53 protein-coding genes and 1 riboswitch (2 of these 54 running past the window's edge) are annotated in these 56,423 nt (G+C 68.8%); of the genes, 24 read left to right on the top strand and 29 right to left on the bottom strand.

Annotation, left to right across the window (positions count from 1 at the left end):
* Together EV644_RS04655 and EV644_RS04650 are read right to left on the bottom strand one after the other, a co-directional pair.
* Positions 1-840: the 5' portion of an LCP family protein gene (locus EV644_RS04655; RefSeq protein ID WP_132333256.1), read on the bottom strand. The gene continues 177 nt to the left of window position 1, outside the view; 840 of the gene's 1,017 nt are visible here — the first part of the coding sequence; it begins with the start codon at positions 838-840; the stop codon falls past the left edge of the window.
* Between the two features lie 94 nt (positions 841-934).
* Positions 935-1,750, bottom strand: a complete 816-nt coding sequence (locus tag EV644_RS04650; protein ID WP_132333254.1) for a helix-turn-helix transcriptional regulator — start codon at positions 1,748-1,750, stop codon at positions 935-937.
* A gap of 72 nt (positions 1,751-1,822) precedes the next feature.
* Here EV644_RS04650 and EV644_RS04645 point away from each other — a divergent pair, with 72 nt between their 5' ends.
* Positions 1,823-2,620, top strand: a complete 798-nt coding sequence (locus EV644_RS04645; RefSeq protein WP_132333252.1) for a phytanoyl-CoA dioxygenase family protein — start codon at positions 1,823-1,825, stop codon at positions 2,618-2,620.
* A 140-nt stretch (positions 2,621-2,760) separates the two neighbouring features.
* On the top strand, positions 2,761-3,054 hold the full coding sequence (locus tag EV644_RS04640) for an HU family DNA-binding protein (protein ID WP_132291282.1): 294 nt from the start codon (positions 2,761-2,763) through the stop codon (positions 3,052-3,054).
* Between the two features lie 51 nt (positions 3,055-3,105).
* Here the strand turns inward: EV644_RS04640 and EV644_RS04635 are convergent, their stop codons facing one another.
* Positions 3,106-4,224, bottom strand: a complete 1,119-nt coding sequence (locus EV644_RS04635; protein WP_132333250.1) for an SMP-30/gluconolactonase/LRE family protein — start codon at positions 4,222-4,224, stop codon at positions 3,106-3,108.
* 207 nt (positions 4,225-4,431) lie between these two features.
* On the opposite strand from EV644_RS04635, the gene EV644_RS04630 reads away from it, so the two are divergent.
* Positions 4,432-6,390 carry a M13 family metallopeptidase gene (locus tag EV644_RS04630; RefSeq protein ID WP_132333248.1) on the top strand — a complete coding sequence of 653 codons (1,959 nt, stop codon included), beginning with the start codon at positions 4,432-4,434 and terminating at the stop codon, positions 6,388-6,390.
* 143 nt (positions 6,391-6,533) lie between these two features.
* Here the strand turns inward: EV644_RS04630 and EV644_RS04625 are convergent, their stop codons facing one another.
* Together EV644_RS04625 and panD are read right to left on the bottom strand one after the other, a co-directional pair.
* Positions 6,534-7,967: an aminopeptidase P family protein gene (locus tag EV644_RS04625; RefSeq protein WP_132186798.1), complete on the bottom strand. Its 1,434-nt coding sequence runs from the start codon at positions 7,965-7,967 to the stop codon at positions 6,534-6,536.
* A 27-nt stretch (positions 7,968-7,994) separates the two neighbouring features.
* Positions 7,995-8,417 carry an aspartate 1-decarboxylase gene (gene panD / locus EV644_RS04620; protein ID WP_132187587.1) on the bottom strand — a complete coding sequence of 141 codons (423 nt, stop codon included), beginning with the start codon at positions 8,415-8,417 and terminating at the stop codon, positions 7,995-7,997.
* 574 nt (positions 8,418-8,991) lie between these two features.
* On the opposite strand from panD, the gene EV644_RS04615 reads away from it, so the two are divergent.
* Positions 8,992-10,107, top strand: coding sequence for a right-handed parallel beta-helix repeat-containing protein (locus EV644_RS04615; RefSeq protein WP_132186799.1), 1,116 nt, complete (start codon positions 8,992-8,994; stop codon positions 10,105-10,107).
* 110 nt (positions 10,108-10,217) lie between these two features.
* Here the strand turns inward: EV644_RS04615 and EV644_RS04610 are convergent, their stop codons facing one another.
* From EV644_RS04610 to EV644_RS04580, 7 genes are all read right to left on the bottom strand, one after another.
* Positions 10,218-12,419, bottom strand: coding sequence for an MMPL family transporter (locus EV644_RS04610; RefSeq protein WP_158292737.1), 2,202 nt, complete (start codon positions 12,417-12,419; stop codon positions 10,218-10,220).
* Between the two features lie 85 nt (positions 12,420-12,504).
* Entirely contained in the window at positions 12,505-13,284 is a 780-nt protein-coding gene (locus tag EV644_RS04605; protein ID WP_132186800.1) for a response regulator transcription factor, read from the bottom strand.
* Entirely contained in the window at positions 13,187-14,473 is a 1,287-nt protein-coding gene (locus tag EV644_RS04600; protein ID WP_132186801.1) for a sensor histidine kinase, read from the bottom strand. Before EV644_RS04600 ends, EV644_RS04605 begins: the two co-directional genes overlap by 98 nt.
* Positions 14,474-14,561: 88 nt before the next feature.
* Complete coding sequence (locus EV644_RS04595; protein ID WP_132186802.1) at positions 14,562-16,010, bottom strand: FGGY family carbohydrate kinase; 1,449 nt, start codon at positions 16,008-16,010, stop codon at positions 14,562-14,564.
* The gene (locus EV644_RS04590) at positions 15,997-17,412 is read right to left on the bottom strand and encodes an alpha,alpha-trehalose-phosphate synthase (UDP-forming) (protein WP_132186803.1); all 1,416 of its coding nucleotides are present in this window, start codon (positions 17,410-17,412) and stop codon (positions 15,997-15,999) included. Before EV644_RS04590 ends, EV644_RS04595 begins: the two co-directional genes overlap by 14 nt.
* 6 nt (positions 17,413-17,418) lie before the next feature.
* On the bottom strand, positions 17,419-18,420 hold the full coding sequence (locus EV644_RS04585; protein ID WP_132186804.1) for a Gfo/Idh/MocA family protein: 1,002 nt from the start codon (positions 18,418-18,420) through the stop codon (positions 17,419-17,421).
* Entirely contained in the window at positions 18,411-19,847 is a 1,437-nt protein-coding gene (locus EV644_RS04580; protein WP_199239628.1) for an amidase, read from the bottom strand. Before EV644_RS04580 ends, EV644_RS04585 begins: the two co-directional genes overlap by 10 nt.
* A gap of 147 nt (positions 19,848-19,994) precedes the next feature.
* Between EV644_RS04580 and EV644_RS04575 the strand changes: the two genes are divergently transcribed.
* From EV644_RS04575 to otsB, 3 genes are all read left to right on the top strand, one after another.
* Complete coding sequence (locus tag EV644_RS04575; protein WP_132186806.1) at positions 19,995-20,303, top strand: DUF3263 domain-containing protein; 309 nt, start codon at positions 19,995-19,997, stop codon at positions 20,301-20,303.
* A 264-nt stretch (positions 20,304-20,567) separates the two neighbouring features.
* Positions 20,568-20,915 (top strand): LytR C-terminal domain-containing protein, encoded by a 348-nt coding sequence (locus EV644_RS46015; protein ID WP_241997729.1) that lies wholly within the window; start codon positions 20,568-20,570, stop codon positions 20,913-20,915.
* Positions 20,912-21,745 (top strand): trehalose-phosphatase, encoded by an 834-nt coding sequence (gene otsB, locus EV644_RS04565; protein ID WP_132186807.1) that lies wholly within the window; start codon positions 20,912-20,914, stop codon positions 21,743-21,745. The genes EV644_RS46015 and otsB overlap by 4 nt, the downstream gene beginning before the upstream one ends.
* Here otsB and EV644_RS04560 read toward each other — a convergent pair.
* A complete protein-coding gene (locus tag EV644_RS04560; RefSeq protein WP_241997731.1) occupies positions 21,711-22,193 on the bottom strand; it encodes a hypothetical protein in 483 nt (160 codons plus the stop codon). The two genes, otsB and EV644_RS04560, sit on opposite strands and share 35 nt — an antisense overlap.
* A gap of 95 nt (positions 22,194-22,288) precedes the next feature.
* Between EV644_RS04560 and EV644_RS04555 the strand changes: the two genes are divergently transcribed.
* The 6 genes from EV644_RS04555 to EV644_RS04525 all read left to right on the top strand — a co-directional run bounded on the left by EV644_RS04555 (position 22,289) and on the right by EV644_RS04525 (position 29,051).
* A complete protein-coding gene (locus EV644_RS04555; RefSeq protein ID WP_132186808.1) occupies positions 22,289-23,449 on the top strand; it encodes a Fic family protein in 1,161 nt (386 codons plus the stop codon).
* A 30-nt stretch (positions 23,450-23,479) separates the two neighbouring features.
* Positions 23,480-24,433 carry a DNA-3-methyladenine glycosylase family protein gene (locus tag EV644_RS04550; protein WP_132186809.1) on the top strand — a complete coding sequence of 318 codons (954 nt, stop codon included), beginning with the start codon at positions 23,480-23,482 and terminating at the stop codon, positions 24,431-24,433.
* A 32-nt stretch (positions 24,434-24,465) separates the two neighbouring features.
* On the top strand, positions 24,466-25,713 hold the full coding sequence (locus EV644_RS04545) for a cation:proton antiporter (RefSeq protein ID WP_132186810.1): 1,248 nt from the start codon (positions 24,466-24,468) through the stop codon (positions 25,711-25,713).
* Between the two features lie 328 nt (positions 25,714-26,041).
* A riboswitch (SAM riboswitch) is annotated at positions 26,042-26,180 on the top strand.
* Positions 26,181-26,190: 10 nt separating this feature from the next.
* On the top strand, positions 26,191-27,459 hold the full coding sequence (gene thrC, locus EV644_RS04535) for a threonine synthase (protein WP_132186811.1): 1,269 nt from the start codon (positions 26,191-26,193) through the stop codon (positions 27,457-27,459).
* Positions 27,456-27,731, top strand: coding sequence for a ubiquitin-like small modifier protein 1 (locus EV644_RS04530; protein ID WP_132186812.1), 276 nt, complete (start codon positions 27,456-27,458; stop codon positions 27,729-27,731). The genes thrC and EV644_RS04530 overlap by 4 nt, the downstream gene beginning before the upstream one ends.
* A 297-nt stretch (positions 27,732-28,028) precedes the next feature.
* The gene (locus EV644_RS04525) at positions 28,029-29,051 is read left to right on the top strand and encodes a zinc-dependent alcohol dehydrogenase family protein (protein WP_132186813.1); all 1,023 of its coding nucleotides are present in this window, start codon (positions 28,029-28,031) and stop codon (positions 29,049-29,051) included.
* Positions 29,052-29,154: 103 nt separating this feature from the next.
* Here EV644_RS04525 and EV644_RS04520 read toward each other — a convergent pair whose 3' ends face one another.
* From EV644_RS04520 to EV644_RS04500, 5 genes are all read right to left on the bottom strand, one after another.
* Positions 29,155-29,838 (bottom strand): hypothetical protein, encoded by a 684-nt coding sequence (locus EV644_RS04520; RefSeq protein WP_132186814.1) that lies wholly within the window; start codon positions 29,836-29,838, stop codon positions 29,155-29,157.
* Complete coding sequence (locus EV644_RS04515) at positions 29,835-30,986, bottom strand: L-histidine N(alpha)-methyltransferase (RefSeq protein WP_132186815.1); 1,152 nt, start codon at positions 30,984-30,986, stop codon at positions 29,835-29,837. Before EV644_RS04515 ends, EV644_RS04520 begins: the two co-directional genes overlap by 4 nt.
* Positions 30,987-31,111: 125 nt before the next feature.
* Entirely contained in the window at positions 31,112-31,312 is a 201-nt protein-coding gene (locus tag EV644_RS04510; RefSeq protein WP_132186816.1) for a cold-shock protein, read from the bottom strand.
* A 167-nt stretch (positions 31,313-31,479) separates the two neighbouring features.
* The gene (locus EV644_RS04505; protein ID WP_132186817.1) at positions 31,480-31,659 is read right to left on the bottom strand and encodes a hypothetical protein; all 180 of its coding nucleotides are present in this window, start codon (positions 31,657-31,659) and stop codon (positions 31,480-31,482) included.
* Positions 31,656-33,026: a PspC domain-containing protein gene (locus tag EV644_RS04500; protein ID WP_132186818.1), complete on the bottom strand. Its 1,371-nt coding sequence runs from the start codon at positions 33,024-33,026 to the stop codon at positions 31,656-31,658. Before EV644_RS04500 ends, EV644_RS04505 begins: the two co-directional genes overlap by 4 nt.
* 210 nt (positions 33,027-33,236) lie before the next feature.
* Between EV644_RS04500 and EV644_RS04495 the strand changes: the two genes are divergently transcribed.
* From EV644_RS04495 to EV644_RS04485, 3 genes are all read left to right on the top strand, one after another.
* Complete coding sequence (locus EV644_RS04495) at positions 33,237-34,751, top strand: ATP-binding protein (RefSeq protein ID WP_132186819.1); 1,515 nt, start codon at positions 33,237-33,239, stop codon at positions 34,749-34,751.
* Positions 34,748-35,392: a response regulator gene (locus tag EV644_RS04490; RefSeq protein WP_132186820.1), complete on the top strand. Its 645-nt coding sequence runs from the start codon at positions 34,748-34,750 to the stop codon at positions 35,390-35,392. The genes EV644_RS04495 and EV644_RS04490 overlap by 4 nt, the downstream gene beginning before the upstream one ends.
* Positions 35,393-35,516: 124 nt before the next feature.
* Complete coding sequence (locus EV644_RS04485) at positions 35,517-36,839, top strand: C1 family peptidase (RefSeq protein ID WP_132186821.1); 1,323 nt, start codon at positions 35,517-35,519, stop codon at positions 36,837-36,839.
* A 69-nt stretch (positions 36,840-36,908) separates the two neighbouring features.
* On the opposite strand, the gene EV644_RS04480 is transcribed toward EV644_RS04485, so the two are convergent.
* The 6 genes from EV644_RS04480 to EV644_RS45150 all read right to left on the bottom strand — a co-directional run bounded on the left by EV644_RS04480 (position 36,909) and on the right by EV644_RS45150 (position 40,505).
* Positions 36,909-37,664, bottom strand: a complete 756-nt coding sequence (locus EV644_RS04480; protein ID WP_132186822.1) for an alpha/beta fold hydrolase — start codon at positions 37,662-37,664, stop codon at positions 36,909-36,911.
* A 164-nt stretch (positions 37,665-37,828) separates the two neighbouring features.
* A complete protein-coding gene (locus tag EV644_RS04475) occupies positions 37,829-38,566 on the bottom strand; it encodes a PIG-L deacetylase family protein (protein ID WP_241997733.1) in 738 nt (245 codons plus the stop codon).
* 106 nt (positions 38,567-38,672) lie between these two features.
* Complete coding sequence (locus EV644_RS04470) at positions 38,673-39,314, bottom strand: ClpP family protease (RefSeq protein ID WP_132186823.1); 642 nt, start codon at positions 39,312-39,314, stop codon at positions 38,673-38,675.
* On the bottom strand, positions 39,314-39,961 hold the full coding sequence (locus EV644_RS04465) for a ClpP family protease (protein WP_132186824.1): 648 nt from the start codon (positions 39,959-39,961) through the stop codon (positions 39,314-39,316). The genes EV644_RS04470 and EV644_RS04465 overlap by 1 nt, the downstream gene beginning before the upstream one ends.
* Positions 39,962-40,009: 48 nt before the next feature.
* Positions 40,010-40,237, bottom strand: coding sequence for a response regulator transcription factor (locus EV644_RS04460; RefSeq protein WP_305000076.1), 228 nt, complete (start codon positions 40,235-40,237; stop codon positions 40,010-40,012).
* A 103-nt stretch (positions 40,238-40,340) separates the two neighbouring features.
* Positions 40,341-40,505 (bottom strand): hypothetical protein, encoded by a 165-nt coding sequence (locus EV644_RS45150; RefSeq protein WP_199239627.1) that lies wholly within the window; start codon positions 40,503-40,505, stop codon positions 40,341-40,343.
* A gap of 489 nt (positions 40,506-40,994) precedes the next feature.
* Here EV644_RS45150 and pcrA point away from each other — a divergent pair, with 489 nt between their 5' ends.
* Both pcrA and EV644_RS04445 read left to right on the top strand, forming a co-directional pair.
* On the top strand, positions 40,995-43,322 hold the full coding sequence (gene pcrA, locus EV644_RS04450; protein WP_132186825.1) for a DNA helicase PcrA: 2,328 nt from the start codon (positions 40,995-40,997) through the stop codon (positions 43,320-43,322).
* Positions 43,323-43,396: 74 nt separating this feature from the next.
* Positions 43,397-43,957, top strand: a complete 561-nt coding sequence (locus EV644_RS04445; RefSeq protein ID WP_132186826.1) for a hypothetical protein — start codon at positions 43,397-43,399, stop codon at positions 43,955-43,957.
* On the opposite strand, the gene EV644_RS04440 is transcribed toward EV644_RS04445, so the two are convergent.
* The 4 genes from EV644_RS04440 to EV644_RS04425 form a co-directional block, all read right to left on the bottom strand.
* A complete protein-coding gene (locus EV644_RS04440; protein ID WP_199239626.1) occupies positions 43,898-45,322 on the bottom strand; it encodes a lanthionine synthetase LanC family protein in 1,425 nt (474 codons plus the stop codon). The genes EV644_RS04445 and EV644_RS04440 overlap by 60 nt on opposite strands.
* 42 nt (positions 45,323-45,364) lie before the next feature.
* Positions 45,365-45,886, bottom strand: a complete 522-nt coding sequence (locus tag EV644_RS04435) for a DUF6886 family protein (protein ID WP_132186827.1) — start codon at positions 45,884-45,886, stop codon at positions 45,365-45,367.
* A gap of 93 nt (positions 45,887-45,979) precedes the next feature.
* The gene (locus EV644_RS04430) at positions 45,980-46,630 is read right to left on the bottom strand and encodes a M23 family metallopeptidase (protein ID WP_241997736.1); all 651 of its coding nucleotides are present in this window, start codon (positions 46,628-46,630) and stop codon (positions 45,980-45,982) included.
* A gap of 456 nt (positions 46,631-47,086) precedes the next feature.
* Complete coding sequence (locus EV644_RS04425) at positions 47,087-47,977, bottom strand: esterase/lipase family protein (protein WP_132186828.1); 891 nt, start codon at positions 47,975-47,977, stop codon at positions 47,087-47,089.
* 194 nt (positions 47,978-48,171) lie between these two features.
* Here EV644_RS04425 and icmB point away from each other — a divergent pair, with 194 nt between their 5' ends.
* From icmB to EV644_RS04405, 4 genes are all read left to right on the top strand, one after another.
* The gene (gene icmB, locus EV644_RS04420) at positions 48,172-48,600 is read left to right on the top strand and encodes a coenzyme B12-dependent isobutyryl CoA mutase small subunit (RefSeq protein WP_132186829.1); all 429 of its coding nucleotides are present in this window, start codon (positions 48,172-48,174) and stop codon (positions 48,598-48,600) included.
* A gap of 451 nt (positions 48,601-49,051) precedes the next feature.
* Entirely contained in the window at positions 49,052-50,308 is a 1,257-nt protein-coding gene (locus EV644_RS04415) for an ABC transporter substrate-binding protein (protein WP_241997738.1), read from the top strand.
* A gap of 91 nt (positions 50,309-50,399) precedes the next feature.
* A complete protein-coding gene (locus EV644_RS04410) occupies positions 50,400-51,467 on the top strand; it encodes a carbohydrate ABC transporter permease (protein ID WP_241997740.1) in 1,068 nt (355 codons plus the stop codon).
* Entirely contained in the window at positions 51,467-52,345 is an 879-nt protein-coding gene (locus EV644_RS04405; protein WP_132186831.1) for a carbohydrate ABC transporter permease, read from the top strand. The genes EV644_RS04410 and EV644_RS04405 overlap by 1 nt, the downstream gene beginning before the upstream one ends.
* Positions 52,346-52,621: 276 nt before the next feature.
* On the opposite strand, the gene EV644_RS04400 is transcribed toward EV644_RS04405, so the two are convergent.
* Positions 52,622-54,262 carry a glycoside hydrolase family 13 protein gene (locus tag EV644_RS04400; protein ID WP_132186832.1) on the bottom strand — a complete coding sequence of 547 codons (1,641 nt, stop codon included), beginning with the start codon at positions 54,260-54,262 and terminating at the stop codon, positions 52,622-52,624.
* Between the two features lie 182 nt (positions 54,263-54,444).
* Here EV644_RS04400 and sucC point away from each other — a divergent pair, with 182 nt between their 5' ends.
* Together sucC and sucD are read left to right on the top strand one after the other, a co-directional pair.
* Entirely contained in the window at positions 54,445-55,635 is a 1,191-nt protein-coding gene (sucC, locus tag EV644_RS04395; protein WP_132186833.1) for an ADP-forming succinate--CoA ligase subunit beta, read from the top strand.
* A 13-nt stretch (positions 55,636-55,648) separates the two neighbouring features.
* Positions 55,649-56,423, top strand: the 5' portion of a protein-coding gene (sucD, locus tag EV644_RS04390) for a succinate--CoA ligase subunit alpha (protein ID WP_132186834.1). Its footprint extends 116 nt past the window's final position; only the first 775 of its 891 coding nucleotides appear in the window; the start codon lies at positions 55,649-55,651; the stop codon falls past the right edge of the window.

Below are 56,423 nucleotides of genomic sequence, written 5' to 3'. Positions count from 1 at the left end.
GAACTTGAACAGGTCGAGCGGACCGGTGCCGTCGTCGATCGTCAGCGCGTCGGCGCTGGCGGTGCCGAGCTTGAAGTAGCGGACCGGGTTCAGGATGGTGGCCGGCGAGACCCCCTTCTCGGCGATCGCGCCGATCATCTCGCGCTGCCGCTGCACCCGGCCGAGGTCGCCGAGTGGGTCGGACTTGCGGGCGCGGACGTAGCCGAGCGCGTTCTCGCCGTCGAGCTGTTGGCAACCGGCCGGCAGGTTGATGTGCGCATCCTTGTCTTTCATTGCCTTGGGCAAGCACATCTTGACGCCGCCGACGCTGTCCACGATCGAGGCGAAGCCGCCGAAGCCGATCTCGACGTAGTTGTCGACGCGCAGCCCGGTGACCCCCTCGACGGTCTGGATCAGTAGTTTCGGGCCGCCGAAGGCGAACGCGGCGTTGATCTTGTTCCAGCCGTGGCCCGGGATCCGCACATAGCTGTCCCGCGGCAGGCTGATCAGTGCGGTCGGTCCGGACTCGGGCACGTGCAGCAACATGATCGAGTCGGTCCGCTGGCCGGCCGCGTTTCCGGTGTGCAGCTTGGCGCGCTCGGCCGGGGTCATCCCTTCGCGGCTGTCGGACCCGACCAGCAGGTAGGTCGTGCCGGGCGTCTCGGCCGGGCGCTCGCCGGCCGGCATCGCGTCGACCTTGTCGATCTTGCCCCACGCGTAGAGCGGGACGCTGATCAGCACCAGCAGGAACAGCAGGACGATCAGTCCGATGATCCGGCCGAACCAGTTGCGCCGCTTCTTGGGCGGCCGGACAGGCGTCCGGCTGACGAAGCGCTGATCGATGGGCTGCGGTTGACTCATGGGTCGACCGTAGCGAACCATGGGTCGTTCCCGCGTCAGTCGCCCGAAGGGTCTTAACCCGATACTTTCAGACCGTGGCTGGGCATCGCCTCGATCAAAAGGACGATTTCGACCCCGCGAGCGAACCGATCCGCCGGAACGCGCGCGGCGACTGCCCGACGCGGGAGGTGAACAACCTGCTGAAGTACGCCGGATCCTCGTACCCGACCTCCCGCGAGATCGCCGCCACCGGCGCGTCCGTCTCCGCCAGCAACGCCTTCGCCGTGTTCAGCCGCGTGGTCAAGATCACCTCCTGAGGCGTCACCCCGGCCGCTGACCGGACACCTTCCCGCAGCTGGTGCACGCTCAATCGCAGCGCCTCGGCGTACTGCTGGATCGACAGCGGACGGCAGGCCAACCCCCGCAACCGCTCGACGATGTCCTCGCCCGACTCGTCCTGCGCAGCGACGCCGATGAGCTCGAACAGAGCCGCCACAGCCTGTACGTCGGTACTGCGCTCGCCGCCGCGTGTGACCCGGAGGACCTTGGCGAAAGCTCTTTCGACAGCCCGGGAGTCGGCGTACCGGCGTACGGGGTGTGCCGCGTCCAGGTAGCCGAGCGAGGTGAGCGCTTCGGCAGCCGAACCGCCGAACAAGGTCCACGACTGCTGCCAGCGGGTGGACGGGCGATAGCCATGCAGGACGCCAGGAAAGAGCCACAGCAGCGCAGGCGCCTCCACCTCGTGCAGCACCCGGTCTGCGCCGTGCAGGAGGTGGCCGCGGCCGTGGCGGACAAGGACCAGGGCGTGGCAGCCGAGAGCACGTTCGGGGCTGGCGCCAGGCCGGTTCTCCTGTTCGCCGGCTCCTAGGCAGAAAAGTCCAAGTTCTCGCTGGGCTTGGCTTGGTGTGAAGTAGATCGACCAGTTGGCCATGCTGACAAGAATCCAAGAACTGACCGCTCGAGTCCATTCACGAGCTAGGTGGAGAGCCGCTGGAATGGGACGGTGCTGACTTCCAATGGGTATGTGCTGGATGAGTCCGCGGGGCGGTTGGGCGAGTTGGAGGCTGTCCCGGACCAAGAGCGTGACGATCGCCAGGCGTTGCGGGCGCGGTTGGTGCGCGACGGCTACTTGTTCCTGCGCGGCCTGCTGGATCCCGAGGAGGTGTTGGGGTTCAGGAAGTACTACTTCGAACGCACCGCGGGCGCCGTGGAGCGGGCTGCCTTCCGGAAGGTGTTGTTCGGCGAGGTTGTCCCCGGGCTGGAGTACGCGGCGTTCTGTACGCAGCCGGCGCTGCGAGGGTGGTTCGAGTGGTTCCTCGGCGGTGAGACGTTTCTGCACAAGCGGAAGATCATCCGGCAGACATCACCCGGAGAACGGGGGATCGGGTTCGCCACGCAGGCGCACTACGACCTGGTCTACCTGCGCGAGGGCACGGATCGCGTTCTGTCGGCCTGGATCCCGCTCGGGGACTGTCCGGTCACGCTCGGCGGGCTCACCTACTTGGAGGGCAGTCACCACCGGGTACTGCGCGAGGAGGCCGCCGGCACGTTGAAGCGCCCGGCCGCCTCGATCACGGCCGATCTGCCGTCACTGGCCGACGAGTACGACGCGCGCTGGCTGGTCACCGACTATGAGGTCGGCGACGTCGTCATCCACACGGCCCACACCGTCCACGCGGCCCTCGACAACGTCGACCCGGACGGAACCGCCCGCCTGTCGACCGACATCCGCTACCAACTCAGCACCGCCCCGGTCGACGCCCGCTGGCAGCACCACTGGCACGACCAGGACGGCCTCTGACCCGACGGCCGCAGGCGGCCGTTGACCGCCCGTATTCCGGACCGCTCTCGCTAACGACAATCATTTCGGTTAAGGTCTTTCCCGACTGATCGGGCCGACGATTGGGGTATCGGCCGGGCGGTACGAGTCTGAGGAGAGCCGTGAATCGCAACGAGTTGGTCGCCGGCGTGGCAGCCAAGGCGGGCATCCCGCGGAACCAGGCCGAGAAGGTCCTCGACGCGCTGGGCGACGTCGTCACCGAGGCCGTGCACAAGGGCGACAAGGTCTCGCTGACCGGCCTGCTGAGCATCGAGCGGGTACTGCGCGCGCCGCGCACCGGCCGCAACCCGCAGACCGGCGAGCCGCTGTCGATCCCGGCCGGCTACTCCGTCCGCCTCTCCTGCGGCAGCCGCCTGAAAGCCGCCGCCCGCGGCAACCTCCGCACGGTCTCCTGAGAAACGCACTCTGCTCTGCCCTCCGGGGTGGAGGGCAGAGCAGAACCCCCGTCAGCGGTGGACCGCCGTTACCCAGTACGGGGTGGTCGGGGTTGGCGGCGTGGTGAACCGGGCGTTCGGCAGGTAGATGCGCTTGCCGAAGAACGCCGCGGTGGTCGGTACGTCGAAGTCGGTGCTGGTGATCGTCCGGAGCTGCCGACCCCTGGTGCCGGAGTTGTTTAGGTCCAGCACGGCGATCTGGTTCAGCCGGTTCTGTACGACGTACAGGGTGTCGCCGGAGCGCAGCAGGCCGTCGCCGGCGGTCATCAGGAGTCCGCCGAGGTCGACCTGCTTCGTGGCGCCGGTGCGCGGGTCGACCCGGAACAGGAGCCCGGTCACGGACTGGACGATGATCAGCGCCCGACCGTCAGGGGTGAGGGAGATCCCGTTCGCGTTGGTGCCCGCCGCGTCGTGCTGGTAGTCACCGGTCAGCGGGACGGTCCGGACCGCCGACTGCCCGGGCAGTGTGCCGTCGCGGCGGAGCGGGACCTTGTAGAGCACGGGCTGGCGCGAGTCGGTGAACCAGGCCGCGTCCTTGCTGAGGATGACGTCGTTCACGAAGGTCGGCGTCGCGGTGGTGAACTTGTAGCTCGCGAGCACCTTGCCGGTCCGGGTGTCGATCACCCGGCCGTCGCCGCCGGCCGCGCCGGCCACGAACAGCCGGCCGCGCTGGTCGACCTTCATGCCGAGCGACGCGGTGCCGGGACCCTGGCTGATCACCCGGCCGTTGCCGGTCCGGAGATCTGCCTGGTAGATGTCACCGTCGACCCGCGACCCGAAGTACGCCTTGTCGCGGTCGATCGCGATGCCCTCCGGCTGGAAGCCGGCCGGGAGGTCGAAGTGGGTCGGGAAGCGGACCGGGTGGCTCGCGGGCGTGTAGGCGACCGTGCCGGCCATCGTCGATCCGCTGGTTGTCGCGTTGGCCTCAGTGGTGCCGAACCTGATCTTGTCGCACTCGCCGTCGTCGACGCTGGTCTTGACGGTGGAGCCGACAGTTGGACCGACAGCGGGGCCTCCGGTGGCGGCGCCAGTCGTGAGGGCGGAGGCGGTGAGGCTGCCTAGGAGCAGTGCGGGGAGGCCGAGAGTCGCAGCGAGCACGCGGCCGACCTGACTTGGCAGTGGGCGTTGCATGGCGGGTGTCCTCCAGTGGATACCTGAGCCGCCTCGACGCCCCCGAAAGCCGACGCAGCGGCTGGTTGTGCATTCAACAATAGGTGAACGGGCAGCAGACCTGAACGGTTCGATCCGGCCGATCTCCACTCATTCCGCGACCGCTCACCGGGTACTGTCGCCGACAGTGGTTTTGACGCTCGCACGCAGCAGAGGAGCACGGCAGGAATGACAGCAGGGATCGATATCTCGGATCTGTCCACGACGGTCCGGCCGCAGGACGATCTGTACCGGTACGCCAACGGACCGTGGCTGGAGCGGACCGAGATTCCCGCGGACAAGGCGATCTACGGCGCCTTCCACGCGCTCTTGGACACCGCCGAGAAGAATGTCCGCGGGATCGTCGAGCAGACCGCCGCCGACCGGCACCCCGAGGGCACCGAGGCACGCAAGATCGGCGACCTCTACACCAGCTTCATGGACGAGGACACGATCGAGCGGCTCGGCGCCGGCCCGATCGCGGACCAGCTCGAGCTGGTCGCGTCCATCAAGGACCTGGGCGGCCTCGTCGCCGCGCTCGGCGCGCTGGAGCTCCAGGGGGTGCCCGGGATCTTCTACTACGGCGTCGACATCGACGCGAAGAAGTCCGACGAGTACATCGTGTACATGACCCAGGGCGGCCTCAGTCTGCCCGACGAGTCGTACTACCGCGAGGACAACTTCGCCGACGTGCGGACGGCGTACGTCGCGCACCTGGCGCGGATGCTCGACCTGGCCGGGCTGGCGGACGCCACCGCGGCGGCCGACCGGATCCTCGCGCTCGAGACCCGGCTGGCCGGCGGCCACTGGGACCGGGTCAGGAACCGCGACGTCTCCGCGACCTACAACAAGGTCGACCGGGCCGGGCTCGAGGCGCTGACCCCCGGAGTGGACTGGTCCGTCTGGCTGACCAACGCCGGCGTACCGGAGAGCGCGTTCGAGCAGCTGGTGGTCCGCCAGCCCGACTACCTCACGGCCGCCGCCGAGGTACTGCGCGAGGTGGAGCTCGAGCACTGGAGGGAATGGCTCAGCTGGCGCGTCGTACGCAACGCGGCCCCGCTGATGAGCGGGGCCTTCGTCGACGAGAACTTCAGCTTCTACGGCAAGACCCTGACCGGCGCGCCGGAGCTGCGGGAGCGCTGGAAGCGCGGCGTGGACGTCGTCGAGAACGCACTGGGTGAAGCCGTCGGCCAGCTGTACGTCGGCGAGCACTTCCCGCCTATCGCCAAGGCCCGGATGGTCGAGCTGGTCGCCAATCTCGTCGAGGCCTACCGGCAGCGGATCGACGCGCTCGACTGGATGGGTCCGGAGACCCGGCAGCAGGCGCTGGACAAGCTCGGCGCGTTCACGCCGAAGATCGGCTACCCCGACAAGTGGAAGGACTACAGCGGGCTCGACGTCCAGGCGGACGACCTGGTCGGCAACGTGCGCCGCTCGGTCGCCGTGGAGACCGCACGGGATCTGGCCAAGCTCGGGCAGCCGATCGACCGGACCGAGTGGCTGATGACGCCGCAGACGGTGAACGCGTACTACAACCCGCGCATGAACGAGATCGTCTTCCCGGCCGCCATCCTGCAGCCGCCGTTCTTCGACCTGGAGGCCGACGACGCGGTGAACTACGGCGCGATCGGCGCGGTGATCGGGCACGAGATCGGTCACGGCTTCGACGACCAGGGCTCGAAGTACGACGGCGCCGGCAACCTCAACGACTGGTGGACCGACGCGGACCGGGCCGCCTTCGAGGAGCGGACGGCGAGGCTCGTCGCGCAGTACAACGCGCTGGAGTCGACCGACGCGCCCGGGAACAAGGTGAACGGCGAGCTGACGCTCGGCGAGAACATCGGCGACCTCGGCGGCCTCTCGATCGGGTACGTCGCCTACGAGCTGTCCCTGGACGGCGGGGAATCGCCGGCACCGGTGGACGGCCTGACCGCGGCCCAGCGGTTCTTCCTCGCCTGGGCGCTGGGCTGGTCCACCAAGGCCCGCGAGGCCGAGGCGATCCGCCGGCTGGCGATCGACCCGCACTCCCCGCCGGAGTTCCGCTGCAACGCGGTCGTCCGCAACATCGACGCCTTCCACACCGCCTTCGGCGTCAGCGAGGACGACGACATGTGGCTGTCCCCCAAGGACCGCGTCAAGATCTGGTAACCCGCCCGCGCCCCATCCGTCGGCGCACCTGCCGCCGCCGCGGGCGGACCGCTCAGGGGTCAACCCTCCACCAGGTGGGTTGCACCACGAGAATCTGACGGTGCAACCCACCCTCTCAGGGGTGAACCCCTGAGAGGCTGCCGCTAGCCGTTCATCCAGTTCTGGATGCCCTCGATGTCGCGGGGCATGGCGGCCGAGAGGTTCTCGGTGCCGTTGTCGGTGATGAGGATGTCGTCCTCGATCCGGATGCCGATGCCGCGCAGGTCCTCGGGGACGGTGAGGTCCTCGGCCTGGAAGTAGAGGCCGGGCTCGACGGTGAGGACGTAGCCGGTCTCGAGGTCGCCCTTGTTGTACTTCTCGGCGCGGGCGGCCGCGCAGTCGTGCACGTCGAGGCCGAGCATGTGGCTGACGCCGTGCAGGGTGTAGCGCTGGTAGATCATGCTGTCCGGGTCGAGCGCCTCGTCGGCGGAGACCGGCAGCAGCTCCATCGCGTCGAGCCCGCGGACGATGACGTCCATCGCCGCCTCGTGGCCGGCCCGGAACGTCACCCCCGGTCGGAGTGCCGCGATGCCTGCGTTCTGCGCGTCCAGCACGAGCTGGTAGAGCTCCCGCTGGCGCGGGGTGAACTCGCCGTTGACCGGCAGCGTGCGGGTGATGTCCGCGGTGTAGAGGTTGCGGTTCTCCACACCCATGTCGAGCAGCATCAGGGTGCCGTCGTTCACCTGGCCGTCGTTCTCGATCCAGTGCAGCGTGGTCGCGTGCGGTCCGGCGGCGGCGATCGACGTGTAGCCGACGTCGTTGCCCTCGGCCCGGGCGCGGCGCCAGAAGGTCCCCTCGATCCAGCGCTCGCCGTACTTGCGGACCTTGTCCATCTCGCTCAGCACGTCGGAGAAGCCGCGGTGGGTGATCGCGCACGCCTCGCGGAGCTGCTCGATCTCCCAGGCGTCCTTGACCAGCCGCAGCTCCGACAGCGTGAACGCGAGCTCCTTGTCGCGCTCGGCGTCGGTGCCGGCCCCGCTCAGCAGCGAGGCGATCGAGCTGTCCTCGCCCCGGCGGATGCGGGTCGGTACGTCGTTCTTCAGCGCGTCGGCGAGCCCGTCCACGTGCCGGGTCTCGATGCCGTACTCCTTGGCCGTCTCGGTCAGCGACGGACGACGGCCGGCCCACAGCTCGCCGTACATCCGGTCGCGCCAGAACTCCTCGCCCTCGCTGCGGTCCGCACGCGGCCGGAAGTACAGCACCGGGTCGTGGCCGGTGGTGCCGTTGGGCTCGAGCACCAGGACGGCGTCCGAGGTCTGGTCGCCGACCAGCCAGACGTAGTCGGTGTGCGGCCGGAAGGCGTAGTCGGTGTCGTTCGAGCGGACCTTGAAGGTGCCGGCCGGAATGACCAGCCGCTCACCCGGGAACGCCTGCGAGAGCGCGTCCCGCCGCTTCGCCGCCCACGCGCCGACGTCGCTCAGCGTGACGTCGGTCCGCTCGGTCTCGCCCCAGCCGGAGTTCATGAACTCGCGGAGCTTCTCGCCTGACGGGGTGTCGTGGCTGGCGGTCTTCGGGGCGTTCTCGGTGCTCTCGGTCATCGTCGACCCATCCTCATCTCGCCTGGTTCAGCGCGCGGTGTGCAGTTGATCGCCGCGGAGCGTGCTGCTGTCCGGCAACACCTCGGCGGGGTCCGAGCCGATGCGGGTGATCGCATTGTGCTCGTCCACGAAGACTACGCTCGGCGCGAAGGTCTTCGCCTCCGCGGTGTCGAAGATTCCGTACGCGATCAGGATCACCAGGTCGCCGGGGTGGATCAGGTGCGCGGCGGCCCCGTTGATGCCGACGATGCCGGAGCCGCGCGGTCCCTCGATCAGGTACGTCGACAGCCGGTTGCCGTTGGTGATGTCGACGATGTCGACCTTCTCGCCGGGCAGCAGGTCCGCCGCCTCCATCAGGGCCACGTCCAGCGTGCAGGACCCGACATAGTCCAGGTCCGCCTGGGTGACGGTGGCCCGGTGCACCTTCGACTTCATCATCTCGCGCTGCATGGCGGCCATCATCCAGGTCGCACCCATCACTGTCAGTGGCCGCCGTCACCCCGGCGCCGCTCGTACGAGGGCGGCCTGGCGATCCCATGGTGGGCTCGCTGGTGGGCGGAACGGCAGTCTGAGCGCCGTGTGGACTGGCCCGGCGTGTAAGAACACGACCGCACGAACGAAAGACCCGAGCATTTCTTGAGCCGGTCCCGACGCCCGGTGGATCACCAGCCAGAACCTGACGCGTCTCGAGCGGACTGTTGATCTGTACGCGAGCCGCAGGACCTGGCCTGTTCGGTCGGGCTGCCTGGTCGTCGGTTCCCGACCAGTGTGTCGTCGGTTTCCGACCAGTGTGTCGTCGGTTTCCGACCAGTGTGTCGTCGGTTTCCGACCAGTGTGTCGTCGGTTCCCGACCAGTGTGTGTGTCCGATCACGCGGGCTGACAACGATGGTCAAAGGCGGAGTAGCTTGTTGAGTTGTTAACTACTTTCGCCGACTCAAAGGATGCCTCGTGCAGTTCAAAGCTCAGCTCGTAACGCTTGCAGTAGGTGCCACGGCCGTGGCGGCGGCCGGACCGTTGATCGGAATGACCGCAGCACAGGCTGCCCCTCCCGCTCCCCACACGGTGTTCGTGTCCACGCATGCACCGGACGCGGCTGATGGGGATCATGGTCCCGTTTTCGGCTCCATCAACTCGGCGGTCGCTGCGGTGGCGGCCGGCGGCACGGTCGTCGTCGAGAGCGGCACGTACCCCGAGGACGTAGCCGTGACCAAGCCCCTGACGCTGAAGGGCGTGGGGCACGCCACCATCGACGCCTCGCACCTCATCAACGGGATCAAGATCACCGCATCCCACGTGAAGGTCAGCGGATTCACCGTCGAGGAGGCCATCGGTGAGGGGATCCTGCTGGAGAACAGCGACTTCTCCACCGTCACGGGCAATCGCGTCCATAGCAACAACACCGGCGCGCGGCTGAAGGATCCAGTCCCGACCGACTACGCCTTCTGCCAGCCTCTCGCCGCGGGGCCCAACGACTGTGGCGAGGGCATCCACCTCCTAGGCAGCTCGCACAACGTCATTCAGGGCAACAACGTCTTCGACAACGCCGGCGGCATCCTCCTGACCGACGAGACCGGACCGACGTCGCACAACCTGATCTCCGGTAATCGGGCCGCGGACAACCACACTGCCTGCGGCATCGTCCTCGCCGGCCATAACCCGAAGGCGGCTCCGGGCGGGGTGCCCGCGCCGACCGCCGCCGGCATCTTCGCCAATACGGTCATCAAGAACGTCATCACCGACAACGGCCTCCAGGCCAAGGGTGGCGCCGGGGTGCAGTTGGCCACCGGCTTGCCGGGTGGAGCGGTCTACGACAACACCGTCTCGCGTAACGACATCACCGGGAACGGGCACGCCGGCGTGACCTTGCACAGCCACGCCCCGGGCCAGGATCTGAACGGCAACGTGGTCACCGGCAACCGCATCGGTACCAACAACCTCAACGGCGACAACGACTTCGCTGCCAAGGACCCGGAGACAACCGGCGTCTTCATCGGCACGGCAGCTCCGGTGTCCATCACGATCCGTGACAACGTTATCAGCCGGAACCACTTCGGCATCTTCACGACCGGTCCCGTCACCGCGACCGGCGAGCACCAGAACATCTTCCACGCTGACGCCGTTGCGGTGTCCACCAACTGAGCCGTAGCACCACTTGGCCACAGCTCAGCCAGGACCCCGACCTCTGCCCGCAGCCTTCCCCTGGGGGACCGCCACGGACAGGGGTCGAGGCCCGCTCACATCGGGGGGGTTCACCGCGAAGCGAGCTCGGGTTCGCGGGGCTCGGGGACCGGGGGCTCGATCTGGCGGCGGAGTTTCTCGCCTTCGACGTCGACGTCCGGGAGGAGGCGGTCGAGCCAGCGTGGGAGCCACCAGGCGGAGCGGCCGAGCAGCGCCATCACGGCCGGGACGATCGTCATCCGGACCACGAAGGCGTCGATCGCGATCGCGAACGCGAGCCCGAAGCCGATCTCCCGGATCAGCGTCTCGCTGGACAGGATGAACCCGGAGAACACCGCGACCATGATCACCGCGGCGGCCGTGACCACCCGGGCGCTGTGCCCGAAGCCGTCGACCACCGCGGTCCGTGGAGTCGCGCCGTGGACATGCTCCTCCCGCATCCGGGTGACCAGGAAGACCTGGTAGTCCATCGCCAACCCGAACACGATCCCGACCAGGAAAACCGGCAGCATGCTGATGATCGGCCCGGTCTGGCCCTCGATCCCGAACGGCCCGGCCAGCCAGCCCCACTGGAACACCGCGACCACCGCGCCGAACGTCGCCGCCACCGTCAGCAGGAAGCCCAGCGTCGCCTTCAACGGCACCAGCACCGACCGGAACACCAGCATCAGCAGCAGGAACGCCAGCCCCACGATCAAGGAGAGATAGGGCAACAGCGCGTCACTCAGCTTGGCCGAGATGTCGATGTTGAAGGCCGTGCCACCCGTCACCGAGACCTCGGCGCCACCCGACTCCGGCGCGTCCCGGATCGCCTGCACGAGATCCTTCGTCTCGGTCGTACTCGGACCACTCGCCGGAATCACCGTCAGCAAGGCGGTATCGCCCGCGGGGTTGAAGGTCGGCGGAGTCACCACCGCCACGTCCGGCAACGCCCGTACTACGTTCGCAGTACTCGTGGCGGCGGCCTTCGGATCAGCGGACGAGGCTACGTCGACCACGACCATCAGTGGTCCGTTGAAGCCAGGGCCGAAGCCGTCCGACAACAGCTCGTAGGCCTTGCGCTGGGTGGAACCGGCCGCGGCGGTGCTGTCGTCGGGCAGTCCGAGTTCCAGGTCGACCGCCGGGATCGCCAATGCTCCGAGGCCGATCACCGAGACCAGCAACACGGCGACCGGCCGGCGGGTGACGAATCCGGCCCACCGGCGACCGGCGGTCGGCTTGCCGCTGGAGGCCTCCGGATCACCGCCGCGCAGCCCGGGGATCCGGCCACCGAGGACCCGGCGTCCGGCCATGCCCAGCAGCGCGGGCAGCAACGTCAACGCGATCGCCACCGCGATGACGACGGTGAATGCGGCCGCGAATCCCATCTGGGTCAGGAACGGGATGTCCACCACGAACAGGCCGGCCAGGGCGATCACCACGGTCAGCCCGGCGAAGACGACCGCGGAACCAGCGGTTCCGACGGCCCGGCCGACGGCTTCCTCGGGTTCCAGGCCGGTGCTCAACTCGTGCCGGTAGCGCGACATGATGAACAGCGCGTAGTCGATCGACACCGCCAGACCGATCATCACCGCCAGGATCGGTGTCCCCGAGCCGATGTCGATGAAGCCGGTCGCGGCCGTGATCGCGGTGGCGCCGATGCCGATCCCGACGATTGCCGAGAGCAACGGTAATCCGGCCGCGATCAGCGAGCCGAAGGTGATCAGCAGGACCACCGCGGCCACCCCGATACCGATCACCTCGGCCAGGCTCTGCTCGTCCTGGACCTGCATCGCGTCCCCGCCGTACTCGACCGTCAACCCCGCGGCGCGAGCCGGCTCGACCGCCGCGGCGACCGCGTCCTGGGCCTCGGGAGTCACCTCCTGCGCGGTCACGTCGTACGCGACCTGGGCGTAGCCGGTCCGGCCATCGGCCGAGATCGCCTTGGCGGCAAAGGGATCCGCGACGGCCGCCACCTGCGGAGCCGACTGGATCCGGCCGAGCGTGCTCTTCACCAAGGCGCTGTTGCCGGGCGAGCTGAGCTGCTCACCCGGTGCGGCCTGGAAGACGATCCGGGCGGTGGCGGCGTCCGCGCCGGCCTGCGGGAACCGCTTCTCGAGCAGGTCGACCGCACGCTGCGACTCCGTGCCGGGGATCGAGAAACCGTTGGCCGTCGGCCCGGACAATGTGGCGGCGCCGGTGACCCCCGCGGCGAGCAGAGCCAGCCAGAGGAACACCACCCAACGGCGTTGGCGGAACGCGAACCGGCCGAGCCGGTAGAGGTAGGTAGCCATGCTGACGATCGTTCCGACTGGACCCCCTAGTCCGCGTCCGCCAGCGGTGGACTCTTCCCCGTACTGCGCCCGCCGTACCCGCCTACTACACCGGGTGTACGCCAACCCCGCCCGGCTGTACTCCGATCGCGCCGGGGTGCTGCTCCGGGCCTGGTTGCTGCGCCGAGCCCAGCTGTTCCGGGGTACCAGGCTGTTGCGTGGAGCCGGCGCGGACGAGTCCGGTCCGGTAGGCGATCACCACGAGCTGCGCCCGGTCCCGCGCTTCGAGCTTCACCATCGCCCGGTTCACGTGGGTCTTGGCGGTCAGCGGCGACAGCACCAGCCGCTCGGCGATCTCGTCGTTGGACAGTCCGAGCGCGACCAGCCCGACCACCTCGCGCTCCCGCTCGGTCAGCACCGACAACTCACCGGACCCGGTCGCCGGGTCGAGCTCGGGCTGGGCCAGGAAGCGGTTCATCAGCCCGCGCACCGCCTTCGGCGAGAGCAGCGCGTCGCCGCGCGCGACTACCCGGATCGCGCTGATCAGCTCGTGCGGCTCCACGCTCTTGCCGAGGAAGCCGCTGGCACCGGCCCGGATCGCCTCGAAGACGTACTCGTCCACTTCGAAGGTGGTCAGGATCAGCACCTTCACCCCGGCCAGCGACTCGTCCGCGGTGATCAGCCGGGTTGCGGCCAGCCCGTCCAGCTCGGGCATCCGGATGTCCATCAGGATCACGTCGGCGCGCTCGGTCCGGGCCAGCTCGTAGGCCTGCCGGCCGTTCGCCGCCTCAGCAATGACCTCCAGACCGGGCGCTGAGTTCACCAGCACCCGGAACCCGCTGCGGATCAGTGTCTGGTCGTCGGCCAGCAGCACCCGGATCGTCACCTGTGTCTCCAGTCTCCAGAGGTAGGACGGCACGAACCCGGAACCCGCCGTGCGGCAGCGACCCGACGGTGACGTCGCCACCGACCGCGGTCACCCGCTCCCGCATGCCGAGCAGCCCGTGGCCGGCGCCGACGGGACCGGCCGCGCCGCTGCGGTACGGCGTACCGGGGTGGCCGCCGTCGTCGGTGATCTCGATCGTGAGCGAGCCGCGTTGTGCCTCGAAGCGGACCTGGACGACCGAGCCGGGCGCGTGCTTGACCACGTTGGTCAAGGATTCCTGCAGGACGCGGTAGGCGGTCAGCTCGATCACGTCCGGGAGCGGTCCGGAGGCCGGCGGCTGCCAGTCGACGACGAGACCGGCCGCGGTGAACGACTCGATCAGGGCGCCGAGCTCCTGCAGGGAAGGGGTGGGGGCGGTCGGCAGCGAGCCGTCGCCCGAGCGGCGCAGTACGCCGAGCAGCACGGTCAGCTCACGCAGTACGGTCCGGCCGCCCTCGCGGACCAGCGCGAGCGCGTGGTCGGCCTCGTCGGGCTGCTCGCGGAGCAGATGGGACGCGACCCCGGCCTGGACGTTCATCAGGGCGATGTGGTGCGCGATCACGTCGTGCAGTTCATGGGCGATCCGCAGCCGCTCCTCGATCACCCGTCGTTCCGCCTCTTCCTCGCGGGACCGCTCGGCCCGCCGGATCCGGTCCTCGAACTCGGCCTGGTAGGCGCGCCGGTTCCGGACCGCCTCGCCGATGGCGGCACCGAACAGGACCAGGACGGCGACCGAGATGTTCGCGAGCAGGTTGCCGTCGGTGAAGAGGGTCGCGACGGTGACCGTGATGACGGCGACGCTGACGAGCGCCACCGACCGCGTCCGCCGGTCCTTCTGGATCACGACCGTGTAGATCGCCGCGGCGAGCGCCAGACCGATCGGGCTCTTCACCTGCTCGGTGATCGCATAGCCGGTCACGGCCAGCATGGTGATCGCGAGCACCACCAGCGGTGCCCGGCGGCGGAAGACCAGCGAACCGGCGGCGATCGCGACCAGGAGCACCCCGGTCACCGTGAGGTCGATCTGCTCGCCGGAGTGCCGATCGCCCGGCTGGATCAGGTTGATCGCCAGGATGACCAGCGCGAGGGCGACGTCGGCCGCCACCGGATGCACGCTGTACCCGGCGTACCAACGTCGAGGCGCGCCCATCCCCTCACAGTACGTGCCCCCGGCCGCCCGCCACGTCCTCCAAAGGCCGTATCCACTCGGTACTACGAACGCGGTACTCCGGGACCGGTCAGGGAAGCTCGGCGTTGTGGGGCAGCTCGTGGGAGGCCTGTACTGCGAGGGCGCGCAGGGTTTGGTACCGCGGGCGCAGTTCGGCGACGCGGTCCAGGTCGTCCTTGTGCGGGGCCGAGGTTTCGCCGCCGGGGGTGGGGAAGAGACCCAGGGCGACAGCGGCGGCGCCGCGGGCTCCGACCTCGGGCTCGGAGCAGGCTGTCGTCGAGCGGGCGAAGGTCGCGGTCAGGCAGCGGCGCCACCACGCGGACGCGTCGATGCCGCCACCGCCGAGCACGACCTCGAGTTGGTGACCGAAGAGGGAGTCGAGCATCCGAAGCCCGCGGTCGATCTCCAGCGAGGCGCCCTGCAGCGAGGCGGCCAGCAGATCCGCGCCGGTGTCGTCGAACGACAGCCCGAAGTAGACGCCCGAAGCACTCGGCACCGTCTCCGGCGGCCGGGTGCCCGCCTGGAAGGGGATCGCGATCACCCGCGTGGACCCGACCTCCACCCCGACCGGCTCACGGTGCTCGCCCTCGAGCCGCAGCACGTCGGTCAGCCAGGCGTGCAGGTTTCCCGCGGCGGAGAAGGCCATCCCGGTCACCGCGCGCTTGTCGTCCACGCGGTACCGCCATAGCTCCCACGGCAACTCGGGCGCACCCTCAATCGGGTGGACCACCCGCACGGCGGCCGACGTACCGACCGTCACGGCTGCGGTGGACTCGTCGTGCGCGCCGGTGCCCACGTTCGACGCGGCGCCGTCACCCGTCGGCGGATGCACCGGTACGCCGACCAGCCCCGGCCAGCGTCGCGCGTACTCCGGGGAGAGGGAGCTCGTCCAGCCGGTGGGAACGATCGGCGGCAGGTGCTTCTCGGTCACACCCGCCACCGCGAGTGCCTCCTCGTCGTACCGGCCGGATGCGAGGTCCAACGTGCCGGTGCCGGAGGCGATCGAGACCGAGGTGACCCGCTCGCCCGTCAGCCGCTCGAGCACGAGGTCGGGCAGACCCGCGTAGGAGGCGGCTGGGACGATCGAGGCCAGCCAAGGGATCCGCCGGGTCCAGTAGAGCCGGTGCAGCCAGGCGCCGGTCCGCGCGTGGAACGCGTGTTCGTCGAAGGACGAGTCCAGCGAGAGCGGCACAGTCTGGGTGTCCACCCACGGGATCACTGGCGTCAGCGGCTCGCCCGAACCGTCGAGGGCGACGATCGAGTGCCACTGCGAGGACAGCACGATGTCGCTGATCCCGGTGAGGTGCCCGTTCTGCTGCAACTCGTCCAGGCAGCCGAGCAACCCCTCGACGTAGCCGTGCAGATCCAGCGTCGCCTCGCCGGCCGCGCCGTACGCCGGGGAGATCTTGTGCCGGGCCAACGCGCCGGGCACGGGTGAGGCGTCGGCCGTCAGTACCAGCGCCCGGGCCGAAGAGGTGCCCAGATCAAGCGCGAGGATCCGTTGGTCAGTCTTCGGCATGCAGCGCCTTCAGGAAGGAGGCGGCCCAGACGTTCACGTCGTGCGCGGCCAGGTGCTTGCGCATCGCCTTCATCCGGCGGCCGAGTTGCCGGTCGTCGGTGTTCATCGCGTCGACGATGGTGTCCTTCATCCCGTTGATGTCGTGCGGGTTCACCAGGAACGCCTGCCGGAACTCGTCCGCCGCTCCGGCGAACTCGCTCAGCACCAGGGCGCCCGTGTCGTCGTACCGGCAGGCGACGTACTCCTTGGCGACCAGGTTCATGCCGTCGCGCAGCGGGGTCACCACGGCGACGTCGGCGGCCCGGAACAACGCGGCCATCTCGGTCCGCGAGTACGAGGTGTGCAGGTAGTTGATCGCCGGCGTGCCGATCCGGCCGTGCTCGCCGTTGATCCGGCCGACCAGCAGTTCGATCTCGTCGCGCAGTACCCGGTACTGCTCGACGCGCTCACGGCTGGGGGTCGCGACCTGAACGAACACCGCGTCGTCGACGGACACCCGGCCCTCGTCCAGGAGTTCGCCGAACGCGCGCATCCGCTGCCGGATGCCCTTGGTGTAGTCGAGCCGGTCCACGCCGAGCAGGATGTGCGCCGGGTTGCCGACCTCCTCGCGGATCTCCCGGGCCCGGGCCTCGGTCTCCGGCTGGCGGGCCAGTTGCTCGAGCTCGCCGACGTCGATCGAGATCGGGAACGCCTTCGCCCGGACGATCCGGTCGTCCGGCAGGTGGATCCGGTCGCCGCGGGTCCGCAGGCCCATCCGGTTGCGGGCCAGGCGGGCGAAGTTCGAGGCGGCGCCGGGCCGCTGGAAGCCGACCAGGTCCGCGCCCATCAGCCCGTCCAGGATCTGCCGGCGCCACGGCATCTGCGCGAACAACTCGGTCGGCGGGAACGGGATGTGCAGGAAGAAGCCGATCCGCACGTCTGGCCGCAGCCGGCGCAGCATCGCCGGGACCAGTTGCAGCTGGTAGTCGTGGACCCACACGTCCGCGCCCTCGTCGGCGGCCTCCGCGGCCGCCTCGGCGAAGCGGCGGTTCACCGCGACGTAGGACTCCCACCACTCCCGGTGGAACTCCGGCGGCACGATCACGTCGTGGTACAGCGGCCACAGGGTCGCGTTGGAGAAGCCCTCGTAGTACAGCTCGATGTCCTCGGCCGACAGCGTCACCGGGACCAGGTGCATGCCGCCCTCGTCGAACGGGTCCAGCTTCTCGTCCGCTCCGCCGGTCCAGCCGATCCAGGCGCCGTGGTGCCTCTGCATCACCGGGGCGAGCGCGGTGACGAGCCCGCCCGGGCTGCGCCGCCACGCGGTGGTTCCGTCGGGCATCTCGATCCGGTCGACCGGCAGCCGGTTGGCCACCACCACGAAAGAACTGCGTCCGTTCGGTGTTCCCGACTGTTTCGGCATCAGCTGTTATCCACCCAGGTATTCGTCGTCGCCGGGGTAGCTGACCCCGATCTGTCTACGCGTCTCGTCGAGCAGGTCGAGGATCTCGATCGTGGCGGCATGCGGGAGGGCGGGGCACTCCACCAGCCCCGCGCGCAGCGCCCGCATCACCTCGGCTGCCTCGTAGTGGTACCCAAGCCCATGCGTCGGTACGTCGATCCGCTCCTCGCCCGCCGCGGTACTGCGGATGTAGTACTCCGGGTGGTGGAACCGGTGCGGCAGCAGCAGGCTCCCCTCCGGGCCGCTGACCGAGGCGGTCCACGGGTTCTGCGAGCGGAGTCCGCAGGTCAGCGCCGCGATCGCGCCCGTGTCGTACCGCCAGGCCATCGCCACGTTCAGGTCGACGCCGTCCTCGTTGACCGAGCCGACAGCCTTCAGCTCGGCCGGGCTGCCGAGCGCCATGTGGACGAAGGTGATCGGGTAGATCCCGCCGTCCATCAGGGCGCCGCCGCCGAGCGCGGGGTCGAGCAGCCGGGCGGGGAGTTGCGGCTTGTGGAAGCCGAAGTCGGCCAGCGCCTCCATCGGCTCGCCGATCACGCCCTTCGCCAGGTCGGCGAAGAAGGCCTGCACGACCGGGTGGGTCCGCATCCACATCGCCTCGGCGAACAGCGTGTTGTTCTCGTGGGCGACGGCGACCAGGTCGCGGGCCTGCCGCGCGGTCAGCGTGACCGGCTTCTCGCACAGCACGGCGACCTTGGCCTGCAGCGCGGCCCGGGCGATCGCGTAGTGCTGCGGGTGCGGGGTGCCGATGTAGAGGACGTCGACGTGACCGTCCTCGAGCAGCCGGCGGTAGTCGTCGTAGCGGTGCTCGATCCCGAACTGGTCGGCGAACCGGTCGGCGCTGTCGAGCGACCGGGACGCGACCGCCGTCACCACCGCCTCGCCGGCGAGCTCGGCGAGGTCCCTGGTGAACGAGGTGGAGATGTTGCCGGTAGCAACGATTCCCCAGCGGACTCGAGCTATACCCACTGTCTGAACTCCGGGGTCGGGAACGGACCGTGAACCTTGATTCTCGCGGTTTCGAACGCGTGCGCCAAGCGAATGAGGGTGTCATCACTCCGGCCGGTGCCGCTGAAGGTGATGCCGACCGGCAGCCCTTCGACCAGCCCGGACGGCACGGTCAGCAGCGGATAGCCCGCCAGCGCGGCGTGCGACGACGAGCTGCCGAGCACGTGGTCGCCGTTGATCAGGTCGATCGTCCAGGCCGGTGAGTACGACGGCATCACGAGGGCGTCCAGCTGGTTCTCGCGCAGCAGTCCGTCGATGCCGTCCCGGCCGGCCCGCAGCGCGGCCAGCCTGGCGGCGACGTAGACCGGTGAGCCGAGCCCTTCAGTGCCCTCGGCCCGCTCGAACAACTCCTGGCCGAAGTAGCGCAGCTCGACGTCCGCGTGCTGCTGGTTGAACGCGATCAGCTCCGCCAGCGTTCTCGGGCCGCCCGGCTTGCGAGTCGCCAGGTACGCCGTGAGGTCGACCTTCAGCTCGTGGGACAACACGTGCAACTGGTCTTCGTCGCCACCGGGAGTCGGCAGCGACAGGTGATCCACCAGCGTCGCGCCACACCGGCTGAGCAGCTCGAGCGCCTCCTCGGACACCCGGTCCAGGCCCGTCGAGTACCCCCACAACGGCCCACGCGGTACGCCGATCCGAAGGTCGCTGAGGTCTTCGCCCCGGCAGCTCTGCAGGTAGTCCGTGGCGCCGCCGGTGAGCACGGTCAGCAGCGCGGCCGCCTGACTCACGGTGCGGGTCATCGGACCGGCGGTGTCCTGCGAGTGCGAGATCGGCACGATGCCCTGCTGCGGGATCAGGCCGACGGTGGGCTTCAGCCCGACGACACCGTTCAGCGCGGCCGGGCAGACGATCGACCCGTTCGTCTCCGTGCCGATCGCGAGCTCCGCCATTCCGGCGGCCACCGCCGCGCCCGAGCCGCTGGACGAACCACCCGCTGAGCGGTTCAGGGCGTACGGGTTGCGGGTGAGTCCGCCGAAGGCGCTCCAGCCGGACGAGGACGCCGAGCCGCGGAAGTTGGCCCACTCGCTCAGGTTGGTCTTGCCGAGCACGATGCAGCCCGCCTCGCGCAACCGGCGTACCAGCGGGGCGTCGTGGGGTGGCGGCGGCTGGTCGGCCAGCGCCAGCGAACCCGCGGTGGTCGGCAGGTCCGCGGTGTCGATGTTGTCCTTCACCAGCACCGGCAGGCCGTGCAGCGGGCCGCGAACGCGCCCGTCGTCACGCTCTGCGTCCAGTCGGACGGCTTCGGTGAGAGCGGCGGGATTGGGCGTGCAGACGGCGTTCACCAAAGGGTTCACCTCGGCGTACCGGGCCTGCAGCTCCTCGACCGTCACGCTGGCGGGTCGTGGGCCGGGCGACACGTCGCCAGGGCCCTGTCGAGTTGAGCTCACACGCTCGATCCTGCCAGAGTTGGGCGCGCCCGGCCGTCCGCCTACGACACGGGTCATGTCGCTGCGTGGTGAATGACATCGCTGTTGTTCAGCACGTAGAGTGTTGGGCGGACGGACGATCACCGACCGCACGGGAGTCACCAGCAGATGGACAGCGCCAACGCCAGCTCCTCCGGCCCCGCCGAAGCAGTCCAGCCGGCCGTCGCTGGGTTGTCGGACCGAGACGGTGCCATCCTCGGCTTCGAGCGCCACTGGTGGAAGTACGCCGGCGCCAAGGAGCAGGCGATCCGTGACCAGTTCCAGATGTCCGCCACCCGGTACTACCAGGTGCTGAACGCCCTGATCGACCGGCCGGAGGCCCTCGCCCACGACCCGCTCCTGGTCAAGCGACTGCGCCGGCTGCGAGCAGCCCGCCAGCGCGCCCGTTCAGCCCGTCGGCTGGGTATCGAGGTCTGAGCTTTGAGAAGTGTGCTGCGCCGGCGCACTCGCTCGCCGGACGAACGGGGACAGGTCCTCTCGTCCCTCGTCGCCGTGCTTGCCGCGGTCGCGATCGTCGGCGGGCTGCTGGTCCTTTTCGGCACCCGCGGCAGCGACAGCGCTGCCGACACGCCCGTGGCCAAGACTTCTTCTTCGTCTCCGACGCCGAAGCCTTCCACCCCGGCTCCGACTTCAGCGCCGACCTCAACACCGGCCACTGAGCCCAGTTCGGAGCCGAGTTCGGTGCCCAGTTCTGCGCCGGCCTCGGAGCCGACGCCGACCACCGCACCATCCACCGGTGCGTCCATCCCGCCGTCCGAGCGTCCCGCGGTCGAGATGTACAACAACACCTCCCGCAAGGGGCTGGCCGAGGACGTCTCCATCCGCGCCCGGCAGGCCGGTTGGACCGTCGCCGGTGCCGACAACTGGCACGGCAAGATCGTCGGGAGCACCGTCTACTACCCGCCGGGCATGCAGAGCGAGGCAGCCCAGCTGGCCAAGGACATCGCCATCAGCCGGACCAAGGACGCCCTGGCGAACATGAAGAAGGATCGGCTCACCGTCATCCTGACCACGGACTACGCAGGATGAGCACTCCCGTACTGGCGACTGCGGCCGGGCGGGAGGGCTGGGAAGCGATCGTCGAGGATCCGGCCGGGGCGGTGATCGCCTCGGACTTCGACGGCACGCTCTCACCCCTGGTCGAGGACCCGGCGATGTCCCGGGCGGCCGACGGAGCACTGGACGCGCTGGCCCGACTCGCCCGCTCAGTGGGCCAGGTGGCCATCGTGACCGGCCGGCCTGCACTCGTTGCCACCGAGCTTTCCGGCGTCAGTGGACACCCCGGACTCGGGCGACTCGTAGTACTGGGTCATTACGGGCTTGAGCGGTGGGAAGCGTCTACTGGTGCTGTGACGAGCGACCCTGTGCCACCCGGGGTTGCGGTGGCTCGGGAGCGGTTGCCTGGTTTGCTGCAGGAGGCTGGGCTGCCGGACGCGTTCGTCGAGGATAAGGGCAGCTCACTGGCGGTTCACACCCGCCGGCTGCCGGAGCCCTTGCCTGCTTGGGAGGCCTTGCGTGCTCCGCTGACGGAGCTGGCCGAGTCCACCGACCTCCGGCTGGAGCCGGGCAACCTGGTCTTGGAGCTCCGCCCGCCTGGTATCGACAAGGGAGTCGCCATGCGGCGGCTGGTCGAGTCCACCGAGGCCCGCTCGGTCCTGTACGCCGGGGACGACCTAGGCGATCTTGCTGCCTTCCGGGCTCTGGATGACCTGCGCGGCGAGGGGCTGCACGCAGTACTGGTCGCTGCTCGCTCGGGGGGTTCGTCCGAGCTGGCGGATGCGGCTGACATCGTCGTGGACGATCCGGCCGGTGTGGTGACCGTGCTTACTGCTCTTTCCGACGCGATCGCAACCCGCTGAACGTCTGGCTGAGCGTCTGGCCAAGTGGCTGGACCGGGTGTTCGATGTAGTTGCCGTCCTTGAGACTTGCCAGCCGCTCGAACGGATTGCGCGAAGCGGGGCAGCCCGTGCGCAGCCAGGACCAGCCGGCGCCGAGGGCGTAGAGCGGGAGCATGGGAAGACCGAGCAGGCAGAAGTACTGCCAGGAATGCCGTTCCTCATGCTTGACCAGGAGCGGACGTCGGTCGAAGTACGCGCGGTCGTTCTTGGTCAGCACCAGGTTCCCGAGCGTGAACGCGCTGGCGATCGGGAACCCCAGCCGGTACCCGGTCGCGTAGAAGAGCCCGCGCGGCCCTCGGCTGAACTTTGCCCGCCCGATCACCCCGACGAGCACCCCCAACGCCGTCGACAGGTTCAGCACATTCCCCACCAACTTCACCCGCTGCCACCCCGACATCCCCTCACCCATACCTCCAGTATCGACTCCGATGTCTCGATGTCGCAATTCTTAGGACAGGGGCCTGATAGTCTGTGTCCTAAGAATTGCGACATAAGGACAGAGTGATGATCTACGCCACGCCTGAGCCGGACCCTGAGGATCAGCAGGTCCTGGAGCAGATCCATGGCTTCCGTACTGACTTGGCCGATGTGATGCGAGTGCCGAAGCGCTGGCTCGGCGGCCTTCGTCGCAGCATGCTCGGCCGTGCGATCCAGGGATCGAACAGTATCGAGGGCCACGAGGTCAGGCTGGATGACGCGGTGGCCGCCCTGGACGACGAGGAGGCGCTCAGTGTCGACGAGCGAACCTTCGCCGAGATCCGTGGCTACCGTCAGGCGCTTGGATACGTGCTGGCGATGGCGGGTGATGCCGAGTTCGAGCTCGACGTATCGGCGCTGCGCGGCATGCACTTCATGATGCTGAGTCACGACCTGTCGAAGAGTCCGGGAAGCTACCGGCAAGGCGCCGTCTACGTCCACGACGAGGCCAGCGGCCAGAACGTGTACGAAGGGCCGCCCGCGGAGCAGGTCCCCGCCCTCGTCGCAGAGTTGATGGACGGGCTGGGGAGCGACGGCGACGCGGATCCCTTGATCCGCGCAGCGATGGCGCACCTGAACCTGGTGATGATCCACCCGTTCCGTGATGGGAACGGGCGAATGGCGAGAGCGCTGCAGACGCTTGTCCTGTCTCGTGGCGGGATCGGTGAGCCTGCCTTCTCCGGCATCGAGGAATGGTTGGGCAGCAACGCCGAGGACTACTGCCGGGTCCTGGCCGCCACCGGCGACGGTGGCTGGCACCCTGATCGATCCGCGGCGCTCTGGGTGAAGTTCAATCTGCGAGCCCACCACATCCAGGCTCAGACCATCGCTCGCCGTTATCTGGAGGCCGGCCGGATGTGGCAAGCCTTCGACGACGTGATCAGTCAGTTCGGCCTGCCCGAGCGGGTCGCCGACGAACTGTTCGATGCTGCACTCGGTTTCCGCATCCGGCGCTCCACGTACGTTCGCCGGGCAGCGATCGAGCAACGCACCGCGACCCGGGATCTGGCCAGGCTTGCCGAGGTGGGACTGCTGGTCCCAGTCGGCGAGACCAAGGGGCGGCACTATGTGATGGGTGAGCGGCTTGCCGGCCTCCGGCAGGTGGTGCTGGAGAAGAGGGTGCCGTTGGTCGATCCGTATCCGTGGATGCGGGGACGGCTGGCGTCCGTGGCTACTCCGGTCCGCTAGTTGTCGGAGGCGTGAGTAACACTTGCGGGCGTGAGTTCGGTGGTGCGGAGATGGCGGGCGGCCTGGGCGGTGGATCCGCACACGGTGATCGGTGGGCTGCGCAAAGGGCCGGGCGACCCGGCGTACGTGTTCGACCCCGGCCGCCGTACGGTCTGGCGCGCCACCCGAACCCCTGAGGGACCCGTCCTGCTGAGACTCACGCCGTACTCCGGGGTGGGCGAGGTGGAGGCCGAGGCGTGGGGGCCTGGTGCGGAGTGGGCGTTGGACGGAGTGCCCGAGTTGCTCGGGGCGGCGGACAGCTGGGACGGGTTCGAGCCGTTGCCTGAGCACCAGCCGCTGGTGGACGCCGCCCGGCGGTTCCCGCACTTCCGGGTGCCGAGGACGCGCGCGGTCTTCGAGGCGATGGCTGCCGCGGGGATCGAGCAGGTCGTCACCGGCAAGGAGGCGTTTGCCGGGTGGCGGATGTTGCTGCGCGAGTACGGCGAAGTGGCGCCGGGGCCGGGTGCTCCGGACGGCCGGAAGATGATGGTGCCGCCATCGCCGGAGGAGTGGCGGCTGATTCCGTCCTGGCAGTGGTTGCGGGCCGGGGTCGAAGGACGCCGGTCGCGAGTGGTGATCACGGCGGCGACCCGGGCGGCCGCGTTGGAGCGGACACTGGAGCTCACCGACGGGGCTGAAGTGGAGCGACGGCTGCGGTCGTTGCCCGGTGTTGGTGTGTGGACTGCCGCGGAGGTCCGGCAGCGGGCTCATGGCGACGCGGATGCGTTTTCGTTCGCGGACTATCACGTGTCGCGGAACGTCTCGTACGCGCTGACCGGCGAGGAACTCGACGACGACGGCACCGCCGAACTCATCGAGCCGTACCGCGGGCATCGCTTCCGGGTCCAGCGCCTTTTGGAGTTGGCCGGCATCAGTCATCCGCGCTACGGCCCGCGCAAGTCCCTACCCACCCACACGCCGGGCGCCACGCATCGTCTTCGGTGAACACACCCGAACCTGGGCACTAGGGTCCGCATATGCGGATCAACGGGGACGGGCTCTACCTGGTGGCGGGCCTTGCCCTGCTCGTGGGTGCTGTGCTGCCCCGGTTGCTCCGGCGGTACGCGATCTCCGCGCCGATCGCCTTCCTGGGCGCGGGGCTGCTGCTCGGGCTGTTCGTCGATCGCAGCCGGCTGAGCCCGATCGCCGAGCCCAAGCTGACCGAACACCTCGCCGAACTCACCATCCTGGTCGCCCTGATGGGTGTCGGCCTCGCGATCGACCGCCCGATCGGCTGGCACCGGTGGAAAGTCACCTGGCGGCTGCTCCTGGTCGCCATGCCCGCCTGTATCGCGGCGGTCGCCGGCGCCGGCTGGCTGCTCGGCCTCGCACCTGCAACCGCGCTGCTGATGGGTGCGGTGCTCTCGCCGACTGACCCAGTGCTCGCCTCGGACGTGCAGGTGCAGGGGCCGACGACCGGCGAAGGCGCCGAAGCCGAGGAGGACGACGAGGTCCGCTTCGCGCTCACCTCGGAGGCCGGGCTGAACGACGGCCTGGCGTTCCCGTTCGTCTACGCGGCAGTGTTCGCCGCCACGAAAGGTGCCGTCGGCAACTGGGCGCTGGAGTGGTTCGCCTGGGACCTGATCGGCAAGGCGGTGATCGGCGTGGCCGTCGGTGTCATCGCCGGCCGCCTGCTCGGCCGGATGGCCTTCTCCGCGCCCTTGCCGAGTTTTCGGCTGGCCGATTCCCGGGAGCCCGTGCTGGCTCTCGCAATGACGCTGGGGGTCTACGGCCTGGCCGAGGTACTGCACGGCTACGGCTTCATCGCCGTGTTCGTCGCCGCCCTCTCGCTGCGGGCCGCCGAACGGGACCACGACTTCCACGAGGAGTTGCACGGCTTCGTCGAGCAACTCGAGCACATTCTGACCTGGGGGATCCTGCTCCTGCTCGGGGTGGCGATCACCGGCGGTCTGCTCAAACCGTTGACGTTGGCCGGCGCCGCGATCGGCGTACTGCTGGTGGCCGTGATCCGGCCGCTGACCGCCTGGGTCTCACTCCACGGAACGCCGCTGCGGCGATCCGAGCGCTGGGTCACAGCCGCGTTCGGAGTACGAGGGGTCGGGTCGGTCTACTACCTGGCCTATGCGGGGTCCGATTTCGAGACCGATCTGCCGTGGTTGTGGGCGACGGTCGGCTTCACGGTCGTGCTCAGCGTCGTGGTCCACGGCGTCGCGGCGACTCCGTTGATGCGGATGCTCGAGATCCGCCGCGACCGGGATTCGTGACGGCCTGATTCGTGACGGCCTGATTCGTGCGGGCGGGATTCGTACGCGCGGGATTCGTAAGGGCTCGGGCGGGCGGCTCGAGCCCGCGCCGGACCGCCGCGGCCGCGTGGATCCCGGCGGCGAACTCCTGTCGCACCCGGCGGGTGGCCAGGCGCAGTACATCGAATCCCCGGTGCCGCCGGAGCCCGACGACGCTCCTGTCGCCCGGAGTCTCGGCTGGGCACTGGAGCCGGCGGACCTTCCGGGAGCGCCGGGCGGGGTGAGATCCGCTGTCTCGCATGGTGGGAACGGCAGACACAATATGGACCCGATTGGGTAACCTCGTCAGTGCTCATCCAGAGGGACTGAGGGAAACGGCCCGTTGAAGTCCCGGCAACCCTCCCCGTTGACGTCTCGATCCGAGGCGCTCGCGGCGGAACGGTGCCAAATCCGTCCCGCGCCGAGATCCGGTCCGGGGAAGATGAGGAGGGAACCTCCATGAGCCTGACCGCCGCCGCGTCGACCCACACCATCCGCGAAGGTGCCTTCGGCAACGGTACGCACCTGAGCTGCCGCGCCTGTGGGGCGAAATCGCCGCTCGGTCCGTTCTACGCCTGTATGGAGTGCTTCGGTCCGCTGGAGGTCGGGTACGAGTTCCCGACCATCACGCGAGAGCAGATCGAGGCCGGACCCAAGAACATCTGGCGGTACCAGCCGCTGCTGCCGGTGCCCACCGACGTGGCGAGCTTCCCGAACACCGAACCCGGCTACACCCGGCTGATCGACGCCGGCAACCTGGCCCGCGAGCTCGGCCTGCGCAAGCTCTGGGTGAAGGACGACTCGGGCAACCCGACCCACTCCTTCAAGGACCGCGTGGTCGCGTCCGCCCTGAGCGCCACCCGTGAGCTCGGCATGAAGGTCTTCGCCTGCCCCTCGACCGGCAACCTCGCCAACGCCGTCGCCGCGGCCGCCGCCCGGGCCGGCATCCGCTCGGTCGTGTTCATCCCGCACGACCTCGAGCGCCCGAAGGTGATCACCACCGCCGTGTACGGCGGCACCCTGGTCGCCGTCGAGGGCAACTACGACGACGTGAACAAGCTCGCCTCCGAGATCGCCGGCGAGGAGGAGGGCTGGGCATTCGTGAACGTCAACGTCCGCCCGTACTACTCCGAGGGCTCGAAGACGCTCGCCTTCGAGATCGCCGAGCAGCTCGGCTGGCGGATCCCGCAGCAGGTCGTCATCCCGGTCGCGTCCGGGTCCCAGCTGACCAAGATCGACAAGGGCTTCACCGAGCTCGGCAAACTCGGCCTGGTCGACGCCACCGACTACAAGGTGTACGGCGCTCAGGCCACCGGCTGCTCGCCTGTCGCCCAGGCGTTCCGGGACGGCCACGACGTGGTCAAGCCGGTCAAGCCGAGTACCATCGCGAAGTCCCTGGCGATCGGCAACCCCGCGGACGGGCCGTACGTGCTCGACGTCGCCCGGCGTACCGGCGGAGTGATCGAGGACGTCAGCGATGAAGAGGTCGTCGAGGGCATCCAGCTGCTCGCCCGCACCGAGGGCATCTTCACCGAGACCGCGGGCGGGGTGACCGTCGCGACGCTGAGGAAGCTGATCGAGACCGGCCAGCTCGACCCTGAGGCCGAGACGGTGATCATCAACTCCGGCGACGGGCTCAAGACGCTCGACGCCGTGGCCGACCGGGTCGGCCCCAAGGTGACCATCCCCGCGTCGTACGACGCCTTCGTGAAGGCAGGGCTGCAGTGAGCATCAGCGTTCGGGTACCGACCATCCTGCGGCCCTACACCCAGGGAGCATCCGAGGTCTCCGTCGAAGGCTCGACCCTGAGCGAGGTGCTCGAGTCCCTCGACACCTCCTACCCAGGCATCAAGGGCCGAGTCCTCGACGACTCCGGCGAACTCCGCCGCTTCGTCAACGTCTACGTGGACAACGACGACGTCCGCTTCGCCGAAGGTCTCCAAACCTCGATCAAGGACGGCGGCCAGGTCTCCATCATCCCGGCCGTCGCGGGCGGTTAGTACTCCGGCCCACGCGGCGGGGGCGGTGGCAGGTTGTTCGGCCGGTGGCGGCTTGTAAGGGCGCTAGTCGGCGGACAGCCCGCTATCGGGTAGCGGGTGTGGGCGAGGTGCTCGGCGGTCGCGGTCGCCGAGCCGGGGGTCGTGTTCCTGCGCGGGGTGTCGGTGGTGCTTGGGGGCGGGCTCGCCGGGGGTGTGGGGCGGTACCGGGTGCGTGGCTCGCGGTGTGGTGGGGGTGGTGGAGGCGACTCGCCGGGGGTGTGGGGTCTGCGGGTGGGCATCGTGGGTGAGGATGGGGCGATGCGGGCTGTGGTGGTTGAGGAGTTCGGGGTGCTGCCGTCGGTTCAGGATGTGGCGGTGCCTGAGGCGGACCCGGGTGGGGTGGTTTTGAGGGTTGAGGCCACTGGATTGTGCCGGAGTGACTGGCATGGGTGGCAGGGGCATGACTCCGACATCGTGTTGCCGCATGTTCCTGGCCATGAGTTGGCCGGGACCATCGCGGCCGTGGGGGCTGGCGTTGCCGGGTGGAAGGTGGGCGATCGGGTTACGACGCCGTTCATCTGTGCGTGTGGGAATTGTGAGCAGTGCTTGGAGGGCAATCAGCAGGTCTGCCCCAATCAGCTGCAGCCTGGCTTTAATTACTGGGGTTCGTTCGCTGAGTACGTCGCGTTGCCGTTTGCCGAGGTGAATCTGATCCGGCTGCCGGAGACCATGGACTTCGACACCGCAGCCGGGTTGGGGTGTCGGTTCGCGACGTCGTTCCGCGCGGTTCGGCAGGTCGGTCGGGTCGCTGCCGGCGAGGACGTGGTGATCTTCGGCTGTGGTGGCGTCGGGCTGTCCGCCGTGATGATTGCCGCCGCGCTTGGTGCGCGCGTCATTGCCGTTGATACCAACCCTGCGGCCCTCGAACTGGCTCGCTCGTACGGCGCTGCCGACACCGTGCAGGCGTCATCGGACGTAGTACAGGAGATTCTCGAGCTCACCGGTGGTGGTGCGCGGGTGACGATGGATGCGCTGGGGTCGAATGCGATCGTCCAGGACGCCTTGCGGTCGTTGCGGCCCAGGGGTCGGCATCTTCAGGTCGGTCTGCTGCCGGACGGAGTGCAGTTGGATGTGTCGCGGCTGATCGGGCAGGAACTGGAATGGCTCGGGAGTCACGGGATGCCGGCTCATGCCTACCCCGAGATGCTCGATCTGGTTGCCTCAGGCAACCTCAAGCCGCAGGACCTGATCACCCGCACGATCTCCCTCGACGAAGTCCCCGCCGCGCTCGACGAGCTCACCGCCGGTACTCCGGCCGGCGTCACCGTCATCCGCCCCTAGCGGTGCCGGCGTCACAATCACCCGTCCGAAGAACCTCAGCGCCGGATTAATCATCCAGTTGCTATCACCAAGACACTGCTCCGCGAGGCTCGGAACCACCTGATCAGGCGGGAGGGAGCCGGGTGAGGAGGGTTTCGAGCATCTCGCGGGTGGAAGCGAAGTAGCTGTTCTCGCGGTGCAGGGCGCGGTGGAACGCGGCCAGCTCCGCGGGGGAGATGGTGTTGGAGAAGGTGCTGATCTCGGTCAGGTCGAGGCGCCGGTTGAACAGGTGCACGGTGTCGCGCCAGCGGTGCAGCAGGCCGACCAGCTCGGCGTCGCGGTGCCGGCCGAGTGCGCCGGAGACGAGGGCAAGGTCGACCGCGGACACGACCAGCCGCGGGTAGACCTGGCGCTGGGTCGGTTGCTCGGGGGAGAAGCGATCGTCGGACAGCAGCCTGGTGTTCTCCTGCAACTCGTCCGCGACGGCCCGCAGGATCTCGCTGCGCCGCTCGGCCTCGGCAGTCAGCCGTTCCACGAAGATGCCGGTCAGTCCGGCGACCAGGGTGAGCGAGTTGACCGCGGGCTCCCAGCGGCTGTTCTCCGGCCAGAAGAACCAGATCACGCCGAGCACGAACGCGACCATCAGCAACCCGTAGCTGACAACCGTCACGACCCTCCGCCGGTACGCCGTCCAGCGCGCGCCCTGCACCGACGAGCGCAGCGCCTTCGTCAGCACCCGCAGCCGCGCGAGCACCCGCAACCGCGCCCGCCGCACATCCCGCCGCTCAGGCGGGCCTGGTTGGGTCATTGGGCCCAGATGTCGTCGGCCAGGGTCTTGGTGACGTCACCGGCCGACTCGGGGGCCAGCAGCAACAGCTCGAGGCCGAACGGGTTCGGGCGGCGGGTGTGGCGGAACTGGGACTGGATGCTCTCGACCGGGGTCAGGTCGCAGGCCTCGGTGAGCCGCTTCAGCCGGGCGGTCGAGTACTTCCGGGTGGTGTAGAGCCGGATCGTGTCGCCGACCGGCAGCAGCACCTCGGTGTGGTCCGGCAGCCCCATCCGGATGTCGTCCTCGGTGGTGTTCTGCCAGATGATCTTCACCAGCAGCGCGTCCTCGTCCTCGACCTGGCCGATGAACCGGACCAGCTCGTTGTCGATCTTCAGATCGGTGTTGTAGCGCAGCGCACTGGTGACGAACTCCGCGAACGCCCGGGTCTGGTGGTACTCGTCCGCGGCGGCGCGGGCCGTCTCGGCGTCCAGCCGGGTGGTGCTGGCGACCTCGAGCAGCAGCCGGTCCTGCGGGCGCAGCACCTCGGTGATCAGCTCGAGCAGTTCCTGGTCGTTCTCGAAGTTGGCCAGCGTGTTGCCGGTCAGCGTGTAGAGCAGCGGCTCGTCGCCGATCAGCCGGGTGAGCAGCTGGGACAGCTCGGCCAGGTTGTCCGCGATCGAGAAGTCGAGCTGCACCGGCAGCACCTGCGCCATCGGGAACCTTGCCCCGCGCACCGGTTCGAGGGTGCCCATCCGGAGCATCTCCGAGCTCATGTCGACCGGGATGTAGTACATGTCGGGGTTGTTGCGCCGCATGTCCTCGAGGATGGTGCGGTCCTTCACCCCGGTGCCGATGCCCAGGCTGACCAGGTGGAAGGCGCCCTGGGCGACGTGCGGGCTGACCTTGCGCCAGTGCCGCAGGAACGACTCCGTGCCCGCCTTCATCACCAGGTAGAACGGGTCGTTGGTGGCGTTCGCCCAGGCGATGGTCGGGCCGATGCCCCAGTAGGAGAAGCCGGAGGTGATCTGCTTGCCGTCGCCGGTCTTCGACACCGGTCCGCGCAGATCGCCGGTCAGGGTGGCGAGCTTGTCCGTCTGGTCCTCGCCGACCAGCAACAACGACCAGGCGAAGTCGTCGTCCGCGAGGGCGTGCTCCAGCTTGCGGATCACTGGTACCGGCTCGGTCACGTCCTGTCCCTCCCAAGGTGAGTGGTCAGGTTACCGGTTGCCCACGCTCCGCGCAGGCACAGTAAAGCCCCGCCCCGGCCGTCATGATCAGGTCGGCCGGGTCAGGGCTTGGACACTGGGTGCCGTCAGACCGCCTTCACGGCGTCGGCCTCGCGGCCCTTCGGGCCGTCCACCACGTCGAACTCGACCTGCTGGCCGTCTTCCAGGGTCTTGTACCCGTCGGAGACGATCTTGCTCCAGTGGACGAAGACGTCGTCCTGGCCGTCGACGGCGAGAAAGCCGTAGCCCTTGTCGGCGTTGAACCACTTCACGGTGCCGCGCACCATCACAACTCCTGTAGACCTTCAACGGGACCCGCTGCACTCGGGCCCCTAGGGTGCCGGTCGACCGAACTCGCGGCCGACCGAGCGGTCAACAAGACTAACCGAGCCGCACCGGCCGGTTACCGAGTGGTTCACAGTGTGGGTGCCCGGCGATCAGCGCCGGTTGGTGGTCAGCCGCGCCGCGAAGCAGCCAGGCCGACCACGCCGGCGACCACCAGCAGCAGCGCCGCGGTCAGGCCGAGGTCGTCGGTCTGAACGATGCCGTTGTCGTTCAGGATCCAGATGGTCGCGCTGCCGGAGAGCACGGTGCCGGCGATGATGCCGGGCACGTCCGCCTTCGTCCGCTTCATCCGCGCTCCACTGTGATGCTGCCGAGTTTGAGGTGCACGTCCACGTTGACGGACTGCGGACCCTTCTTAGCGTCGGCGCCGAGATCGGTCAACTGCACGTCGGCGTTGTGCCCGCCCTGCTGCTGGCCGAAGGTGATCAGCTCACCCGCCTCCGCCGACAGGTTCGCGTTGACATCCACGTTCGGCGGGACCTTGACGACCACCTCGCCGACACCGCCGTTCACGACCACCTTGGCGCCCGGCGCGAAGGTCGCCTGGGTCAGGTCCAGGTGGACGGACCCCGCGTCGAACGTGTACGCCGTACTGGTCGCGGTGATCGTCGTACCCGGGGCGGCGACGAAGTTCACGTCGGCGAAGTCGCGGGGCATGTTCGGGAAGATCGTGCTCACGGCGACGCCGATGGCCAGCAGGATGCCGAGCGGCAGCAGCGCCAGGGTCCGGCCCAGGAAGCCGCCGACCAGCATGCCGAGGCCGAGCGTGGCCAGGCCGATCACCAGCATCATCGAGGCGCTCGCCCCGGCCGCCCAGGCGATCGCGATCGCGATACCGGTCAGCGCGACGATCGCCGGCTTCACCCCGCGCAGCCCCTTGACCGGAGGCTCCGCCTTCGTCCTGGTGGCAGTCGCCGGCGGCTCGTCGACGTACAGGCCCAGGGGGTCGTCCTCGGTCCACACAGGCTGGACCGGGGCGGTCACCCGGTCCTGTGGTCGCTGCGCAGCCGAGGACGACGGGCCCGCCGGGGGAGCTGACGGGCCGCTCTGAGCCGTCGCCGAGTACTGCGGCGCGGCAGAACCTTGGGGAGCTGAGTCCTGTACTCCGGAGCCAGGCGCGGCAGATCCGGGGTTGAAGGCGCCGGGCGTGCCGGCGCCGGTGGCCGAGGGATCGGCCGGAGTGGTTCCGTTGCCGCCGGTCCAGTGGCCGCCGCGGTGGGACCAGTGCTGCTTGCGTCCCTTGCGGCGGAAGACCAGCAGCCAGAGCAGTCCGAGCACCACCAGCGGTCCGGGAATGATCCGGCCGAAGTTGAACGACGACATCATCGCGATCGCGACGAAGACGCAGATGCCGATCACCACGGGCCACAGCCACGGGTGGTCGGGCCGGATCCGGTCGCCGAGCAGGCCCTGGGCCGCCGAGCGGTCGCTGCCCTCGTCCGGCATCAGCACCCAGGCGGCCACGTAGAAGAACAGCCCCGGACCGCTGATGACGAGAACCGCCATCACCACCCGGACCAGCACCGGGTCGATGTTGAGCGCCCGGCCGATGCCGCCGCAGACGCCGGCCAGCATCCGGTCGGACCTGCTCCGCCGCCAGCTCTGCACATCGTTCAGCTGGTCGCGGTCGAATCCGCCGCTCGAGTTCTGCTCCATGTCATCGATGGTGTCCCCCCGCGGGCGGCCACAACATAGGGGATACCCCTCGCCGTCCCCGGACGTTACGCAGCGTAAGACCCAGGCGGGAGGCGGCGACTCGGGGATGTCCCCTGGCCGACCCTGAGTCCCGCGGGGGCCGCGGTGAGGAGCCGGCCGGGGACAAGCCTGCTGGTGTCGGCCCTGTCCGCGTGTGACGATTCTTGGGAGATGACACAACCAGCCGCTTCCACGCCCGCGGGCGGACCCCCGGCCACTGGGGCTCCGGCCGCCGGTCCGCATGCCCAGGGCCCGCACGGCCCGGGCGGCTACGGTCCAGCCGGATACGGCCCGGGTGCCTACGGCGGGCAGGGACAGGGTCCCCACGCCGGGCAAGCACAGGGAGCCTTCGGCGGACAAGGGCAGGGTCCCTACGGGACGGCCGGGCCGCAGCAGCCGGCCGGCAACGAGCCACCTCCGGTACGTCGTGCCTACCGCCGCGCGGAGGGCCGGGTGCTCAGCGGAGTGGCCGGTGGCGTCGCCGATCACCTGGGCGTGTCCGACACCGCAGTACGGCTGGTGTTCATCGCCGCGACCGTGTTCGGCGGCTTCGGCGTCCTCATCTACGCGGCGCTGTGGTTCTTGATGCCACTCGCCATCCCGACGGTCCCGCCGGTTCCGGCCGCGCCAGGACTGGCCGCTGCGACCCGGAAGGGGATGCGGGCGGACCAGCCGCCCCCGACGATCTCGTCGGAGGGCAAGGAACGCAGGCGCGAGAAGAACCGCGGACAGCTGACGGCCCTGGTCGTCACCGGCGTCGGCATCCTGCTGCTGTTCCAGGTGGCCGGGTTCGGTATCGCCGGGAAGATGTTCTGGCCGCTGGTGTTCGCGGGCACCGGTCTGGCGCTGATCTGGCGGCAGGCCGACGAAGGCCAGAAGACGGCCTGGACCAACAAGGCGCCGACCCTCGGAGCGCTGTTCGGCAAGGGCGGCCTGAAGTCGATCATCCGGGTGGCGGTCGGGCTGATCATGATCGGCACCGCGGTCACCGTGTTCCTGGTGCAGAACAACCGGCTCTCGATGGTCGGCGACGTGCTGATCGCCCTGCTGCTCGCGGTGATCGGGATCGGCGTCATCGCCGGGCCGTGGGTGCACCGGCTGAGCCGGGACCTGAACGCCGAGCGCGGCGAGCGCATCCGGTCGCAGGAGCGCGCCGACATGGCGGCCCACCTGCACGACTCGGTGCTCCAGACGCTGGCGCTGATCCAGAAGCAGGCGAACGACCCGCGAGCCGTAGTACGGCTGGCTCGGTCGCAGGAGCGTGACCTGCGGTCGTGGTTGTACGACGAGGACGACAACACCGACCAGACCCTCGCGGGAGCGGCCAAACGCGCCGCCGCCGAGGTCGAGGACTCCCACGGCGTCCCGGTCGAGGTGGTCACGGTCGGGGACTGCGACCTGACCGAGGGGTTGTCGGCGATGGTGCGGGCGGCCCGCGAGTCGATGGTGAACGCCGCCAAACACTCCGGGGCTGACAAGATCGACGTGTTCGTCGAGGTCGACGGGGACCGGGCCGAGATCTTCGTCCGGGACCGCGGCAAGGGCTTCGACGCCGACGGGGTGCCGGAGGACCGGCTGGGGCTGCGGCACAGCGTGATGGGCAGGATGGAACGGCACGGCGGCCGCGCAACGGTGCGGTCGAACCCGGAGACAGGCACCGAAGTGCGACTGGAGATGGACAGATGAGCAACCAGCGGCGAGTGGTCGTGGTGGACGACCACGACATGTTCCGGGCCGGCGTGCGCAGCGAGATCGGTGCTTCGGTGGAGATCGTCGGCGAGGGCGCCGACGTCGACAGTGCGGTGAAGGCGATCATCGCCGGTGAGCCGGACGTGGTCCTGCTCGACGTGCACCTGCCCGGCGGCGGTGGCACCGAGGTGATGAAGCAGGTGCACCAGCGGCACCCGGAGGTGAAGTTCCTGGCGCTGTCGGTGTCCGACGCGGCCGAGGACGTGATCGGCGTGATCCGGGCCGGCGCCCGCGGCTACGTGACCAAGAACATCAGCGGCACCGAACTGGTCGACGCGATCGGCCGCGTGGCCGACGGCGACGCGGTGTTCTCGCCGCGGCTGGCCGGCTTCGTGCTGGACGCGTTCTCCGGCGCGATCGACATCGCCTCGGTCGACGAGGACCTGGACCGGCTGTCCCAGCGCGAGCGCGAGGTACTGCGGCTGATCGCGCGTGGCTACGCCTACAAGGAGGTGGCGCGCGAGCTGTTCATCTCGGTCAAGACCGTCGAGACGCACGTCTCCAGCGTGCTGCGCAAGCTCCAGCTCTCCAACCGCCACGAACTCACCCGGTGGGCCACCGACCGCCGCCTGGTCTGACCCCGTCGGGCCGGTCCGTCCGGCCTTCGCCAGGGGTCGTGGGTGGCAGGTTGTGGACAGGTCACACATTCGCCACCCCGTCAGGGGCGCAAGGAGCTTTGCCGCTGTTATACCGTCGACTCTCATGGAGCGGAATCTCACCCCCGAACAGCTCGAGCTCTTCGAGAAGGAATTCGCATCGCGCCCGTCGTACCGGGTGATGCAGAACGCCGTCACGGAGACGCCGGTCGCCAAGATCGCCCTGGACCGTCAGGTCGTCACCTCGCTCGACCATTCGGTGTCGAACCTGCTGGACGACTGGAAGGTGACAAACCAGAAGAAGAGCGGCCGCTGCTGGCTGTTCGCCGGCCTGAACCTGCTGCGGGTCGGCGCCGCGGACAAGCTCGGGGTGAAGGACTTCGAGTTCTCCCAGAACTACCTGCTGTTCTGGGACAAGTTCGAGCGGTCCAACTTCTTCCTCGAGGCGATGATCGAGACCGCCGGGCGCGACGTCGACGACCGGACGGTGGCGCACCTGCTGTCCGACCCGATCGGCGACGGCGGCCAGTGGAACATGTTCGTCGCGCTGGTCCGCAAGCACGGCCTGGTGCCGAAGACCGCGATGCCGGAGACCGAGAGCTCGTCGGCCACCGCCCAGTTGAACGACACGCTCCGCAAGGTGCTCCGCCAGGGCGCCCGGGACCTGCGCACCATCGACGGCGTCGAGGCGCAGCGGGCCCGCAAGCAGGAGATCCTGACCACCGTGCACCGGGTGCTGAGCATCCACCTCGGCACACCGCCGCAGAAGTTCCTGTGGCAGTGGAAGGACAGCGACAAGGGCTTCCACCGCGACGGCTGGACCACTCCGGCGGAGTTCGCCGAGGCGTACGTCACGTTGCCGGTCGACGAGTACGTCTGCATCGTGCACGACCCGCGCGAGTCCAGCCCGACCGGCAAGACCTTCACCGTCGACTACCTGGGCAACGTCATCGACGCCCCGCCGGTGGTCTACCTGAACGTCGAGGTGGACCTGATGAAGCAGCTCGCCCAGGACGCGATCGTCGGCGGCGAGCCGGTCTGGTTCGGCTGCGACGTCGGCAAGCAGATGTCGGCCGACCTCGGCTACTGGGACGCCAAGCTGTACGACTACGAGGCTGTCTACGACACCGAGTTCAACCTGAACAAGGCCGAGCGGCTGCTGCACCACGAGACGCTGATGACGCACGCGATGCTCTTCACCGGCGTCGACCTGGTCGACGGCAAGCCGCGCCGCTGGCGGGTGGAGAACAGCTGGGGCGACGAGAAGGCCGACAGCGGCTTCTGGACCATGAACGACTCGTGGTTCGGCGAGCACGTCTTCGAGATCGCGGTCCGCCGCTCCGCCCTCCCGGCAGAGCTCCAGGCCCGCCTCGACGACGCCCCGATCGTCCTCCCCGCCTGGGACCCGATGGGCGCCCTCGCGGACTGATCCGCTGTATTACGCCGCCGGTCGGAGACCCCAGGGGTTCTCCGGCCGGCGGCGTTTTTCAGAGCTTCATCACTGCACGGTAAGAGCCGTACGGACCAGTTCGATCCCCTCCGCGACCCGTTCCAAGGTCGGCAGGTGCCCGGCCCACGGCAGTTCGACGTACTCGACGTCGGGCAGTTGGGTGGCCAGGAGCGCCGCGCCCTCGCGGAAGAACTGCAGGTCGTGCGCCCCGCTGAAGAGCTTGACCGGCGCGGTGATCGCGGCCGGAGTCACCTCGTACTCCTCGTTGTCCACGTCGTCGCCCGCGGCCAGCTGCACCTCGAACGCCCGCGCCTGCATGACGCGCAGGAGCTCGCGGGCCTCGGCGTCCGCCTCCGGGCCGAGCCAGATCTTCACGTTGAGCGCGGTCGCGCCGTCGACGTCCCCCGCTTCCAGCAGGCGGTTCTCCTCGGCCCAGAACGCTCTGAGGTCCTCGGTCGGCTCCACCCCGTCCACCGGCGGCGACATCAGTACCAGCCGGCTGAACCTCTCCGGCGCCCTGCTCGCGGCCTGCAGCACGACGTTCGCCCCGTACGACGCGGCGACCACCGCCGCAGTACCGATCCCAAGGTGGTCGAGCAACTCCAGCACGTCCCCGGCATCGGAGTACTTCTCGGCCACCTCCAGCGGCGTCTCGCCGTACCCCCGGAGGTCGAGCGTGGTGACCTGATGGTCCCGGCGCAGGTCCTCGACCTGCCCGGCCCACATCCGGGAGTCCGCCACACCGGCATGAACCAATAGAACAGCCGGCCCAGTGCCGACCACCGCATGATGAAGTGAAGTCATGCGGCGAGCATCACCGCATACCTCACTGACGGCAAACCCTTATTCATCGGGCTGCGCTGCATTTCACCGGGCTGTGGTGCTTATCTCCTGGTCATCGGCGGTGAAGTCGGTGGAGAAGGCGAGGTCTTGGCCGCTTCGAGTTCGTCGAGGCGGGCCGTGTCTCCTCAGCGGAGGCGGATGACGGTGAAGGGTTCGGCCAGGTGGCCCTCGGGGAAGCCCGCGGTGGCGGCGTTCTCGCGCATCCACCCCTGGATCATGGTGGGCAGACCGTCGGGGTTCTGGTGCTGGCTGGCGTGGGACATCAGCGCGGCGAGCTTGGCGTCGTACACGTCGGTGATGTCGACGTAGTGGTTGCGCTCGGGGTGTTCCATCATCCAGAGCTCGCCCACGTCCCACGCCTTCAGGCCGTCGGCCTCGAGCTCAGGGAACGCGTAGGGGTTGCCGGCGGCCGGGTAGAACGCGCGGACGGTGGCTTCGGCCGTCGCCATGTGATCCGGGTGCGATACCGGCAGGCGCGACCAGTTGCGTTCGGGGGACTGCCCGAGCAGCCGGTGCGGGCGGACCTGGCGAATCACTCGGACGAGGTCGCGGATGAGCTCCCTGGTGGGCTCGACAGATCCGTCCTCGTACCCGAGGAAATGCAGGTCGTGTACGCCGACGTGCTCGGCGGCGGTGGTCTGTTCGGCCCGCCGGACCGCGGGCATCTCAGCACGGTCGCGGTCCGGCTCGAAGCCGCCGGCCTGGCCGTCGGTGACGATGCAGTAGCTCACCTCGATCCCGGCCCGGGTCCACTTGGCGACCGTGCCGGCGCCGCCGAAGTCGATGTCGTCCGGATGCGCGACGATCGCGAGCACTCGCTCGATCTCGTCGTCAGGGCGGGGATTACCAACAGGCACACTCACGTCAGTGACCCTAGCGTCCTCTGCCACTGGCTTTTGCCCGGAAGACACCGCCCCACCCCACCGGCCTTTCGCGTGGGTGACGCCGGCCCGCCCCGCCACCGCCTGGTCAAGCGCTGGCGGCGGTGGGATGGATGCCGGCGCCTTCCAGGACGGCGACGGGGAAGCGGTGCTGGATGACCTCGTCGACGACGCCGTACTCGCGGGCCGTCTCCGCCGTCAGGACGTGGTCCCGATCGGTGTCGTGCCGCAGCCGCTCCACCGTCTGCCCGGTGTGCGCGGACAGGATCGTCTCCACCTGGCTGCGAACCCGGACCACCTCGTCGGCCTGCAGGATCAGGTCGGGGATCGTCCCCTGCCCGCGGGCGGCCGGCTGGTGCAGGACCACGCGGGCATGCGGCAGGATCGCCCGCTGACCGGGTGCGCCGGCAGCCAGCAGTACTGCGCCGGCGGCGATCGCCTGCCCGACGCAGAAGGTCGCGATGGGGGATCGGACGAACTGCATGGTGTCGTAGATCGCCAGCATCGCGGTCATGTCACCGCCCTCGCAGTTGATGTAGAGGTTGATCGGCTGCTCCGGCTTGTCGGCCTCCAGGTGGAGCAGTTGGGCGATCATCGCGTTCGCGACGCCGGCGTCGATGCCGGTGCCGAGGTAGATGACGCGTTCACTCAGCAGGTGCGAGTAGACGTCCATGATCCGCTCGCCCCGCGGGTGCTGGGTGATCACGCTGGGAATCGTGTAACTGCTCATCAGGCCGCTCCCGCCTTGGCTGCTACTTGTTCGGTTGCCTGTGCCTCTGCTGGTGTTCCGTGCTTCCGCAGTGGCATCACCTGGTCGAAGGACGAGACCACGTGGTCGATGAAGCCGTACTCGAGAGCCTGCTCGGCCGTGTACCAGTGGTCGTGCAGCGAGTCCTCGAACACCGTCGGCCGCGGCTGACCGGTGTCCTGTGCGATCAACCCGAGCACGGTGTCCCGGATGTGGCGCAGGTCGTTCGCCTGGATCTCGATCTCCACGGCCGATCCGCCGATCCCGGCCGAGCCCTGGTGCATCAGGACCCGCGCGTGCGGCAGGGCGAACCGCTTCCCCGGAGTACCGGCGGAGAGCAGGAACTGACCGGCACTGCAGGCCAGCCCGAGGACGAGTGTCGAGACGTCGCACGGCACCAGCCGCATGACGTCGCGGATGGCGAGCATCGACGGCACCGAGCCGCCGATCGAGTGGATCCACAAGGCGATGTCGGTGGTGGAATCCTCGGCCGCGAGGGTGAGGATCTGGGTGGCCAGCAGCGTGCCGTTGTCGTCGTTCAGCTGGCCGTCGAGGACGACGACCCGCTGCCGGAACAACTGCTGCCGGGACTGCTCGTTGAACAGCAAGACCTTGTTCTCATCGGACATGTCTCCACCCTGTCCGACCAGGGGCGCCCAACCCCAGGTTTTCTGCTGCTAGCAGGTCTGCTCACAGCCGATCCGATCGCAGCAGCCCGCGTCTGAAGGCCACCGCGACCGCGGCCGCGCGATCGTTGACGTCGAGCTTTTGGCATAGATGTTCAGCAGGTGACTCTTCACCGTCGCCTCGCTGATGAACAGCTTCGCGGCGGACTCGCGGTTGGTGCTGCCGGCCGCGACCAGTTCGAGGACCTCGAGTTCTCGCTGGCTGAGCAGCGGTTCCACGTCCGGCGTACGGACTCTGTTGACCAGGCGCCCGCCTCGATAGCCGGTACTACGTAGCTGTCGGTGTCGTAGGTGGTCAGGACCAGGATCCGGGCGGGTCACGTCAGCCAATCCAACTCCGGCCGGCGAACGCAGCCCGAAGGTGCTTGCCGTTGACAACCAGAACGACCCCGAGCAGCACCACTCCGCAGACCGCCTGGTCGACCTTCATCCAGACGGGGAACATCCCCGGGATCGCGACGATCACCACGATTGCCACCACCATCACCGCCCGAAAGCACCCGCAACCGCCGGAAGGCGCCCTTCGAGCCATTCGCGGCCCGGGCGGCGAGCACCGACATCAACGTCGCGCTACCCACGACGATGGTCCCTCTGACCCAGACCGCGTCGGTGACGACCTCCACGTGACGCCGGAGCAGCACGATCCCCACCAAGGTGAGGACGCTGATCGCCAGATACACCCCACCAGTCCCCGCACCCGCCCCAACGCGGCCCTGGTGTCCGCATCCTTCATCTCCGTACCGACACTTCCCACGACGCGACCTCTCTTCCTGTGCCCTCCAGCCTCGCGATCCCACCCCCTTCCGAACATCGCCCAACCGGCTGACCGCCAACCAGCCGATCGGCCATCGGTACAGCGGCACGTACTGCGCTGCCGCCTTGCCGGGAGGCGGCGGGTGTTCGGTCGGCGGCGACCTGGGGGCGGGGCGGCACGTAGTACGGGAACTGTCGGGGAGAGCGCCTAGGCTGGGGGGTGATGACGACGCTCTTCTCTCCAGACGAACTGCCGGTGCCGCTCGAGGAGCCCAAGAAGCACCGGACCGACCCGGAATCGCTGCTCGAGGGGCTGAACCCGCAGCAGCGGGCCGCTGTGGTGCACGCCGGGAAACCGCTGCTCGTGGTGGCGGGTGCCGGCTCGGGCAAGACGCGGGTGCTGACCCGGCGGATCGCCTATCTGCTGGCGGCGCGGGACGCGCATCCCGGGTCGATCCTGGCGATCACGTTCACCAACAAGGCGGCCGCGGAGATGCGGGAGCGGGTGGTCGAGCTGGTCGGGCCGCGCGCGAAGCTGATGTGGGTCTCGACGTTCCACTCGTCGTGCGTGCGGATCCTGCGCCGCGACATCAAGCGGTTCGGGATCAGCTCGACGTTCTCGATCTACGACGACACCGACTCGCGGCGGCTGATGACGCTGGTGTGCCGGGAGCTCGACCTGGACGTCAAGCGGTACAACCCGCGCGCGGTGCTGAACTGGATCAGCACCCAGAAGAACGAGCTGATCGACCACGAGACGTCCGCGGCGAAGGCCTCGAACCACCTCGAGGAGACCTACGCCGAGTGCTACCGGATCTACCAGGAGCGGCTCGCGCAGGCGAACGCGCTGGACTTCGACGACCTGCTGATGACCACGGTGAACCTGCTGCAGGCGTTCCCGGAGGTCCGCGAGTACTACCGCCGCAGGTTCCGCCACGTGCTCGTCGACGAGTACCAGGACACCAACCACGCGCAGTACACGCTGATCCGGGAGCTGTGCGCGGACCTCGAGCCCGGGCCGAACGACGGGCCGGTCAGCCCGCCGGCCGAGCTGATGGTGGTCGGTGACGCGGACCAGTCGATCTACGCCTTCCGGGGCGCGACGATCCGCAACATCCTCGCGTTCGAGGAGGACTTCACCAACGCCGAGACGATCCTGCTGGAGCAGAACTACCGCTCCACCCAGACGATCCTGACCGCGGCGAACGCGGTGATCAGCCGCAACGAGGGCCGCAAGGCGAAGAACCTGTGGTCCGACTCGGGCCAGGGCGAGCAGATCGCCGTCTACGTGGCCGACAACGAGCACGACGAGGCGCAGTTCGTCGCGGACGAGATCGACCGGCTCACCGACGCCGACGGGGTGAAGCCCTCGGACGTGGCGGTGTTCTACCGGACGAACGCGCAGTCCCGGGTGTTCGAGGAGGTCTTCATCCGCACCGGCCATCCGTACAAGGTGGTCGGCGGCGTCCGGTTCTACGAGCGCAAGGAGGTCCGCGACGCGCTGGCCTACCTGCGGGTGCTGGTGAACCCCGAGGACCTGGTCTCGCTGCGCCGGATCCTGAACGTGCCGAAGCGGGGGATCGGCGACCGCGCCGAGGCCGCCATCGAGGCGCTCGCGCAACGGGACCGGATCCCCTTCTCGGCCGCGTTGCGCCGGGCCCAGGACGCCCCGGCGATGGCGAGCCGCAGCGTCAACGCGGTACAGGCGTTCGTCGACATCCTCGACGAGCTCACCGCGATGGTCGACTCGGGCGCCCCGCCGGACGACATCCTGGACGTCGCCCTGCACCGCTCCGGGTACTACGAGGAGCTGCAGAAGTCGCCGGATCCGCAGGACGAGACCCGGCTGGAGAACCTCGACGAGTTCATCTCGGTGGCTCGCGAGTTCGTCGAGGAGCGGACGGCGGCGGCCGAGCCGTCCGACCTGCAGGCGTTCCTCGAGCGGGTCGCGCTGGTCGCGGACGCGGACCAGATCCCCGACGCCGCCGACGACGGTGGCGTCGTCACGCTGATGACCCTGCACACCGCGAAGGGCCTCGAGTTCCCGGTGGTCTTCCTGACCGGGATGGAGGACGGCGTCTTCCCGCACTCCCGGTCGCTCACGGACATGAAGGAGCTCGAGGAGGAGCGCCGGCTCGCGTACGTCGGGATCACCCGCGCGCGGCAGCGGCTGGCGATCTCCCGGGCCGCTGTCCGCAGTGCGTACGGCGCTCCGCAGCACAACCCGCCGTCCAGGTTCCTCGAGGAGATCCCGGCGGAACTGCTGGACTGGCGCCGCGACGAGTCCGCGATCACCCGCTGGTCCGGCACCGGGACGTCCTCGGGCGGAGCCAGCGGAGTCACCAGCCGCTGGGAGCCGGCCCGCCGTACGGCCTCCGACAAGCCTGTGATCAGCCTGAACCCGGGCGATCGGGTGGTCCACGACACCTTCGGGATGGGCACCGTCGTGGTGGTCCGGGGCGAGGGCCAGCAGGCGCAGGCCGACATCGACTTCGGCTCCGAAGGGGTCAAACGGCTGCTGCTGCGCTACGCACCGGTGGAGAAGATCTGAGACGTTTCCGTTGCGTTCCGGGGCTCAGCTGACACAATCGGTGTTTTCGGCCCTCCCCGGACGAAGGTCCCGCCATGCCCAAGGCACCTGACAGCCACCGCCGGATCATTCTGGCGGGAGCGAATCCTGGCCTGCGGCTGTTCGACTCCGACGGCAAGGTCACCGCGTTCGCGTCGATCTGGACGGTCGACTGGTCGATCTGCGGCTCCGGTACGGCGGTCGTGCTCTGGTTCGACGGGATCGTCCGGGTGGTCTCGGAGGACGTCGACCTCGCGTCCTGGCTGGAGCGGTACTTCGTCCGCTCGTTCCTCGAGGTCCAGGGGCTGCCGTGGCACGAGCCCGCGATCGAGCGGGAACTCGTGCAGGTCTCGATGAACCTGGCGGACGGGCTGAGCGCGAAAGCGGCCGACATCCAGATCGAGATGGGCGGCGTGCTCGACCGGCGGCTGTTCGCCACCGACAACTTCCAGCTCGCCGCGGGCACCCACAGCCTCAGCCTGGTGATCGCCCCGGTCCGCTCCGCGACGGTCTCGATCGGCGGCGCGAGCGTGCCCGGCTTCGTCCAGGTCGACGGCTCAGCCGACCGGCCCGGCTCCTCCGCGTTCCTGACCACCGCCGAAGTGTGGCGCCGCTGAGCCGCTGACGGCCGGCTCCGCTCCGGCCTGGGCCACTGCACTCGGTGGCAGCGCGAACCACGTCTCCATCCGCGGCACCGACTCCGCCTTGGACCCGTCGGCGAGCACACGCTCGGTCCGGAACAGGTACGCCGCGATCCCTGCCGCTCCCTGCATCCAGCCGACCCGGGGCTGCAGCAACGGCTCCGGCGCCCGGTGCTCGACGAACCGCCAGTAGGCGTGCGGCCCGTCCACGAACGCCCGCTCGACCAACGCGTCGGCCAGCCGTACGGCGAAGTCCAGGTCCTCCTGGTCCCCGGACCGCTGCCAGGAGTCCAGGAAGACGTCGCCGACCCCCGCAGTACCGCAGCAGCGGCCATCGTTGTCCCAGAAGCCCGGGTGAAGCCGCTCAGGCAGCCCCGACGTACGGACGCTGTGCAGGCTGCGCTGGTGCCAGGTCAGCGGCGGCACACCTCGGACCTCTTCGATACCGGCCTGGTCCAGCGCCAGGAAGAGCAAGGACGTCCCTGCTGCTCCGTGACACCAGGTGAAGGTGAACTCGTCCTCATCGGTGGCATCGCTCGGGATATAGCGCGGTACGACGAACCCGCGGCCGTCCGTCACCCCGAGACCCACCAGGTGCTCGGCGCCACTCTGAGCGGCGGCAGCCAGGTCCGGGCGGTCCAGTTCGGCGGCGGCGAGCGCCACCGCTGCCGAGACCCCCGCGACGCCATGAGAAAGGTTGGGCATCTGCGTACCCTCGGCCTCCGGCCGGAAGCGCTTGGCCACGAACGGCCAGTTCGTACCGGTCGGCAGGTGCTCGGCTTCAGCCAGCAGTACTTGCGCAGCGTGCTCACTGAGCTCGCAAGCGCCCTCCACTCCATGCCGCCGGGCCCACAGCCCACCAAGCAGTACTCCGGCCGCACCGAGTGTCAGGTCATTGAAGCGAGCGCCGGGAAGGTAGGTAGGCGGCCCGAGCAGCGTCTGCGGCCAACCGTCAGGCCGAGCGAGCTCCAAGAGCCGCCCGACGGCCGCTCCTGCCGGCGCCGTGGCACCTAGGGCAGTCAGTACTCCGATGCCGCTGACCAGGCCGTCGAAGTACGTGCAGTCCGTGCTGGCGGCGATCCCACCGCTCACTCGCTCGACGATCGCGTCCGCCAGGGTCTGCTCCTCGGCGGTCCACGGCCGGGACAGGCGGATCTCGGTCAGCACATGTGCGAGGCCGCCTACGCCGACGTATATGCCGTCGCGCTCGAGCGGGATGTCCGGCACGTCGGCCCCGCCGGCCTCCTCGGGGATCCAGGGCCCGTCCTGCCAGCGCACCTGGTCGAGCACCCAGCGCCAGGCGGACTCGGCCAGATCGCGATATGGAGCCTCCGCCGTCACCGCTCAATGATGGCACCTCACGAGCCGGCGGCTAACCCTCGGCTAACGCGGCAGGGCGTTCCGCAGGCGGATGCCGCTGAACTCGAGGGTGGAGGTGATCACGGCATCCCAGAACTCGTGCAGCCGCGGCAGCACCCGCAACTGGATCCCAGCCTCGGCGTGCAGTTCGAACAAGTCGCCCACGCGTTCCGGCGGCCCCAGTGGTGTCACTTCGGTCGTCGCCACCACCGCGGCCTCGGCCGGTTCGAACGGCTCGGCGGGTAGGCGGTACGCGTAGAGCTCGACCGTCCGGAGGGCCTCCAGCCAGCTGTATTCGATCACGTGGACCCGAGTGCCGCAGCCATCGCCAATGATGCGGCTCTGGTCCGCGGGAGTGGTGTCAGGTCCGACCCAGGCCATGGCGCGAGGGCATTGCCGGGGGAACCAGTAGTCAGGAGCGCGATCGTGGCCGACGGCCCAGACGTACGGGGTGGTCTTCACCGAGGTCGGGGCGAGATGGGGCCGGAAGAGGTCGATCGTCGGATCTTCGGAGAAATGCAGGACTTCACCAGGAGCCGGACGCATGCGCGGCAGCCTAGTGGCGGAGTTGTCAGAGCCGCCAAAGCTTTACCTCCGTCTGACCTTCGGAGCCGGTCGACGGAGCAGGAAGGAGCTGGATCAAGGGTTGAGGCCGCAGTGGTTGCGGAGCCACGGCATCGGGTCGATCGGGTCGCCGGCGTCCGGGCGTACCTCGAAATGCAGGTGCGGGCCGGTGGTGTTGCCGGTGACGCCGACCGCGCCGACCTGGTCGCCGGCGTACACGGTCTCGCCGACCGAGACGCTGAACTTCGACATGTGGTTGTACCAGGTCTCGGTGCCGTCCTCGTGCCGCACCCGGACCTGCCGGCCGTACGCGCCGGCGAACTCGGCGCTGACGACCTCGCCCTTCATCACGGACCGGATCGGGGTACCGATCGGGGCGGCGAAGTCGGTGCCGGTGTGGGTGCTGGCCCAGCGGCCGCCGCCTTGACCGAAGGTGGCGGTGATGTGGTAGCCCGAGATCATCATCTCGCAGCGGGTAGCGGAGGTGCGCTTCTCCTCCGCCGCGTCGGCCGCGGCCTTGGCCTTGGCGAGGGCGGTGGCGCGCTTGGCGGTCAACGCGCGGGTGGCGTCGAGCTTGGCGGCCCGGGCCTTCGCGGTCCGGTCGGCCGCGGCCTGCTTCTTGGTCAGATCCACGCCGACCAGCTCGACGCGGGAGGAGTCGCGGGTAGCGAGCTGGCGTCGCTCGATCCGTGCGGTGGTCAGCTCGGACAGCTGACCGCTGCCCATGCTGAGCGCAGCAACGTTGACCGCTGAGTTCGCCTGTGTCGGTGAGGCCAGAGAGCTGTGGCTGAAGCCGACAGCTCCTGCCGCTGCCGCGAGGGCGGCGGTCAGACCGACTACCTGGGTACTGCTCGGGGTGTTACGCCTGGCAACACGATGTTTACCGCCGTGACGTCCTGCGCCGGGCTTGCGCGCAGCGTTGCCTGGCGTGTCGCGGCTAGCCGCGGCACGGTGCTGGGACACAACGTGGCCTTTCGGTCACAGGGGAGGGGCACTGTCCACTCCCGGGAGATCTATTCCCCCCGGGGGCTCATGCACCATAACGGAACCGTCACGAGGCGACAAACCCCGCCACCCCATTTTCCGCCTCTCCTTCACGAAACTTTTGCATGAGCCGCTGCACGTGCATCCGCCGAACCGCCCGGAAAGCTGCTATGTCAGGAGCTGGTGCCCTGCGTCGGGTCAGGCAACTGTGTCCTGTTCGTCCAGATGCGCCAGCATCCCGGTGATCTGGTGCACCACCTCGCCGTGGAACGGCAGGGAGAGGTGACCGACGCCGTTGATCCTGACATTGCGGGCGATCAGGTCCGGATGCAGGAGCCGGGCCCGCCGCTGCGGCACGATCAACTGGTCGACGTCGCTGTAGAACGCGACGAACCTGCTCCGGCAGTCCGGCGCCGGCTCGTCCAGCTCGGCCATCAGGTCGCTGTCCGGGCGGATCTGCTTCACCAGCGGCCACGGCAGCAGCCGGGCGGCCATGGTGCCCTGGTGTGGAGTCCCCAGCGTCACGCAGGTGTGCACGCGCTCGTCGCCGCCGAGCCGCTGGATGTAGTACCGCGCGATCAGCCCGCCGAGGCTGTGCCCGACCACATGGAGCTGCTCGGAACCGGACTCCTCGCAGATCGCCTCGATCTCCGCGCCCATCCGTTCCGCCGTACGGCGGACGTCGAGCGTGAGGGGTGAGTACGAGAAGGTGTGGATCCGGGTGAATCCCCGGCGGAGCAACTGGCGCCGCATCAACGCGAAGACCGTGTGGTTGTCGACGATCCCGTGCGCCAGGAGGATCGGCGTACCGGCGGCGCGGACGTCGCCAACCAGCAGGCTGCGCTGGGCCGGGGTGAGTCCGTTGAGGGTCAGCCGGTTGGTGCGATCACCGGAGCCGGTGACCAGGCCGAGCGGGTACATCGCCAGATGGGTGGTGATCCAGCCGAGCTCCACGGCCGCGCCGTGCAGTACCCGCGGGGACAGCGCCGAGCGGGCGCCGTACTTCAGCCCCTCGAGTGCCTCCCGGATGCTGCTCCGTGTCGCTGCATCCTGCGAGTTCCCCGGTTCTTCCACCGCCTCGGCACTCATGGCGACTCCTCACGCAGAATCAGACCCCCCGTCGCACTGGTCCGATCTCTTTCCACGGTAACCCGGTTCCCGGGCCGCGTGGCCGGGAACACACACCTCCGTGTCTTATCCGTGAGGTGCGGCTCGGCTAACCTGCGAGTGTCTGGATGACTGCCGCGGCGCAAGGCCGTGTCCACAGATCGAGAGGCCCACACATGCCAGCCACCAGTCCACTGCGCGTCGTCGTCGCCAAGCCGGGACTGGACGGCCACGACCGGGGCGCGAAAGTGGTCGCCCGGGCGCTGCGCGACGCCGGCATGGAGGTCATCTACACCGGGCTGCACCAGACCCCGGAACAGATCGTCGAGACCGCGATCGCGGAGGACGCCGACGCGGTCGGCCTGTCGGTGCTGTCCGGCGCGCACATGACGCTGTTCAAGAAGGTCCGCGAACTGCTCACCGAGCGCGACGCGGACGACATCGTGGTGTTCGGCGGCGGGATCATCCCCGAGGCCGACCTGCAGCCGCTGGCCGAGCTCGGCGTGCACAAGATCTTCACCCCCGGCGCGACCACGGTCGAGATCGTCGAGTGGGTCCGGGCCAACGTCGGCGACGCGTCGGCCACCACTCCCCAGGACGCCTGACCTCCCGGGAATCCTGACCCCGCAGGAAGCCTGATCCTGCGGGGGGCTTGCGACGCGCCCGGCCCGCAGCGCGCCATGCGACGGATCCGCTCCGGAGCGTGTCGGCGACTTTGTGCAGCCGATCCGGTGATTCCTGCCCCCCAGACGCTTGTTACTAATCGGTAATACCGAATCGTTAAGAAACACCTGGTTGTGCACGGTGTCGAATCGCGGTCGCATACAGCCATGCGTTAGTCCGTGCTTTCACGGAGATCGGCAACATGTGTGGCTCAGGACACATCGCCCCCGATCTCGGTTACTGTCCGGAGAAGGCCACTCGCAGGGCGGTGGGGGACTGCGAACGGCCGGCGCAGGATCAAGCGATGTCCCATCGGGAGAGGGCAGGTACACGATGAGGTTTGAACGATCACACACACGCAGGGCGGTCGCCGCGGCCGTCGCAGGCGGTCTTGTGCTGCTTGCGTCCGCGTGTGGTGGCGGGAACGATGAGAGCAGCGGAGGTACCTCGACCGGGGGAGCGCTTGAGGGTCGCGGCCCGATCAATTTTGCCACCGGCAAGGACACCTCCGGAAACCTGACGAACCAGGTCGCCGCCTGGAACTCGCAGCACCCGGACGAGAAGGTCACTGTCTCGGAGCTGCCTGAGTCCGCGGACCAGCAGCGCGCGCAGATGATCTCGAACGCGCAGAACAAGTCCGACGCGTTCAGCGTGCTGAACCTGGATGTGGTCTGGACCGCGGAGTTCGCGGCCAACCGCTGGGTCACCGAGCTGCCGCCGGACCAGTTCCCCGACCTGGGGAAGTTGCTGCCGTCCACGGTCGACACCGCGAAGTACCGCGACAAGCTGTACGGCATACCGGTGACGTCCGACGGTGGACTGCTGTACTACCGCAAGGACCTGCTGGACAAGGCCGGTCTGCAGCCGCCGAAGACCTGGGAAGAGATGGTCACCGCCTGTGCCAAGGTGAAGGCACTGCCGGAGGGTAAGAACGTCGGTTGCTACTCGGGTCAGTTCGAGAAGTACGAAGGCCTGACCGTGAACTTCTCCGAGGCCGTCAACGGTGCCGGTGGAGTCGTCGTCGGTGACGACGGCAAGCCGAACGTGGACACCCCGGAGGCGCTGGCCGGTCTGACCGCGCTGACCGAGGGCTTCAAGACGGGCTTCATCCCGAAGGCCGCCATCACCTACAAGGAGGAGGAAGGCCGCCGGGCGTTCCAGGAGGGCAACCTGCTCTTCCATCGGAACTGGCCGTACGTGTACGCGAAGGCACAGGCGACCGACGGCTCGTCGAAGATCGCCGGCAAGTTCGCCGTCGCGCCGCTGCCGGGCCAGACCGGTGCGGGCGTGTCCACGCTGGGTGGTCACAACTACGCGATCTCGGAGTTCGCCAAGAACAAGGCGACCGCGGCGGACTTCATGAAGTTCATGTCCAGCGAGGAGCGGCAGAAGGCGAACATCGAGAAGACGTCGCAGGCGCCGACCTGGGCCTCGCTGTACGACGACCCCACGCTGAACAAGCAGTTCCCGTACCTGGCTCCGCTGAAGGCCTCGATCGAGGGTGCGAAGTCGCGGCCGAAGGTGGTCAAGTACGGCGACGTCACCACCGCGATCCAGGAGGCGGCGTACGGCGCTCTGACCGGCACGATGACGCCGAAGGACGCGTTGGCCGGACTGCAGACCAAGTTGAGCTCGCTCATCACGCAATGACCGAAGCGGCGGGGCCGGCGCGCAGCTTCACAGCTACGTGCCGGCCCCGGCGTGTCGCTGCCCGCAGGCGGGCAGAGAGAAGGAGGCAGAGGTGAGTACAACCGCCCCGGTCGCAGAGCGGCCGACGCCGGAAACCACCAAGAAGCCCAAGCGGCAGACCTCGTTCAACGAGGGAACCGGTCGGCTGGCCGCGCTGCTGCTGTCGCCGACCATGATCGTGCTGATCCTCGTAGTCGGGTTGCCGATCCTCGCGGCGTTGCGCGAGTCGCTGTACACGAGCGGTCAACAGATCGACGAGTCGGGCTTCATCGTCCAGGGCTCCAAATTCGTGGGTCTCGACAACTACACGGCGATCTTCTCCGGCGAGACCGGCACCCGATTCTGGAACGCTTTCTACAACACGACGTTCTTCACCGTCGCCTGTGTGGTCCTGGAGACCGTCCTGGGTGTCGCGATGGCCCTGGTGATGCACAAGGCGTTCAGGGGCCGCGGCATCGTGCGGGCCAGCATCCTGGTCCCATGGGCGATCCCGACCGTCGTCTCGGCGCTGCTGTGGAAGTGGATCTTCCAGGCCGACGGTATCGCCAACGAGATGCTCGGCACCCAGATCCTGTGGTCCACCGAGGGCTGGCAGTCGGTGCTGTCGGTCATCGTCGCCGACACCTGGAAGACCGCGCCGTTCATCGGGCTGCTGGTGCTCGCGGGCCTGCAGACGATTCCGACCGACGTGTACGAGGCGGCGAAGGTGGACGGCGCCAGCGTCTGGCAGACGTTCACCCGGATCACCATGCCGCTGGTGAAGCCGGCACTGCTGGTGGCAGTGCTGTTCCGCATCCTCGACACGCTGCGGATCTTCGACCTGCCGTTCGTGCTGGTCGGCCCGAACAAGGAGTCGGTCGAGACGCTGTCGATCCTGGCGTACCTCGAAGCCAACCAGACCCGGTACGGGCCGGCGGCGGCGTACGCGACGTTGCTGTTCATCTACGTCGCCGTGGTCGCGTACGTGTTCGTGAAGCTGCTCGGTGCCGACGTGTTCGGTGACGCCATCCAGCGGAAGACGAAGAAGAACGGCAGGAACGGGCGAGGCCGGGGCAAGCAGACGGACCCAGGCGCTCCGGTGGCCGGACTGACCGCCGGTGGCGGCTTAGGAGGTGAATGATGACTGTTGTTGCTGAGAAGGCCCCAAGGGTGATCGACGTCAAGGCGGCCGAGGCGCCGTGGTACCGGCGCTGGCTGCCGCTGATCGGTGTCGCGGTGATCGTGCTCTACTGCCTGGTGCCGTTCTTCTGGATGGTGGTGTCGTCGCTGCGGCGGCCGGCCGACCAGTTCGACAACTCGATCATTCCGTCGCCCATTTCGCTGGACAACTTCAAAGACGTGTTCAAGTCAGGCACCGGGTTCCAGCGTGGTCTGCTGAACAGCCTGATCGTGGCCGGCACGGTGACAGTCCTGACGCTGGTCATCGGGATGGTGGCGGCCTACACGCTGGCCCGGCTGGAGTTCAGGGGCAAGAACTTCGTGCTGGCGATCATCATCGTCACCTCGATGTTCCCGGGGATCTCGCTGGTGATCCCGCTGAAGAAGCTGTTCGTCAACATCGACTGGATCAACACCTACCAGGCGATGATCGTGCCCAGCCTGTCGTTCGCGCTGCCACTGGCGGTGTGGCTCCTGACCGCGTTCTTCCGACAAATGCCACGAGAGCTCGAGCAGGCCGCGATGGTGGACGGCTGTACGCCGGCCCAGGCGTTCCGCAAGGTGATCCTCCCGCTGGCCGCACCGGGTGTGTTCACCACCGCGATCATCACCTTCATCGCGGCCTGGAACGAGTTCCTGATCGCGCTGAGCATGGTGAACAAGAAGGAGTACCAGACCGCCAACGTGGTGATCTCGCAGTTCACCGGTGCGTCGGGACGTGACCAACCGTTCGGCAGCCAGATGGCCGCCGGTGTGGTGGTGACGATTCCGCTGGTGATCGCCGTCCTGCTGTTCCAGCGCCGTATCGTCGCCGGTCTGACCGCCGGTGGAGTCAAGTAGCAGCGGGACCGACGGGCTGATGGTGGCGTATCGTCGCTGCCGTGAGGTCGGAGGTGTGAGATGAGCTACGGAGACGAGCGAAACCGTCGGGACCGGGAAGATCGGGACCGCCGGGACCGCGAGGAACAAGACCGCCGGGACCGAGAAGACCGGGACCGTCGCGATCGGGAAGAGCAGGACCGACGCGATCGGGACAGGCGCTAGGCAGCAGTGAGAACAGACGAAGAGGGCTGGAACCGGCAACGGTTCCAGCCCTCTTCAGTCATCACTGGATGGTCAGACCTGCAGCCAGACAGAGGCGTCGGCCGGTAGTCTGCCGTCGACCAGCGGCTCGCTGGAGAGCAGTACTTCAGTGGAGTCCGGCAGCTCGATCGGCTGCTCCCCGAGGTTCACCACGCAGCGGAAGCCCGGGTCGCGGGTGAAGGACAGCACCCCGGCGGGAGCATCCTCGTCCCACGTCATCCGGCCCTCGCCGAGAGCTTCCTGCTCACGCCGGATGCGCAGCGCCGCCCGGTAGAGAGCCAGGTGGCTCTCCGGGTCGCTCGCCTCGGCCTCGGCGGTCAGCGGAGCCCAGTCGGCCGGCTGCGGCAACCACGGCTGCCCCTCGCCAGGGCCGAAGCCGTACGGCGGTTCGCTGCCGCTCCAGGGCATCGGCACGCGGCAGCCGTCACGGCCACGCACCGTGTGCCCCGACCGCTCCCAGCTCGGATCGTCCAGGACCTCCTCCGGCAGGTCCTCGACCTCCGGCAGGCCCAGCTCGTCACCTTGGTAGACGTACGCGCCACCCGGCAGCGCCAGCTCGAGGAGCGCAGCCGCCCGGGCCCGGCGTAGACCGATCTCGAGGTCGGTCGACACGATGCCCGCTGCGGCGAGGGCCTCGCGCTGGTCCCGCCCGTACCGCGTGCGGTGCCGGATGGTGTCGTGATTGCTCAGCACCCAGGTCGCCGGAGCTCCGACGGCCCACAGGTTCTCGGTGGTGTGGTCGATGACGTCGCGGAGCGCCTTGGCGTCCCACGGGCACTGCAGGACGTCGAAGTTGAACGCCGAGTGCAACTCGTGCGGCCGTACGTACTGCGCGAGGCGCTCCGCCGGGGACAACCAGGCCTCCGCGACGAACACCCTCGGCCCCTGCGGCGTATCGGCGTACTCGTCGGCGATCGCCCGCCAGCGCTGGTGGATCAGGTGCACGCCGGGCTGGTCGTAGTACGGGTGGCCGACGAACTTCTCGTGGGTCGGTTGCCCGTTGTGCAGCGGTACGTCGGGCAGCGCCGGGTCCTTCGCCATCGAGTCGGCCACGTCGATCCGGAAGCCGTCGACGCCGCGGTCGAACCAGAACCGCAGGATCGAGTCGAACTCGGCGATCACGTCCGGGTGATCCCAGTTCCAGTCCGGCTGCGAGATGTCGAACAGGTGCAGGTACCACTGGCCGTCGTCGATCTGCTGCCAGGCCGGACCACCGAACGCGCCCGGCCAGTTCGTCGGCGGCCGTCCGTCCGGCAGGCTGTCGCGGAACCAGAACCGGTCCCGCTCGGGCGAGCCCTTGCCGGCGGCCAGCGCGGCCTTGAACCACGGATGCTCCCAGGAGCAGTGGTTCGGCACCAGGTCGATCAGGATCCGCAGGCCGAGCGCGTGCGCCTCCTCGATCAGCGCGTCCGCGTCCGCCAGCGTGCCGAACATCGGGTTGATGTCGCGGTAGTCGGCCACGTCGTAGCCGCCGTCGAGCAGCGGGGACGGGTACCACGGACTGATCCAGATCGCGTCGACGCCGAGGTCGGCCAGGTAGGGCAGCCGGGCCCGGATCCCGGTCACGTCGCCGGTACCGTCACCGTTCGCGTCGGAGAATGACCGCGGGTAAACCTGGTAGACGACGGCACTACGCCACCAGTCGTCAACTGGTCTGGTCGAAGGTTCTGTCATGGCAACCAGCCTTTCACGCAGCCGCAAGGGTGTTGTGACGGTCGTCTCAGCGTGTACCCCGACTGTCGCGCCGGGCACCGAGGTGGCTAGTCTCAGGCCGACGGAACGCGCCGGCGACCGTGCCTCTCCGCACCGCAGCCCGCCGCGGCCCAACTCGAACAGGCGAGAGAGGGACCACAGTCGTGGACTTGATGGAGTACCAGGCGAAGACTGTCTTCGCCAAGCACGGTGTACGGACGACGGTGGGTGAAGTCGTCCACACGCCCGAGGAAGCCCGCGCGGCGGCCGAGAAGCTCGGCGGCACGGTGGTCGTGAAGGCCCAGGTGCTGACCGGCGGCCGCGGCAAGGCCGGCGGCGTCAAGCTGGCGTCCTCGCCCGGCGAGGCGGAGGAGAAGGCCCGCGAGATCCTGGGCCTGGACATCAAGGGTCACATCGTCAAGACCCTGAACATCGTGCCGGCCGCGGCGATCGCCGAGGAGTACTACTTCTCCTTCCTGATCGACCGCGCCAACCGCAACTACCTCTGCATCGCCTCCGCCGCCGGCGGCATGGAGATCGAGGAGGTCGCGCACACGAACCCCGACGCGGTCGCCAAGATCTCGATCGACCCGGCCACCGGGGTGGACGAGGCCACGGCGCGCGAGATCGCCACCCAGGCCGGTTACCCGGCCGACGTGATCGACGCCGTCGCCCCGGAGATCGTCAAGCTGTACGAGGTCTTCCTGGCCGAGGACGCGACCCTGGTCGAGGTGAACCCGCTGGTCAAGCTCAAGGACGGCAACGTCGAGGCGCTGGACGGCAAGGTCAGTCTGGACGAGAACGCCGACTTCCGGCACCCGGAGTTCGCCGAGTTCGCCGACTCCTCCGCCGAGGACCCGCTGGAGGCCAAGGCGAAGGCCAAGGGCCTGAACTACGTGAAGCTCGACGGTTCCGTCGGCATCATCGGCAACGGTGCCGGCCTGGTCATGTCGACCCTGGACGTGGTCGCGTACGCCGGTGAGGCCTACTCGAACGGTGTGGATGGCGGTGGCGTCAAGCCGGCCAACTTCCTCGACATCGGTGGCGGCGCGTCCGCCGAGGTGATGGCGAACGGCCTGGAGATCATCATCTCCGACCCGCAGGTGGAGAGCGTGTTCGTGAACGTCTTCGGCGGCATCACCGCCTGTGACGCGGTCGCGAACGGCATCGTGCAGGCGTTCGAGCTGCTGGCCGGCCGCAACGAGCACGTGAGCAAGCCGCTGGTCGTCCGGCTGGACGGCAACAACGCCGAGGAGGGCCGCCGGATCCTCGACGAGGCCGGCCTGGCCGGACTCGAGCGGGTCGACACGATGGACGGCGCCGCCAAGCGGGCCGCCGAGCTGGCTGCGAAGTAAGGGATCGCTGAAAATGTCTATCTTCCTGACCAAGGACAGCAAGGTCATCGTCCAGGGCATGACCGGCTCGGAAGGCACCAAGCACACCACCCGGATGCTTGCCTCCGGCACCAACATCGTCGGTGGCGTGACGCCTGGCAAGGGCGGCCAGTCGGTCGACTTCAGTGGCAAGGCTGTGCCCGTGTTCGGCTCCGTCGACGAGGCCGTCAAGGAGACCGGCGCCGACGTGTCGGTCGTCTTCGTACCGCCGAAGTTCACCAAGGGCGCGGTGATCGAGGCGATCGACGCGGGCATCCCGCTCGTCGTGGTGATCACCGAGGGCGTGCCGGTGCACGACACCGCCGCGTTCTTCGCGCACGCGCAGGCCGCCGGCACCACCCGGATCATCGGGCCGAACTGCCCGGGCATCATCACCCCCGGCGAGGCCAACGCCGGCATCATCCCGGCGAACATCGCCGGCGCCGGCCGGATCGGCCTGGTGTCGAAGTCGGGCACGCTGACCTACCAGATGATGTACGAGCTGAGCGACATCGGCTTCTCCAGCGCGATCGGCATCGGCGGCGACCCGATCATCGGGACGACGCACATCGACGCGCTGCAGGCGTTCCAGGACGACCCGGACACCGACGCGATCGTGATGATCGGCGAGATCGGCGGCGACGCCGAGGAGCGCGCGGCGGCGTTCATCAAGGACAACGTCACCAAGCCGGTCGTCGGCTACGTGGCCGGCTTCACCGCGCCCGAGGGCAAGACGATGGGCCACGCCGGCGCCATCGTGTCCGGCTCCT

The organism is Kribbella orskensis (assembly GCF_004342085.1).
Lineage (GTDB): Bacteria > Actinomycetota > Actinomycetes > Propionibacteriales > Kribbellaceae > Kribbella > Kribbella orskensis.
This window is presented reverse-complemented; position numbering and strand designations above follow the sequence as displayed.

What these genes read in the sequence shown, in the direction of transcription:
- EV644_RS04650 (WP_132333254.1), bottom strand. Translation starts at nt 1,750, where the DNA reads ATGGCCAACTGGTCGATCTACTTCACACCAAGCCAAGCCCAGCGAGAA.
- EV644_RS04635 (WP_132333250.1), bottom strand. Translation starts at nt 4,224, where the DNA reads ATGCAACGCCCACTGCCAAGTCAGGTCGGCCGCGTGCTCGCTGCGACT.
- EV644_RS04630 (WP_132333248.1), top strand. Translation starts at nt 4,432, where the DNA reads ATGACAGCAGGGATCGATATCTCGGATCTGTCCACGACGGTCCGGCCG.
- EV644_RS04625 (WP_132186798.1), bottom strand. Translation starts at nt 7,967, where the DNA reads ATGACCGAGAGCACCGAGAACGCCCCGAAGACCGCCAGCCACGACACC.
- panD (WP_132187587.1), bottom strand. Translation starts at nt 8,417, where the DNA reads ATGCAGCGCGAGATGATGAAGTCGAAGGTGCACCGGGCCACCGTCACC.
- EV644_RS04615 (WP_132186799.1), top strand. Translation starts at nt 8,992, where the DNA reads ATGACCGCAGCACAGGCTGCCCCTCCCGCTCCCCACACGGTGTTCGTG.
- EV644_RS04610 (WP_158292737.1), bottom strand. Translation starts at nt 12,419, where the DNA reads ATGGCTACCTACCTCTACCGGCTCGGCCGGTTCGCGTTCCGCCAACGC.
- EV644_RS04600 (WP_132186801.1), bottom strand. Translation starts at nt 14,473, where the DNA reads ATGGGCGCGCCTCGACGTTGGTACGCCGGGTACAGCGTGCATCCGGTG.
- EV644_RS04595 (WP_132186802.1), bottom strand. Translation starts at nt 16,010, where the DNA reads ATGCCGAAGACTGACCAACGGATCCTCGCGCTTGATCTGGGCACCTCT.
- EV644_RS04590 (WP_132186803.1), bottom strand. Translation starts at nt 17,412, where the DNA reads ATGCCGAAACAGTCGGGAACACCGAACGGACGCAGTTCTTTCGTGGTG.
- EV644_RS04575 (WP_132186806.1), top strand. Translation starts at nt 19,995, where the DNA reads ATGGACAGCGCCAACGCCAGCTCCTCCGGCCCCGCCGAAGCAGTCCAG.
- otsB (WP_132186807.1), top strand. Translation starts at nt 20,912, where the DNA reads ATGAGCACTCCCGTACTGGCGACTGCGGCCGGGCGGGAGGGCTGGGAA.
- EV644_RS04560 (WP_241997731.1), bottom strand. Translation starts at nt 22,193, where the DNA reads ATGGGTGAGGGGATGTCGGGGTGGCAGCGGGTGAAGTTGGTGGGGAAT.
- EV644_RS04555 (WP_132186808.1), top strand. Translation starts at nt 22,289, where the DNA reads ATGATCTACGCCACGCCTGAGCCGGACCCTGAGGATCAGCAGGTCCTG.
- EV644_RS04545 (WP_132186810.1), top strand. Translation starts at nt 24,466, where the DNA reads ATGCGGATCAACGGGGACGGGCTCTACCTGGTGGCGGGCCTTGCCCTG.
- thrC (WP_132186811.1), top strand. Translation starts at nt 26,191, where the DNA reads ATGAGCCTGACCGCCGCCGCGTCGACCCACACCATCCGCGAAGGTGCC.
- EV644_RS04525 (WP_132186813.1), top strand. Translation starts at nt 28,029, where the DNA reads ATGCGGGCTGTGGTGGTTGAGGAGTTCGGGGTGCTGCCGTCGGTTCAG.
- EV644_RS04520 (WP_132186814.1), bottom strand. Translation starts at nt 29,838, where the DNA reads ATGACCCAACCAGGCCCGCCTGAGCGGCGGGATGTGCGGCGGGCGCGG.
- EV644_RS04510 (WP_132186816.1), bottom strand. Translation starts at nt 31,312, where the DNA reads ATGGTGCGCGGCACCGTGAAGTGGTTCAACGCCGACAAGGGCTACGGC.
- EV644_RS04505 (WP_132186817.1), bottom strand. Translation starts at nt 31,659, where the DNA reads ATGAAGCGGACGAAGGCGGACGTGCCCGGCATCATCGCCGGCACCGTG.
- EV644_RS04500 (WP_132186818.1), bottom strand. Translation starts at nt 33,026, where the DNA reads ATGGAGCAGAACTCGAGCGGCGGATTCGACCGCGACCAGCTGAACGAT.
- EV644_RS04495 (WP_132186819.1), top strand. Translation starts at nt 33,237, where the DNA reads ATGACACAACCAGCCGCTTCCACGCCCGCGGGCGGACCCCCGGCCACT.
- EV644_RS04490 (WP_132186820.1), top strand. Translation starts at nt 34,748, where the DNA reads ATGAGCAACCAGCGGCGAGTGGTCGTGGTGGACGACCACGACATGTTC.
- EV644_RS04485 (WP_132186821.1), top strand. Translation starts at nt 35,517, where the DNA reads ATGGAGCGGAATCTCACCCCCGAACAGCTCGAGCTCTTCGAGAAGGAA.
- EV644_RS04480 (WP_132186822.1), bottom strand. Translation starts at nt 37,664, where the DNA reads ATGACTTCACTTCATCATGCGGTGGTCGGCACTGGGCCGGCTGTTCTA.
- EV644_RS04470 (WP_132186823.1), bottom strand. Translation starts at nt 39,314, where the DNA reads ATGAGCAGTTACACGATTCCCAGCGTGATCACCCAGCACCCGCGGGGC.
- EV644_RS04465 (WP_132186824.1), bottom strand. Translation starts at nt 39,961, where the DNA reads ATGTCCGATGAGAACAAGGTCTTGCTGTTCAACGAGCAGTCCCGGCAG.
- pcrA (WP_132186825.1), top strand. Translation starts at nt 40,995, where the DNA reads ATGACGACGCTCTTCTCTCCAGACGAACTGCCGGTGCCGCTCGAGGAG.
- EV644_RS04445 (WP_132186826.1), top strand. Translation starts at nt 43,397, where the DNA reads ATGCCCAAGGCACCTGACAGCCACCGCCGGATCATTCTGGCGGGAGCG.
- EV644_RS04435 (WP_132186827.1), bottom strand. Translation starts at nt 45,886, where the DNA reads ATGCGTCCGGCTCCTGGTGAAGTCCTGCATTTCTCCGAAGATCCGACG.
- EV644_RS04430 (WP_241997736.1), bottom strand. Translation starts at nt 46,630, where the DNA reads ATGGGCAGCGGTCAGCTGTCCGAGCTGACCACCGCACGGATCGAGCGA.
- EV644_RS04425 (WP_132186828.1), bottom strand. Translation starts at nt 47,977, where the DNA reads ATGAGTGCCGAGGCGGTGGAAGAACCGGGGAACTCGCAGGATGCAGCG.
- icmB (WP_132186829.1), top strand. Translation starts at nt 48,172, where the DNA reads ATGCCAGCCACCAGTCCACTGCGCGTCGTCGTCGCCAAGCCGGGACTG.
- EV644_RS04405 (WP_132186831.1), top strand. Translation starts at nt 51,467, where the DNA reads ATGACTGTTGTTGCTGAGAAGGCCCCAAGGGTGATCGACGTCAAGGCG.
- EV644_RS04400 (WP_132186832.1), bottom strand. Translation starts at nt 54,262, where the DNA reads ATGACAGAACCTTCGACCAGACCAGTTGACGACTGGTGGCGTAGTGCC.